The sequence below is a fragment of the Companilactobacillus furfuricola genome, assembly GCF_003946325.1.
Classification (GTDB): domain Bacteria; phylum Bacillota; class Bacilli; order Lactobacillales; family Lactobacillaceae; genus Companilactobacillus; species Companilactobacillus furfuricola.
This window is the reverse complement of sequence record NZ_RHNT01000015.1, coordinates 1-46,025: the sequence shown is the minus strand read 5'-3', so window position 1 is coordinate 46,025 and position 46,025 is coordinate 1. Positions and strand designations below refer to the sequence as shown.

Genomic DNA, 46,025 nt, shown 5'->3' with positions numbered 1-46,025 from the left:
TGTTGGGCAAACTTATCCTGCATTTCCGGCCTATTAGTCGATTCTTGTACATCAGCTCAGTACTTTGCTTTAGACTTTCTTCAGATTCCACCTCGCGGTGGACACCCTTGTCCTCAACTCGTGATTCCGACTACTACGGCTTACAGTGAACTTTCATCACCTAGCTAACGCCCATGCCGAGCGCACCCAAATTATTCTTAGCGGTTTTACCGCTTAGAATAAGACTCGTATTTGAGATCGTCGAAGCGTACTTCTTCGAGGAGCTCAAATCGATGTCGGCAGCGTTCTGCGGCTGTATCCCCGGGCCCCGGAGTCGGCATTGAACGTGCAACCAAACTACTACCTCAACCTAACCAAACAAACTAACAGACCTCCAACAAAGAAAAACGCCTCTGTCTGCCATAGCTCTCTTACATCTATATATCAAAAAAAGCCGGTATAAAAACCGACTTTTCAATAAAACCCTATGCTAAAGCACCCATAGGATCCCAAGGAGCAAGAACCTTAGGATCTTTAGTCTCTTTATCAAATGTAGCTTTCAAGTCATCACTCAAAAGATCCTTGTTAATAACCAACTGATAAACAAACTCATTAAACCAATCGTCACTCATAACAAAATAACCCTTAGTACCGACTTTTTCACCCCAAGAATTTTCAACCTTCCACTTAGTAGGCTTACCATTCTCGTCCAAGTCAACACCAGTAATAACCATAGCGTGATCCATCATACTCTCAACGTAATCAAGACGTTCAGCCTTAGTCATGCTGAAATCAGTATCAAACAATCCAGCAAGATCATAGATCTTAGTATCCATAATACCAAGCTTACGGTCGGAGCTTTGCACAACATCGCTTCCGAACCAAACCACTTCACCAGATTGCAATTGCTTAACGGCCAAGTCTTTAAAGTTTTGCAGCTCCAAGTTCAAATGACGAACTTGACGGCCACCAACAACATTTCCTAAAAGCTCAACAGTATAAACGTGATTGTATGGCTTGTCCTCAGTAGGTGCATTAATAGTTGAAATGTAGTTGTCGATATCCCAACCAACGTACTTGTTGAAAAATTCGACTGGTGTGATATCAGTTTCCTTGTGATACTTCTTATCGTCATCACGATAAGCCCAATCAAATTTAGCAGGTGGTTCGCCAATCGTATAAACTAAGATCTTGTAGATCTCAGCTAACATTTCGTCCTTTTGTCTTTGAATATCAGTCTCTGATTCACCGTCATTAACTAACTTACGTAAAGTTACGGCATTTTTGCGTAATTTAGTATTGAGTACAGCATTCAATTCACGAGAATTGGTCCGGCTGGCTGTATCTGGCATCACGCTCTTAGGAACGACGCCGTATTTTTGAACCAAAGCCATGACCATGTCCCATTGACCACCGTCTTGTTGAGGTGTTGTCATCAAGAAGTCGACTTTGCGATCACCAATTGGCAAAGCTGCCGTATTAATGACATTTTCGTAGAAGAAATTCGACTTTTCTAACTTGTCCCAAAATTCCATGTAGCCTTCAGATAGTTCAAAACCTTTGATCTTGAAATCTGTTTGGATAGGATGTCTCATAGTGTTTAAAGCAGCAAAGACCCAGCACAAGCCGGATTGCTTTTGGTCGGCAACCGAACCAGTATCGATCTCGACTGAGAAGGTAGGATCCATTGCGATTTGTGAAGCAAGTGTTTCACTAGATTTATAAATACCATTATTTGCGACAGCATTCTTAATGGCAGATGAACCTGGAGTGTCTTCAAATGCTTTTTGAAAATCTGATAGTTCTTTTGATGTGATTTCCTTAGTCATGTATTACTCTCCCTTTAAATTATCTAATGTTGTCGATGACTTTTGGACCGTCATCATAGCCAACGATTACAGTATTCACTATATCAAGAAATAGTCCATGTGCAACAATTCCAACTTGATGATCTAACCAATCAGCTAGTAGGTGAGGGTGGGCGATGTGACCATTTTTTAAGTCAATAACGTAATTTTTGTTGTGTGTCAAAACGCGGTCGCCGTTTTCATCGAGACGGAATTCTGGTTTGAGATTTTCTTTAGCTAAATCGTCAAAAGTCTTTTGGCAGCCGAAGGGAATAACTTCGATCGGTAAGGGGAAACTACCCAATTCGTCAGCCATCTTCGATTGATCGACGATCCAAAGATTACGATGAGAGTTAGTTGCAACCATTTTCTCTAACAAGTGAGCAGCACCGCCACCTTTGATACCTTGGAAATTCTTATCGATTTGATCGGCACCGTCGATCGTTAGATCGATATGATCGACTTCATTTAAGTCCTTCATCGGAATGCCAAGATTTTCAGCTTGTTTTTGTGAACGTGATGATGTGGAAACACCAACGATATTTTTGATCTCACCAGCTTGGTATCTGCGACCAAGTTCCTCGATCATGTAGTAAACTGTCGATCCTGTTCCTAGTCCTACGATCGAATTACTTTCGATAAAATCTACTGATCTAACACCTACGGCTTTTTTAAGTTCGTCTTGATTCACTATTCTTCCTCCTCTAAATCCTTCAATAGTTGTTGGTAGTTGTCGGCTAATAAAAATCTGATCTCAGGTCGCTTCTTGAATGCTGCTTTAGCATATTCGCAAACGGGTACGACCTTGAGACTCTTCAAGTCGGCATAGTCTAGTAATGAGTTCAATAACTTACCCGCAAGTCCGTGTCCTTGATAAGTATCATCGACACGTGTGTGGTCGATAGCGATGACGCCATCTTTGACAGTTGAGTAAGTTATTTCGCCAATTTCTTTGCCGGTATCTGGCTCAAAAATGTAAAAACGATTCTCGCTATGTCTTATTTCCATAAAAAGCCCCCTTCAATTCACACATTTACTTTAATCTTACCTTAATAAGTCGGGAAAGTCAGTGTATTGACCATGTTTAAATGATATCATTTTAAGTGACTGAGACTGAAAAAGGAGAATGTAATATTGTCAAAACAACGTGGGTTTGAAATCGTAGAAAAATATCGTGGTCAAGGGATCAATTTACCAAAACGCCAAACTAAAAAAGCAGCTGGCTATGACATTGAAAGTGCGGTTGATTTTGTCGTTCCTTCAATGTGGAAATTTGGAGTAGTAAATGCTATCAAATTTCTCCTAAATAAGGGTAAAATGGATGACACCAAACTTGATGAGATTCAAAATGCTATCAAGCCAGTTTTAGTACCAACAGGTGTTAAAGCCTATATGCAAGATGATGAAGTCTTGATCGTCGCAAGTCGCTCGAGCAATCCGCTCAAACGAGGACTTTCGATCCCAAATGGAATCGGCGTCGTCGATGCAGATTACTACAACAACAGTGGTAATGAGGGAGAATTGTTCATTCAACTGATCAACTTTTTCCCAAAAGATTATCACATTAAAAAAGGCGATCGTTTAGCTCAAGGTATTTTTACCAAATATCTGACAACTGACGACGATCAAGGTGGTCTAAAGCAACGTGAAGGTGGCTTTGGATCATCAGGTATTAAATAAGAAAGAAGGAAACGATCGATTGGCAAAATCTAAAAGCAAATTCGTCTGCCAAAGCTGTGGTTATGTTTCACCGAAGTATTTAGGAAGGTGTCCTAACTGTGGTTCTTGGAATCAAATGGTCGAAGAAGTTGAACACACTGAAGCAGTTAAGTCGACTCCGAGCCGTCGGACGAGTGATCTCGAGATCAAACCGCAGAAGATCAACAGCGTTTCGTTTGAAAAGGAACCGCGGATCAAGACGGACTTGTCTGAATTGAATCGGGTCCTAGGCGGCGGGATCGTACCAGGGTCACTCATTTTGATCGGTGGAGATCCCGGTATCGGGAAATCAACGCTCTTGCTCCAAGTTTCTGGTCAACTGCAGAAGAATTCGGGCAAAGTTTTATACGTTTCTGGTGAAGAGAGTGCTTCGCAGATCAAGATGCGAGCCGATCGATTAGGGATCAATGGGGACGACTTATACGTCTACCCTCAGACTGACATGAGTTATATTCGCCAAACGATCGATGAACTAAAACCCGATTATTTGATCATCGATTCGGTGCAAACGATGGACGAACCTGAGATCGGCTCAGCTGTCGGTAGCGTTTCGCAGATCAGAGAAGTGACCGCAGAATTGATGAATATCGCTAAACAACAAAATATCACTGTCTTCGTCGTTGGTCACGTGACCAAAGGTGGAGCTATCGCTGGTCCAAAGATACTGGAACACATGGTAGATACAGTGCTATATTTTGAAGGGGATACTCATCACAGTTATCGGATCTTGCGCTCGGTCAAGAATCGTTTCGGTTCGACTAATGAGATCGGTATTTTTGAAATGCAGACGCAAGGACTTTCCGAAGTGGAAAACCCTTCTGAGATCTTTTTGGAGGAGCGGCTCAAAGATACTAATGGTTCAGCCGTTGTCGTCTCTATGGAGGGGACACGTCCCATCTTAGTCGAGATCCAATCGCTGATCACGCCGACGATCTTTGGAAATGCCAAACGAACGGCAACAGGTCTGGATCACAATCGGGTCTCAGTCATCATGGCAGTTTTGGAGAAGCGGGGTAATTTGATGCTCCAAAACCAAGATGCGTATTTGAAGTCAACTGGTGGCGTCAAACTTGATGAACCAGCCATTGATCTAGCATTGGCGATGTCGATCGCTTCAAGTTACAAGAATTTGGGGATCTCTGCCACTGATTGTTTTGTTGGAGAAGTCGGTTTGACTGGGGAGATCAGACGGGTCAATCGGATCGATCAGCGAGTCAACGAAGCTGAAAAGCTTGGCTTCAAACGGATATTCATTCCCAAGAACAATCTCGGCGATTGGGTCAAAGATCAACAGATCCAAGTCATCGGTGTCAGCACCGTAGCTGAAGCGATGAGTAAAACTTTTTAATATAGGAGGTTTTAGATGCGAAAAATTATAGTAAATGTCATCTTTGCCTTGATCGGTATTGCTGTCGGCGTGACAGTTTTGCCATCATTGTGGCGAGTGACTGGTGTATATGATATTCGTTGGGTCAATAATGGGTATGTCGACGGACTTACTGGCGGCATTATTTTTTATTTTTTCTCATTTCCTTTCGTCGAACCCTTGACTCGCTTAAACGAACGAATTGAAAAGGACTTAGGTTCCAGGTCTCCAAGCTGGATCATTTACGGAGCGCTGTTTTTGATCGGTGGCTTGATCCTAGCTAATATTATCTCGATCCCATTTTATATGATGCGGTCGACGACCTTTAATATCATCATTCCGTTGATCCTAATGATCATCTTTGGTTTCTTAGGATTTCGGATCGGAACGACTCGCAGGAACGATTTAAAGGGTTTTACTAACTCAAAGAGAAAATCAAACGATAAATTGGCTAGTGATGGTGATATCATTGAAAGGGCGACTGAAAAAGATTTTTATCCGTATAAGATCTTGGACACATCGGTCATCATTGATGGGCGTGTCCATCAACTAGCTCAGACTGGCTTTTTGGAAGGGAAATTGATGATCCCTGACTTTGTCGTGCATGAATTGCAGCTGATATCTGACTCTTCTGATAATCAAAAACGAGAGCGTGGTCGACGCGGTCTAGATATTTTGAATCAGCTCAAAATGGATCAAACCATTAATTATGAAACGACAACACGAGATTATGACAATATTCCAGAAGTTGATAACAAATTGTTGAAACTTGCCAAAGAAATTGGTGGCGCGGTCTTAACAAACGATTATAATTTAAACAAGGTGAGCGAATTTCAAAACGTCAAAGTTCTCAATATTAATGAACTAGCCAAAGTTTTGAAACCAATGGTTTTGCCAGGAGAAACAATGACTGTTAAAGTTATAAAGGAAGGTACTGAACGCGAGCAAGGTGTTGCTTACCTTGAAGACGGTACGATGGTTGTTGTTGAAGAAGGAAAATACTTCATCAATAAATCATTGGAGGTCGTTGTAACTAGTGCATTACAAACTGATGCCGGTAAGATGATCTTCACCAAGCCAAAACACTCATTCAATGGTATTTCGGCCAAGAATCCAAAGAAATCTGCGGATAACAAACCAAGTAAGTCAACTAGAAAAAGGGGAGAACGTAAAAGTGGCAAACAAAGCAAATAATGATATTCGAGTAAGATATGCTCCAAGTCCTACAGGACATCTACATATTGGTAATGCGAGAACAGCAATTTTTAATTACTTATTCGCACGTCATCACAAAGGAAAATTCATCATTCGTATCGAAGATACTGATACGAAGAGAAACGTTGAAGGCGGCGAAAAGAGTCAACTAGAAAACCTTAAATGGTTAGGCGTTGACTGGGATGAAGGTCCAGATGTCGGTGGTGACTTTGGTCCATATCGTCAATCAGAACGGAAAGATATTTATCAAAAATATATTAAAGAACTTCTCGACAAAGGCTTAGCTTATGAATCATATCTTTCAGAAGATGAATTGACTAAGATGCGTGAAGATCAAGAAGCACGTGGTGAAATGCCACATTACGAATATGAATTTGCTGGAATGAGCGAAGAAGAAAAGGATCAAAAGATCCAAGCCGCTAAAGACGCTGGAATTACTCCCGTTGTCCGTATCCATGTCCCAGTTGGCAAGGACTACGTTTGGGATGATATCGTTAAAGGTAAAGTTTCCATTGAATCAGATACATTAGGTGGCGACTGGGTCATCCAAAAACGTGACGGTATGCCAACTTACAACTTTGCCGTAGTTGTTGACGACCATTTGATGAAGATCAGTCATGTCTTACGTGGTGATGATCACGTTGCTAATACACCTAAGCAGATCATGATCTATGATGCCTTAGGTTGGGAAGCACCAAAATTCGGTCATATGACATTGATCATCAATACAGAAACTGGTAAGAAGTTAAGTAAGCGTGATGAATCAGTGCTCCAATTCATCGAACAATATCGTGAATTAGGCTATCTTCCTGAAGCAATGTTCAACTTCATTACATTACTAGGCTGGTCACCAGTCGGTGAAGATGAATTATTCAACCGTAAACAATTCATCAAGATCTTTGATGAGAATCGTTTGAGTAAATCACCTGCTAAATTCGACCAAAAGAAACTCGAATGGGTCAACAACCAATACGTCAAGAACGCTGACGTTAGTGAGATCTCCGACTTAGTGATCGAAAATTTGATCGTTGCTAAGAAGATCCCCGCAAACCCAGATACAAACACGATCCAATGGGTCAGACATTTAACAGAACTTTACATGCCACAAATGAGTTATACGCAACAAATCGTTGATCTAGCTGATATCTTCTTCGATCAACCAGAAGTTTTGACTGACGATGAGCAAAAGGAATTAGCTGATGACGATGCCAGAACTGCTATCGAAGACCTTCGTGGCAAGCTTGAGAAACTAGATCGTTTCACAGCTTCACAGATCATGGCTGCTATTCAAGGCGTTCGTGCTGATACTGGCGTTAAAGGTAGAAAACTTTATATGCCTGCCAGAATCGCTACAACACGTACGATGCATGGTCCAGCTATTGCTGAAGCTATCGAGTTATTCGGTCGCGATGCAGCACTTAAGAATATTGATAAGACATTAGATCAAATGAAATAAGTACCGGAAGGTACAAAACAAGAGGTTGAAGGAAAACATTGTTTTGCCTCAACCTCTTTTTATATAGGTGATATAGATGCTGAAAATATTTAATACGTACACACGACAAAAAGAAGAATTTAAACCGATCGAACCCGGTCACGTGAATATGTATGTCTGTGGACCAACAGTTTATAATTATATTCACATCGGAAATGGTCGCTCGATCGTTGCTTTTGATACGGTTAGACGATATTTAGAATATATTGGTTACGACGTTAAATTCGTTTCCAACTTCACAGACGTTGACGACAAGATGATCAAAGAAGCTGCCCGAGAGAACATCACAGTCCCAGAAGTGGCAAATAAGTTTATCAAAGCTTTTTTTGAAGACGTGGGTCAATTGAACGTTCAAAAAGCTACTGTCAATCCGCGGGCAACAGATAATATCCCCGAGATAATCAACTTCATCAAAGTCTTGATCGACAAAGGCTATGCCTACGAATCACAAGGGGATGTCTTCTACCGGGCTCGCAAATTCAAGAATTATGGTCAACTTTCTAAAATGGATATCGACCAATTAGTTGAAGGTGCCAGTGAACACGTTGGCGAAGAAGAGTTCAAGAAGAAGCAAGACCCAATCGACTTTGCCCTCTGGAAAAAAGCTAAACCAGGCGAGATCAAATGGGATTCTCCTTGGGGAGAAGGCCGTCCCGGCTGGCATATCGAATGTTCCGTCATGTCGACCAAGTATTTAGGCAACAACTTCGACATCCACGGTGGCGGTCAAGATCTTGAATTTCCACATCACGAAAATGAGATCGCTCAATCAGAAGCTGAGACTGGTGAGAAATTCGTCAATTACTGGATGCACAATGGTTTCGTAACTGTCGAAAACAATGAGAAGATGAGCAAGTCACTCGGTAACTTCGTTACAGTCCACGACTTAGTCAAAACAACTGACCCCCAAGTGATCCGCTTCTTTTTATCATCAACGCACTATCGTCGACCACTGGAATACTCGAAGTCAAATCTCCAAAAAGCAGCTGACAACTTGGAGAAGATCAAGACAGCTTACAGTAACTTGGAATTTAGAACGAAAAACGCTGACGGTCCAAGCGACTCAGCAATTAAGTCTGAGATCGATAATATCGTTGCCGACTACAAGACGGCGATGGATGACGATTTCAACGTCCAAAATGCTTTGACATCGATCTTTGAATTAGTTAGTCTAGCTAACAACTACAATAGTCAAGAGCAAGTCAATTCTGACGATGTGAAGCTGATCTTGGATACTCTCACACAATTAGCCGGTATCCTCGGTGTGAAGTTCGACCAAAAGGGCGAATTATCAGACGATATTCAAACACTAGTCGATCAACGTGACGAAGCTCGCGCTAATAAAGATTTCGCAACTAGTGATAAATTGCGTGATCAACTAAAGGAAATGGGTGTGATCCTTGAGGACACACCACAAGGAACACGGTGGCATTTAGATGATTAAACTAGAACAATTAAATGGCGTGACACTAGCATACTTAGGCGATGCCGTTTATGAAGTATACATTCGTGAACACGTCTTAGAGACCGGAACGACCAAAGTCAACGAACTGCAAAAGATGTCGAAACAATTCGTCTCTGCTAAAGCTCAGGCAGCTTTGATCAACTTGATGATCGAAGAAAACGTCCTATCTGACGAAGAGCTCCGGATCTACAAAAATGGTCGCAATGCCAAGAAATATACTAAGGCGAAAAACACCGACGTGGTGACTTATCACATGTCGACCGGATTTGAAGCTTTAATGGGCTATTTAGACCTCACAAAGAACAAAGAACGCCTAGTCGAATTGATCGACTGGTGTATCAAAAAGGTAGAAGCAGGTGAAACGAATGCAAAATAATTCTCACAACAAAGTCGATGATAGTGAACTAGTCTTTGGCACGCACGCTGTCGTAGAATTGCTCAAATCACCTACTGCTAAGGAACGTGTCAATAAAGTCTTAGTTCAAAAAGACTTAAAGAGCGAACACATCGGTGAAGCTATCAAACTAGCTAAACGAGACCGCTTGATCGTTCAAGAAGTACCAAAGAACAAACTAGATCAGATCACTGACAACGGCACCCATCAGGGGATGGCTGCTTACATCGCTACTTATCAATACGCCCAATTAGATGATATTTTTAAGAGTGCTGAAAAGAAGGGGACTGATCCTTTCATCTTGATCCTCGATAAGATCGAAGACCCTCACAATCTAGGTTCGATCATGCGGACAGCTGACGCTGTCGGTGTCGACGGGATCATTATTCCAAAGCACCGTTCAACAGGTCTAACTTCGACAGTAGCTAAAACTTCAACTGGTGCCATCGAACACGTGCCAGTTGTGCGGGTGACTAATTTGGTCAACACGATCAAAGACCTCAAGAAGAAGAACGTCTGGGTCTTTGGAACCGCCATGGAAGGTCACAACTATCGCCAATGGAATGCTAAAGGTGCCATTGCCTTAGTCATTGGTAATGAAGGAAAAGGTGTCTCACCACTAGTTCAAAAACAAGTTGATGAAACACTCAGCATTCCGATGGTCGGACACGTGCAAAGTCTAAACGCCTCAGTTGCTACCGGTGTTTTGCTTTATCAAGCTTATGCTTCGAGAAATGAATAATTTATAGTGAAAAATTAACAGTTGGTTGAAAAGACTAACTGTTTTTTTGTAAACTTATGTTCGCTTTTTTTCACTATTTTACTCATGTACATTATAAATACGAACACAACCAGCATTTATATTATGAGTAACGCATTTAGAGAAGATGAACTAATTATTCTAGTTAGAGATCAAAAAGATTCGAATGCACTTTATCAACTGATCAAAAAATATCAGCCAATGATTGATAATATGTATAAGATGTACTGGCTGAATGGTTACGATCAAAGTGACTGGTACCAGGAGTCATATATTGTGTGTTACGAAACTTGCTGTTCATTTGATGGCAGATTTGGTTCCCGATTTGCAAATTTCTTTAAGATGCGCTTTAATCATCACGTTATTTCTTTGATTAGAGCACAACAAACGGCCAAACGACAAATTAATGCAGAGGCTAGTTCATTTGAAGAATTATTGGCAAATGGAGAGTCAGTACTGAATTATTTACACGAACCAGCTCCAAGATCTTTGGATTTACTCATGGAGATCGAGAAGTTAGTCGAAGGGTTGAGTGATTTAGAATTAGCAGCCTTTTTAGTTGTCCTAGGTGATGTAACAATGAAGCAAGCTTGCGATTTACATAATGTTACTGAAGAACAAATGGTTCGTGCTGCTAGTAGATGTAAAGCTAAGATCATGAATAATTTGAATAAAGAAGAAAAAGTTGAAACTGAAGATAGTTCCAAAGATTAATTGTATTTAGTAATGGACTTTTCAATGTAACAACGGTACAATGATAACTGCTAAATTGTGCAAAGTTTGCACGAAGGTTATGGTGAAACATATGGGACTAAGAAAAGTAGCTTTAGCATGTAGCGTTTGCGGCTCACGTAATTACACGATCAGTGAGAACCCAAACCGGACAGAACGGCTTGAAGTTAAGAAGTTTTGTAAGCATTGCGGTAAGCACACATTACATAAAGAAACACGTTAATTTTGGAGGGTCACATGAGATTTTTTAGATTTTTAGGCAGTGTTAAAAAAGAAATGAAATTGGTTGTTTGGCCAACATTTAAAGAAAACAGGAGAGATACTTGGACTGTTATCATGACATCTCTAATGTACGCTGTCTTCTTCGCAATTGTTGACTGGGTCCTCATCTTGATCTTGCAAAAGCTCATTATGGGATCATAATTGAAAATTAACACAAAATCTGGTATTCTAATACCAATCAGAAATCTCGGACGTAGTTCGAGGTTTTTTATTTTGAAATTTTTTGGAGGAAATTATGGCTGAAGCTGGCGAAAAACAATGGTACGTATTGCACACTTATTCTGGATACGAGAACAAAGTTAAAGAGAATCTAGAATCTCGTGCACAATCAATGGGTATGGAAGACTACATCTTCCGTGCTGTGGTTCCTGAAGACGAAGAAACAGAAACAAAGAACGGTAAACAAAAGACGGAAATGAAGAAGACTTTCCCTGGTTACGTTTTAGTAGAAATGGTTATGTCTGATGAATCTTGGTTCGTGGTACGTAATACACCAGGTGTTACTGGATTCGTTGGAAGCCACGGTTCAGGTTCAAAGCCTGCACCATTGCTACCAGAAGAAATCGATCACATCCTACATGACATGGGCGTTTCTGCTCGTGATCATGATACTGACTTTGAAGTTGGCGAAACAGTTACTATCGTTGACGGTGCCTTCGCACAAATGAGCGGTAAGGTCACAGAAGTTGATGCTGAACACATGAAATTGAAAGTGCAAGTTAACATGTTCGGACGTGACACGAACGCCGAAGTCAATTTTGACGATGTTGACAAACAATAATATTTCTTATTGATATCGTAGTTTTAGCATGCTACACTATTACGGTATGTTTCACATACTGTGGGAGAGAAAATATACATTCTCATCAAGACCACATCACGGAAGAGGAGGTAATTTTTCGTGGCTAAAAAAGTTGCAAATATCGTTAAATTACAAATACCTGCTGGTCAAGCTACTCCAGCTCCACCAGTTGGTCCAGCTTTAGGTCAAGCTGGTATCAATATCGTTGCATTTACTAAAGATTTTAATGCACGTACACAAGATCAACATGGAATGATCATTCCAGTTGTTATCTCAGTTTATGAAGATCGTTCATTCGATTTCGTTACTAAGACACCACCTGCAGCTGTTCTTTTGAAGAAAGCTGCTGGCGTTGATAGTGGCTCTGGCGAACCTAACACAAACAAGGTTGCTACAGTTACATCAGATCAAGTTCGCGAAATTGCTGAAACCAAGATGAAAGACCTAAACGCTGCCAGTGTTGAAGCTGCAATGCGTATGGTTGCTGGTACTGCAAGAAGTATGGGCTTCGAAGTTAAAGACTAGTCTTAACTTTTTAACAGTTTACAGGAGTGTGAAAACATTCTTAACAAGTGGGAGGAGAAAATCTAAATCTCCAATGGACCACAAAGCAAGGAGGAACTTAGCATGGCTAAGCATGGAAAAAAATATATGGACGCAGTCAAAGGCTTAGATAAGTCAAAGACTTACTCTGCTGAAGAAGCTGCTGAATTACTTAAGAAAATTGATTACGCAAAATTCGACTCAACAATCGAAGTTGCTATTAACTTGGATGTAGATCCTAAACAAGCTGACCAACAAATTCGTGGCGCAATTGTGCTACCAAACGGTACAGGTAAGACTTCAAAGGTTATCGTCTTCGCTGAAGGTGACCAAGCTAAAGCTGCTGAAGCTGCTGGTGCTGACGTTGTTGGTTCTGACGACCTCGTTGAAAAGATTCAAGATGGTTGGTTAGACTTTGATGTTGCTGTTGCTACACCACCAATGATGGCTAAGGTTGGACGTTTAGGTCGTGTACTTGGACCTAAAGGCTTAATGCCTAACCCTAAGACTGGTACAGTTACAATGGACGTTGAAAAGGCTGTTAACGACATCAAAGCTGGACAAGTTGCCTACCGTGTTGATCCTAACGGATTGATTCACGCACCAATTGGTAAGGCTTCATTTGATGCTGCTAAGATCGCAGAAAACTTTGATGCATTGTACGATGCTATTTTGAAGGCTCGTCCAGCATCATTGAAGGGTGCATATGTTACAAGTGTTAATATGACTTCAACATTTGGCCCTGGTCTTAAGATTAACGCATAATCTTATTGACTAATTACCAAAATGATGATAAATTACAATAGTTGATTTCTACCGAAGACTCAGGTGATGAAAGTCTTAATATCCTGCCGAGGCCAGAAGATTGTTAAATAATCTCTGCGCTCTTTCGGGTGCAGAGATTTTATTATTTTTAAGCCGTGTAGAGATAACTAAAATAATTATGGAGGTGAAACGTAAAGATGAAACAAGAAGTTTTAGACAAGAAACAAGCAGAAGTTGATGCCGTTGTTAAGAACTTAAAAGACGCTAAATCAGTTGTCGTAGTTGACTACTTAGGTTTAACTGTTGAAGAAGCTACTAACATGCGTGCTGAATTACGTGAGCAAGGTGCATCAATGAAAGTTGTCAAGAATACAATCTTGAGACGTGCTGCTGATGCTGCTGGTATCGAAGGAATCGAAGACTTGTTCGTAGGTCCTACAGCAATTGCCTTCTCTGAAGAAGATCCAGTTGCCCCAGCTAAAGTTGCTGCTAAATATGCTAAAGATGTTGAAGCCGTTGAAATCAAGGGTGGAATGATCGAAGGCAAAGTTGCTACACTTGAAGAAATTCAAAGTCTTGCAACATTACCATCAAGAGACGGTTTACTCTCAATGTTGGTATCTGTATTACAAGCTCCAGTTCGCGACTTCGCAATGACTGTAAAGGCTATTGCCGACAAGAAAGACGACGAACCAGCTGCTTAATTTACAAAATAACATTAAATAAAACAATTAAATTTGGAGGATTTTAAAATGGCTTTAGATACACAAGCAATTATTGACCAATTAAAAGATGCATCAATCCTTGAACTAAACGACTTAGTTAAGGCTATCGAAGACGAATTTGACGTTACTGCTGCTGCACCAGTTGCTGCTGCAGGTGCTGCTGGTGGAGACGCCGGTGCTGAAAAAGACTCATTTGACGTTGAGTTGACAGAAGCAGGACAAGAAAAAGTTAAGGTTATCAAGGAAGTTCGTGGTATCACAGGACTTGGCTTGAAAGACTCAAAAGACTTAGTTGATGGCGCACCTAAGGTTATCAAAGAAGGCGTTGCTAAGGCTGACGCTGACGAAATGAAAGAAAAACTTGAAGCTGTTGGCGCAACAGTTACATTGAAGTAATTCATTTATGTTAAAATTAATCCTCGAAAGAGGATTTTTTTTTACCCAAAATTACTTAGGAGAAACTAATGGCTAATCAATATTTTGAGAATTCTAGCGATCTTGAACATGAATTAAAGACTTTCGACTTTACATTGCGTAGTCACAATTTAAAATTCACCTCGGACAGCGGTGTTTTTTCTCGACAAACGATCGATTTTGGATCACGCGTCTTGATCGAAGCAATTGATTTTTCCAACGTTCCCAATGGCGATATTTTAGATGTTGGCTGTGGTTACGGCCCCATCGGACTTTCTTTAGCAAAGGATCAAGCTAGTCGTCAAGTTACGATGACAGATGTTAATTTAAGAGCTTTAGATCTTGCTAAGAAAAATGCCCAAACTAATCAGATCGACAATGTTAAGATCTTTGAATCCAACATGTATGAACAAGTCGACGCTAAATTTGCTCTGATTGTTTCCAATCCACCGATCCGTGCCGGTAAAGAAGTAGTATCTGGTATAATTTCTGAGGCTTCAAAGTATTTACTACCTAGCGGAGAAGTTTGGATCGTGATCCAGAAGAAACAAGGCGCTCCTTCAGCTAAGAAGTTGATGAAGGAAACCTATGGTAATGTTGAAGTCGTCACCCGTGATAAGGGGTATTATATACTTAAGAGTAAATTGATCTAACAGGGGGCAGTATTATGGATAAGAAGCTTTTGCTCGGAATTGGTTTAGCAGTTGCTACAGGAGGTTTGGCTGTCGTTGGCTTGTTGGCTTTTAAGACTGTTCGCAAAGTCAAAGTAAATAAGAAACGTAAGAAGTTGCGTAAATACGTTAAACACTATTTAGGTAACAACAAGAAAGCCTTGGAAATTGTCGACAATTTATCGAATTTTCAAGTTCGCATCTTATTCAAAATTTTTGAAAAGACGACAGAGAAAATTTCAGAAGTTAAACTACCTGGAAAATTAAGCGATAAGCTAGCTGAAATAGCGGAAGGATAAATATGCACTATTCAGATTCTATCAACAAGAGTTTTATGGAAATGGCACTCGATCAAGCACAGCTTGCCCAAATGCACGGTGAAGTACCTATCGGTTGTATCATCGTTGATAACACGACTTCAGAGATCTTGTCTGTTGGCTATAACGAGCGTGAACAAACACAAGACGCTATCAAACATGCTGAGATCATTGCTATTCAAAAAGCTTGTGCCAAAGTCGGCAGCTGGCGACTAGAGCATAGTAGTTTGTTCGTGACTTTGGAACCTTGTCCAATGTGTGCGGGGGCTATCATCAATAGCCGGATCGAAGAAGTCGTTTTTGGGGCATTTGATCCCAAAGCGGGCTCGGTCGGCTCGATCAACAACTTATTTGAAGAGAAAAGATACAATCATCATCCTGACTTTTTAGGCGGGGTGCTAGCGGATGAATCGGCAGCCATGTTACAAAATTTCTTTCGAGAAATTCGTCGTAAAAAGTAGCATAAATGATGATTTTATAGTAATATAGTTATTGCCGAAAGGCCTTAGGGCAATGGTGCTCTTACGAATCGTGTCAGGTTCGGAAGAAAGCAGCACTAAGTAAGTTGCAACATGTGCCTTTTGTTATGAATATTAACCTCCTAATCTAATCGGTTAGGAGTTTTTTTATGTTAAAATTTAATCATTACTATTAAACAGTTAGGAGAAAGTATGGCATATCAAGCATTATATCGGGTATGGCGCCCGCAGACCTTTGCTGATGTAGTGGGTCAAGACGTGATCACACAGACATTGAGAAACGCTGTGGCAAGTAATATGACCAGCCATGCCTATTTATTTAGTGGACCACGAGGGACCGGTAAGACTTCCTGTGCGAAGATCTTAGCCAAAGCAGTTAACTGTTTGAATCCTCAAGATGGTGAACCTTGCAATGAATGCGAGATTTGTCAGGCAGCTAACGAGAATCGATTGAACGATGTCATCGAGATTGATGCTGCTTCCAACAACGGTGTCGAGGAGATCCGTGACATCCGCGATAAAGTCAAATACGCTCCAACTGAAGCTAAATTCAAAGTTTATATAATCGATGAAGTTCACATGCTCTCTCAAGGAGCCTTCAATGCCTTACTCAAGACTTTGGAAGAACCTCCAGCAAATGTGATGTTCATTTTAGCAACGACCGAACCACAAAAGATTCCAGCTACGATTATTTCCAGAACGCAAAGCTTTACTTTTCGACGGATCTCTCGTCAAGATATTTTGGATCGGATGGAATTGATCTTAAACGATAAGCAGATCGAATATGACGAAGAAGCATTAAATATCATCGCTGCTTCTGCTGAAGGTGGGATGCGTGACGCCTTGAGTATTTTGGATCAAGCTTTATCTTTCGGTAATGACAAGTTAACTTTGAACAATGCTCAAGAAGTCACTGGGGCTTTGAGTAATGAGCAAATTGTATCTTATATGACTGCTGTGGCCGATAATAATCCAGCTGATGCGTTAACTAGTTTGTACAATATTTTAGCTAGCGGACGTTCTGCTGTTAGGTTTACGGAAATGATCATTCGCGTTTGTCGGAATATGATCTTGTACAACTCAAATAGTGATCTGTCTGACAATATGGATTCGACGATCATGAATCAAGAAATGCTTGCGATCGCTAACAAGTTTGATAACGAGCGACTTTTTTACATCGTTGATCAAGTTAGCAGTACGCAAAAGAACCTCAAGAATTCCAATCAAACTGATGTTTATATGGAGATCTTGACCGTCAAGATCAGTGAACCACAGATCCAAACAGAGACAGCTTCCGATTCGGAATCAGCTAGTCAGCAAACTCCCGTCGACAACGTGCAAGTTGACCGTTTGAGCGATGAAGTTTCTAAACTTAAGTCGGAGATCAAAAATCTTTCAGCTAATGGTGTCGCCAGTCGTCCAACTGAAAAGGCTAAACCTAAGCACAAAGCTCAGAAGACACATTTGAATAAGACAGCGATTTACAATGTTTTAGGAAATGCGACTAAAGGCGATCTAAACAGTGCAAAAGATATTTGGCCGGATGTGATGAACATGTTATCCGTTACTCAAAGGGCAATGATGAAAGTTTCTGAACCTGTTGCTGCTAGTCCTGATGGTATCGTGATGGCTTTTGATTACCCCATGTGGTTTGAACAAGCTCAAGAAGATCAAGATTTATTAGATTCACTGACTGCCGACGTCAGCAAGCTTTTGAAGAAAGACTGCCAGATTGTCATGGTGCCGAAAGAACAGTGGCCAGTAATTAGAAAAGAATATATTACCAATAACATTGATTTAGATAAGAATAACGATGTAAAATCTAAACCAGAGGCAACAAAATCGGACAAAGCAGTTGATGAAGCAGTAAACTTGTTTGGTGAAGATAATGTTGATATCAAAAACGACTAGGAGGAACTAGATTATGAGTAAGGGACCAAGTTTTGGAAATATGGGCGGAAATATGGCAGACTTAATGCGCCAAGCTCAAAAGATGCAACAACAAGTACAAGAAGCACAAAATGAACTTAAAAACGCTGAATACGTTGGCAAGGCAGCTGGAGATCTTGTAACCGTTAAAATGAACGGCGAAAGAAAGATCACAGACCTTAAGATCGCAGAAAAATTGATCGATCCAGATGATCCAGACACATTGCAAGATATGGTGATCATGGCTTTGAATGATGCTAATGATAAGATGATGGAAGATCAAAAGAACAAGCTTGGTCAATATGCCGGCGGTTTAAGTGGTATGAATGGAATGATGTAGGATGAATTATCCAGAACCAATTACGAAATTGATCGATAGTTATATGCTGCTACCCGGGATCGGTCGTAAGACGGCTACGAGAATGGCTTTTTACACTTTGAGTATGGATAAAGAAGATGTCAAAGAATTTTCTGATAATTTGATGTCTGCTAAAGAAGATATTCATTCTTGTAAGATCTGCGGGAATATTACGACTGATGACATTTGTTCGATCTGCCGCGATAAGAATCGTGATCAATCGACGATTTTAGTTGTGGAGCAGCCGAAAGATATTTTATCGATCGATGATATGAATGCTTATAATGGTCTTTATCACGTCTTAGGTGGTGTTTTGTCGCCTGTTGATGGTGTTGGTCCCGAGAACCTCAATATCAAGTTACTGTTGAATCGTTTACGCGAGAACAAGGATGTTAAGGAATTGATTATCGCAACTAATGCTACGCCGGATGGTGAAGCTACGGCGCAATATTTGGCTAAATTAGTCAAGCCTGCTGGGATCAAGGTTACTCGTCCTGCTCGTGGGTTGGCTGTTGGGTCAGATATTGAATATGCTGATGAGATGACTCTGAAGAGTGCAGTTTTAGGACGTAGGGAGATTTGATCATGTTTTTTAGAAAAAAAGTTAACGTGAAGAAAATCGAAGATAATCGTTTGCTGGATGATATTAGTGAGATCCAGGAACGTGCTAATAATATGCAGAAGCTGGTTGATAACTCATTGGAGGTTTCTGATGAGACCCGGATTAAGTTGAAGCTTGAGATGGTTAAGTATCAGTTTTTGTATTTGGAGGCTCGTCGTCGGAATACTAAGGCTCGTGAGACTACTAATATTATTTTTGGTGAAGAAGATACTTTTTTGAGCCAACCTAATGATGCTGAGAAGCATTGGTAGGTGGATGGACTGATTCTTGATGAATCGGTCTTTTTTTTATAGATGTAAGTGAGCTATGGCAGACAGAGGCGTTTTGCTTTGATGGAAGTCTGTTAGTTTGTTTGGTGGTTGGGGTGTGGAGGTAGTATTTTGGTTGCTACGTTCAATGCCGACTCCGGGGCCCGGGGATACAGCCACTGGAACGCTGCCGACGTCGATTTGAGCTTATTCGGGAAGTTCGCCCGAACAATCTCAAATACGAGTCTTCCTCTAAGCTCCTTCGTCGCCAAGAGGAATTTGGCGGCTGAGGGCTGTATCCCCGGGCCCCTCCGTCTAGATGGAGACTATATCCCCCCTTTTGTTGAGATTTACCGATTTATTTTGTGCAAATTGGCACTGTTTGCTCGTCCTATTTCTCACATGTCTATCTCAGGCTTTATCTATTCTGGTGGAGAGTAGGGGCTTCCTTTTCTTGTTTGAATATATTCTCTTTCTGAATTACTTACTCTTTTCTCGGTTCGCGGGACTTTGCTCCGCTCATTTTGTTTCCTGACTTACATTGCCGCTGTGATCTTTCTTTAGTTGTTGGTTGGATAAGAGTGAATATATATTTTCTTCTCTTGCCTTTGCTTCTTGCTCGCGTGCTCGTTTCTCGCACTCTTGCCTATTTCTTTTGTTTTATTTTTTCTCACTTTATTTGTTTTTTGCTCGCGTGCTCGTTTCTCTCGCACTCTCGCGCTCTCGCAATGGTGCAGGAGGAACTTGCTTTTTTGGTCTTCTCTTGATATTTCCCTTTATTCTCTTTTTCAAGTAAAATATATTAGTATTAACTAGTTAATGGGAGAATTGTTTATGTCAGGTATTTTTATTTCTTTTGAAGGTCCCGATGGGGCTGGTAAGACTACTGCTTTGAATCGGATTGCTCCGGCTTTGGATGCTTTGACTTCTTCTGAGGTTGTTGTTTCTCGGGAGCCTGGGGGTAGTCCGATTGCTGAGGAGATCCGTAAGATTATTTTGGATGTTAATGGTGCTGATATGGATGATCGGACTGAGGCTTTGCTTTATGCTGCTGCTCGTCGTCAGCATTTGGTTGATGTTATTTTGCCTTCTTTGGCTGCTGATAAGGTTTTGCTTTCGGATCGATTTGTTGATAGTTCTATTGCTTATCAAGGTGGTGGACGTGAGATTGGTACTGATGAGGTTCGTGAGATCAATGATTTTGCTATTGATGGACACTTGCCAGATTTGACAATTTATTTTGATATTACCCCAGAGGTTGGTTTGGCTCGGATTCGTTCTGATCATCAAGAGGCTATGGATCGTTTGGAGAAGGCTTCTTTGGATTTTCATGATCGAGTTCATGATACTTACTTGCAGCTAGTTAAGGATAATCCTAAACGCATTGTTTCAATCGATGCTGATCAAGAACCGGCATTGGTTGTGAAGGATGCTATTGATGCAATTACTAAACGTTTCCCAGATGTTTTTAACGGAGGTAGATAACGATGAAATTAATTTTAGCAATCGTCCAAGATAAGGATAGTGGACAACTTCAATCTAAATTGGTCAAAGATGGTTTTCGGTTTACTCGTTTGCCATCTACTGGTGGTTTCCTTAAATCAGGTAACTCGACTTTTATTATGGGTGTTGAAGAGGAACAGATCGATGCTGCTCTTGAGGTTATTAAAAAAGCTTGTCACACTCGGACTCAATATGTTACTTCTTCATTTGTTTTGCCTGAGAGCGGAATTGGTGATCCGGTGGAAGTTCAAGTCGGTGGGGCAACTTGCTTTATTTTGCCAGTCGATAAATTTGTGAGATTTTAATAATGGAAAATATTACGCAAGAACAGCCGAAGGTTATTTCGGAGTTTCAAAAGATCATTCAAGCTAATATGCTTAGCCATGCTTATTTGATCGATGATGCTTCTTCGCAAGTTCGTAACCAGATCGCACTTTGGCTAGCGCAAACTCAGTTTTGTGAGAACTTGGTTGATGGATTGCCAGATCAGACTTGTCAAGCTTGCAAGAATATTGCCATGGGTGACAACCCGGATGTTTTGCAAGTTACTACCGATAAGCAAAGTATTGGTGTGGATGATATTAAATTTTTTAAAAAAGAAGCTAATATGACTGCTACTCAAGGATCTCGGCGTATTTTGATTATTAATGATGCGCAAAAGATGACTAGTGCTGCTAGTAATAATTTGCTGAAGACGATCGAAGAGCCGGAAGGTAATTTGATGATTATTTTGCTTTGCAATTCTTCTAAGCAAATGTTGCCCACGATCCAATCGCGGGTGCAGATTTTTCATCTTTCTAATCAGAGTAATACGGATGAGATCCAGACTTTAGCTGCTGAAGGATACAAAGAAAATACTGCCAAATTAGCCTTGAGTATTTCCGATATCAAGGATCTAGCGACGATGTCGGGCGATAACTATCAAGCTATGGAATCAGCGTTGATTTCCTGGTTGAAGCGCTGTGATCAAAGACAATTTGATAGTTTTATCGACGTTCAAACTGACATTATGCCGCAGATCGAGAATAAAAATCATCAACAATTGTTTTTTGACATGATGAATCAAATATTTAGTGATATATTATCAATTAGGTATCATATCAAAAATACAAAATTGATAAATGAGGATTTACTTCCAAATCGGGATATCAAGACGATCGTACGCTTCTCTGAAGAGCTTTTTCATGCTGAAGGAATTTGGAAAAGCAATGTGGCATTTCAGGCCATCCTTGAAGATTTATCATTAAAATATGTTAATTAGTAGGTATTAATATGGCAGAAAATGATTTATACAGTGAATTTGAAGACATTACGAACAAATTAAGCGATTTAAGTACTGAACTATCATCATTAAAGGAACAACTTTCAAAGAGTTTAGAAGAAAATGAAGAATTAAAGATCGAGAATAAGAACTTGCGCAAGCATTTGGAAAAGGTCAACGAAGGCCAAAAGGATTTCGATCCCAATGATTTGCCAAGTTCACGACTTAATCTTGAGAAATTGTATGAAAAAGGATTTCACGTTTGCCAACAATTTTACGGATCACATCATGATGAACCTTGTATGTTTTGTCTCGATGTGATCTACGGCAAGCGATCGAAAAATCATTAGTAAGGGAGCTATTTGAATGGAGGAACAAAAGAGTTTTGTTGACAATTCGAAGGGCTGCCTTTTTTTGGTGCCAACGCCGATCGGTAACCTTGACGACATGACGTTTCGTGCTGTCAAAGTTTTGAAAGATGTTGATTTAATTGCGGCAGAAGATACTCGCAATACAAAGAATTTGTTGAAACATTTTGAAATACCAACAGATTTGATCAGCTTTCATGAGCACAACACTGCTTCTAGGATCCCAGAATTGATCGAAAAGATGAATTCTGGGACCGATATTGCTCAAGTCAGCGACGCCGGAACGCCCTCGATCAGTGATCCTGGAAAGGAATTGGTCAAAGCGGCTATCAAAGCCGATATAGCGGTCGTTCCATTGCCAGGAGCAACTGCTTCTACGACCGCTCTGATCGCATCGGGGATCGAACCACAACCGTTTTATTTTTACGGCTTTTTGCCTAGAAAGGGTAAGGAACGGACTGAGGCGTTAGTTGATTTGGCTAATCGTAGTGAAACTACGATCATTTATGAATCGCCTTATCGAGTACTCAAGACGTTAGCTGATGTGCTAAATAACTTCGGTCCTGACCGCCAGATCACATTAGCTCGTGAGCTAACAAAACTGCACGAAGCCTTTTTTAGAGGCAATATTCAACAAGCAATTGATTTCTACACAGAAAATGACCCTAAGGGAGAATTTGTCTTGGTCATCGCCGGAAAACCTCAGGAACAAGTAGAGGCGATGACTGATGATCAGATTATAGCCGCTGTTAATAATCTGATTGAAGCTGGAAATAAGCCTAATAAAGCCATCAAAGAGATCGCTGCCCAAAATGATTTGAAGAAACAAGTAGTTTATAACTTATACCACAATATTGAAGGGAAGAATTAATATGGACGACACGCAAGCTGAAGTTTATACAGAAGACGCAGTATTTCCGTTTTACTTGTCGAATTTTACCGGAGATATTAAGATCTCAGCATTGTTAGATGTAATGCTATTAGCCTCAGAGAATCAACTTAAGCAAAAGAATGCTGACAGTGTTTCCATGGTTGAGCGCGGTCTGGGCTGGGTCGTTACTCAATACCACTTGGATATCAAGCAAATGCCCGATGTTGGCGTAAAAGTCAAAGTCAGCACTAGAGCTACTAGCTACAACAAATTCTTTTTCTATCGTGATTTTTGGATCGATGATGAAGCTGGTAATCGCATGGTGACTTTGCAAAGCGCTTTTGTCATCATCGATATTAAACAACGTAAGATCGTTAGTGCTGCTGATAATTTGAAAGATCTGTTCGGTTCGCAGGAAACTAACAAGATCAAACGCTTTGCTCGTTTGCGTGAACCTAAAGAATTCGATACGAAAGATCAGCAACATATTGGCTATTACAATATTGATGTAAATCGTCACGTTAACAATACTTATTATTTTTACTGGATGATCGATTCACTCGATATTGAATTTATTGCTAGTCACAAGATCAAGTCGATGGATATCAAGTATGAAAAAGAACTGAATATTCACAGCAAGCCAGAAGTTTTTTCAAAGTTAGATGGCTTGACGAGTACTCATTGGATCAAGAACGGTGACGAATTAAACGTTATTGCAAAATTTGAATGGGAACATAAATAATTCGATAGTCAAATCAGTAGGTTATCGGGTTGCCTTGTGCTACTATTGATGGGTATTAAAAATTTGGAGTAGGATTCAAAGCGTTAAGTGCTGGTGGAACGGAATGTGAACACCGGACAAAGGGGAGTGACTCCGCGGTTTTGTTTCCGCATTCGCCACATATATAGTTAATCGCCATATTCTAGTTATATTTTGTGGCAGCTCCGTTGGGAGATGTCAAAATGAACAGAAGTAAGCAAAGTAGCACCGCAATAAGTATCCATGAATTGACTTGGATGGCACTGTTGATCGCATTGGAGAGTGTGTTGATCAAATTGACTTTTGGAAGTGCCATGCTCAAGGTAGGATTTTCCTTTATTGCTATAGGACTGATGGGATATTACTTCGGTCCTTACAAAGCAGCGTTAGCTAACGGTATTGCCGATTTGATCTCAAACGTTATTTTAGGATCAAATGGTAGTTATTTCTTCTGGGGCTTCACTGTCTCAGCCGTCGTGTCAGGATTGATCGCTGGATTTGTCCTCCACCGCCGGAAAGTTACGCTGTTGAATGTTTTTATCACGATATTATTGATCACCGTGGTGGTTAACACGTTAATGAATACCCTTTGGGTAAGTATTATGACTAATAACCCGTATCTCGTTATGTTAGTGGCAAGATTGCCTAAACAAGCGATTGCGTTGGTTTACCAAACGGGACTGTTGTATATCATGCTGAAATGGATCGACGGTTCGAAATTTTCTAAAATAGGCCGTTAGTGGTCTATTTTTTTTTGATTTTTAGGTCGGGTGAAGGTTGATGTGTTTTAGTGGACAGATAGCTTTGTATTTGAGAGAATTTGTGATTTGAGGGTTTGGGTGTTGAAGTAGGGTTTGGGATTTTTTGAGACCGATTTTTTTTGTTACTATGATATTTGATTGATTTTTGGGCGGTTTCAAGTTTTTTTGCCAATGCTTTGTTGTTTGGGTATAGTATTGAATTTATTGGTTCCAAACTTCTCTTTCTTTGTTGCCAAACTTCTATTGGTATTTGACCAAACGTTGCCCGCTTTATAGTGGAAACGCGCTCAGGGAGGCAGCGGGCTCCGGTTTAGCAACTGTCGGCAGGCGTGGCTTTGCCGCGCCTTTGGTGCCGACAGTCCCTAAATCCTCACCAGCTGGGCGGCTCCCTGAGCGCTCTTTGTGATAGAATACCTATATTAAGGAATGAGTGTTAATTATGAAAATTTTAGCTTTTGATACATCGAATAAACCATTGACTGTTGCTGTTGTTGAGGATGGTAAGTGTTTGGCTCGTATGGATTCTTCTGAGGAGAAGACTCATAGTGTTTCTCTTTTGCCTGATATTCAGGAGTCGCTTGAGAAGTCTGGTTTGAATGTTTCTGATATTGATCGGATCGCGGTTGCTGCTGGTCCTGGTTCTTATACTGGGGTCAGGATCGCGGTTACGGTTGCTAAGACTTTGGCTTTTACTTTGGCTAAGCCTTTGGTGGGGATTTCTAGTTTGCGTTTGCTTGCCGCAAATGGAACTGATGGTAAACTGATTGTGGCTGTTGAGGATGCTCGTAACGATAATGCTTTTGCTGGTGCTTACATTGACAAGTCCGGCGAAGTGGTCAATGTTATCGAGGATCAACATATTGCAATGGATCAGCTTTTTGAAAAATTGGGCAATTATCCTGAGGAACAAGTTGAGTTTGTTAACGTTTCTGAGCATTTGGCTGAATTGATCCAAGACGCAATGCCTAAGGCTTCGGTTGTCTTGACGAAAGATAGTTTGCCCGATTCAGTCAAATTGGCGCAAATTGCTGAAAATACTGAGCCTGTTAAGGATATTAATGCATTCGTACCAACGTACTTGCGTTTGACACAAGCAGAACATGATTGGATCAAAAAGGGACACAAGGAAGACGGTAATATTTCTTATGTGGAAGAAATTTAAGCAAGCCGTATGGCCGCAAGAAGACGAGGAAAAATATCCATTCACGGATAAACAAGTGAATATCAATGATTCAGAATTGCTCTTAAGAAAAGCTCAATCGTCCGATGTTGACGATTTTATGACCATTCAGGAGCAAATATACGGGACGCCAGTTCCCTGGTCAAAAGATATCGTTGTTAACGAGATCAAGAACCGCAATGCCCTTTATTTAGTGCTGGTCAAAGATGAAAAAGTCGTCGCCTTCATTGGTTTAGCTATGAATATGGGAAAAGAATCTCATATTACGAATCTAGCTATTTTGCCTAAATATCAGAAATTTGGTCTGGGACATTTATTGTTGAATCAAGTGATCGACTATAGTAAAAAATACGATTACAACCGAATGTCTTTAGAAGTTGATATTACTAACAAATCAGCAATCAACTTGTATGAGGCTTTTGGCTTTGAAACGCGATTAGTCCACAAAAAATATTATTATAGGAACCACCATGACGCATTAGAAATGGTGGCTGAGTTGTGAGGGAATTATTTTGAAAAAAGATACATTGATCTTGTCTTTTGAAAGCAGTTGTGATGAGACTAGCGTGGCTGTCATTAAAAATGGTAAGGAAATATTATCAAATATTATTGCGACACAAATAAAAAGTCACCAACGTTTCGGCGGAGTAGTCCCAGAAGTAGCCAGCAGACATCACGTGGAAGAAATTACCATATGCATTCAGATGGCAATGGACGAAGCTGAAGTCGACTACGATGACCTGGATGCCGTAGCTGTAACTTACGGTCCAGGACTAGTAGGGTCACTCTTGATCGGTATCATGGCCGCCAAAACGGTAGCTTTTGCACACGATTTGCCACTGATCAAGTCCAATCACTTGGCAGGACATATTTATTCAGCCAAATTCGTAACTGACTTAGAATATCCATTCATGGCCTTACTAGTATCAGGTGGCCACACCGAACTAGTTTACGTCAAAGCTCCAGGGGAGTTTGAAACACTAGGCGATACTAGAGATGACGCTGTAGGTGAAGCCTACGATAAAATCGGACGTGTCCTAGGGATCAACTATCCAGCCGGAAAAGAAGTCGATCGACTGGCTGGAATCGGTCAGGATACTTTTAATTTTCCAAGAGCCATGGTCCAAGAAGACAATCTTGACTTCAGTTTCAGTGGTCTAAAGAGTGCCTTCATCAACACGGTCCACCACGCAGACCAAGTTCATGAAGAATTAAGCAAAGAAGACCTCGCCGCCAGTTTTCAAGGAGCGGTCTTGGATATCTTGGCTAACAAGACCTTCAGAGCTATCAAAACACACCCTGTAAAGCAATTGGTCGTTGCAGGTGGAGTGGCTGCCAACCAAGGCTTGAGAAGTCGTTTGGCCTCAGAGATCGCCAAAAGAAATGACGACATCGAACTAGTCTTTCCACCACTAAGATTATGTGGTGACAATGCTGCGATGATCGGTGCTATTGCTCAAATTCAATACGATAAAAAGGATTTCGCTGACTTAACTGTCAATGCTGATCCTAGTTTAGATTTTTAATATATTAAAAAGCGAGTGAAATTTTTCACTCGTTTTTTTATATTTAATAGTTTTTTGTTTTTAAACATTGTATCGTATAGAAAAAGAGATTGGAGGCTTTTAAAATGACTCGTGATATTAGTTTAGGATTGGATATGGGTGTATCTTCGGTTGGATACAGCGTTATTGATATTCACACTGGGGAAATATTTGAATCAGGTGTGAGATTATTCAATGCAACGATTGCTGAAGGTAATAGTGAACGTCGAGATTTCAGGGGAAGCAGACGGCTGACTGGTCGTAATACCGAAAGAAGAAAAGAAACAGCTAAATTATTCTTTAAATGTGGTTTATTGAACCAATTCGATTTGAGTGAATATTATAAGCCATTTGACAATAATCAAAACTCTTACCAAATTAGAGTGGATGGTCTCCATAAAAAAATCTCGAAATTGGAAATTGCAGAAGCACTATATCATATAGTTAAAAGAAGAGGTATCAGTTATGAGCTAAACGATGATGAAGAGACTAACAAAAAGGGCTCCAATTATCAAAATGGGCTTTTAGTTAATACTAAAGAATTAGCAACAATGACTCCTGCAGAAATTCAGTTAGAACGATTAAAGAAATATTCAGCGGTTCGAGGATCTATTGATATTGAAATAGACAATAAAAAGACGACTTTGCTAAACGTTTTTCCAACTAAAGATTTTGTTAGTGAAGCAAAAAGGATAATTGCTAATCAAAGACAGTTCTATCCTGAATGTCTTACTGAGAATTTTGAAGAAAAATATTTAGAAATACTACAGCGAAAACGGGAATATTTTGTTGGACCTGGTTCAGAAAAATCGCGGACAGATTATGGTATTTATAAAGAAGATGGTCGGACGTTAGACAATTTATTTGAAGAATTGATTGGACGGTGTAGCGTATATAAAGATCAATTGAGAGCCCCGGCAGCTTCTTATACAGCTCAATATTTCAATCTTTTGAACGATCTAAATAATTTAAGAATATTAAGTAATGAAGATCAAAAACTGACTTATGAGCAGAAGGAAAAAATAATAAATGCGGTATTATCTTCTACTACAAAGAAAATTAATCTTATCAAAATCATAAAAAAATTCTAAAATGTCAAGCAGAGGACATAGTTGGGTATCGCATTGATGAAAATAAAAATCCGATATTTAATACGATGGATGTTTATAGAATGATTCGTAAGGGTCTTATTGATGAAGGCATTGATTTCGACACTCTTACTAATGATTTTATTGATGATATTAGTTATACAATGACTTTGAATACAGAAATTGGTGAAATCCGAAAACAACTGGAATCAAAGAAAAAAGACTATTCTTTCATGGATAATAACTTGATTAATGCAATTATTGATACGAAAGATAACTTTAAAATCAAATCCAACAATAAATGGCATCGCTTTTCGTTGAAGTTAATGAAGGAATTAATTCCGGATATGGAAAAAAGACCAGTGGAACAAATGAATCTTATTATGGAGAAGAACTTGGATCATAATTTTGACGAAACATTCTTAGAGCAAAAGTATTTACCTTACAAAAAAATTGCAGAAAATATTTATAATCCTGTAACTGCAAAGTCTGTTCGAGAAGGATTAAAGATTGTCAATGCAATTATAAAAAAATACGGGCATATCAACTATGTTGTTGTTGAAATGCCAAGAGATAAGAATGATGCAGAACAAAAAAAGCAATTAAAAGAATTTCAGAGAAGAAACAAGAAAGAAAAAGAAGAAGCTATTGATGAATTCTGCTCCAAATTTTCGAATTCTAAATCGGTCAAAGAAAAAGTTACACACGATTGGCATTTAACTTTAAAAGTTCGTCTTTGGTATCAACAAGATGGACTTGATGTATATCTTGGAAAAGCCATTCAGCCGTCAGACCTATTAATAAACCCTCTAAATTTCGAGATAGATCATATCATACCACAGTCGGTTTCTGAAGATGATGGTATCAACAATAAAACATTATGTTACGCAAATATGAATCAGGCTAAAAAGAAAACGACGCCATGGGAATTCTTGAATAAGGGTTATGGGCAAGGCTTTGACAAAATGAAATCTATGGTGAAAAAAATCCTCGTTTAAAAGGGAAACTTGATAACTATTTATTTGAAGAAAGTATTTATGATATAGAGACCCGAAAAAGATTTTTGGCAAGAAATTTAGTAGATACTAGATATGCTTCTCGTGTTGTACTGAATTCATTGACAAGCTTTTTTAATAACCAACAATTTGATACCAAAGTAACCGTCGTTAGAGGTAAATTCACATCAAATATGCGTAAGCATTGGAAAATAAACAAGTCCAGAGATAGTTACTATCATCATGCAATTGATGCATCAATAATCGCAGCCACTCCATTTTTAAAGATTTGGAAAAAAGGTGCAACACTATTTCCAAAAAAAGTTTCAGAAAATGAACTGGATATTAGTGTTGGAGAAATTATTTCTGATAAGGAATACGATGCTGCTATATATAAAGAACCATATGCTGGTTTCTTTAAGGAATTAAAGAACCAAGAACAAAATGTTAAATTCTCATATCAAGTCGATAAAAAAATGAATCGAACAATTAGTAATGCAACAATATATTCGACAAGAAAGGCTAAATTGTCTAATGATAAAGAGGAAGCGGATTATGTAGTATCTAAGATCAACAACATCTATGATCCTCGAGAATTTGCTAGATTCAAAAAGATATATGACAGAGATAAATCAAAAATTCTCTTATCTCGTTTTTCTCCCCAGTCCTTCAAAAAATTAGAAGATATTATGGATAAATATCCTTGTGTTGAAGAGAAAGTGCTTGATAACGGCGATGTTAAAGAGTATCCACAGTCACCGTTTGAATTTTATAGACGTGGTCATGGTGAGGTAAGAAAGTATTCCAAAAAAGGGAATGGGCCAGTAATACGCCAGCTTAAATATTTAGATGAGAAGTTAGGTGAACATATTGATATTACTGACGACAAGACTAAAAACAAAAAAGTTATTTTAAAATCACTGAAGCCATGGAGAACAGACGTTTATTTTAATCACGAAACTCAAAAATACGAAATTATGGGATTAAAATATTCTGATTTAAAATTTAATACCGATGAAGGATATGGAATTAAATTAAATAGGTATCTTGAAATTAAATCACGTGAATCGATATCTAATGAATCAGAATTTTTGTATTCATTGTATCGTCGTGACAGAATTAAAGCCTACAAACAGGATACTGGAGAAGAAGTTGAATTAATTTTTTGGTCAAAGAATGAAACCAATCCCGGTTATGCAGAATTCAAGCCATTAGATAAAGCAGATGTTAAAGATGATTATTTTCCAATCTATGGGGGAGCAAAGACAAGGCTTATTAAGAAATTTGCTCCAGATGGTACAAGAATTTTAAAAGTAAATACTAATGTGTTGGGCGACACATACTATGTCAGAAAAGAATCAAATAATCCGAAAAATATTCTTGATTAATAGTATCAATGTGATACTATTAGTATGTAAGGGACGCCTTGCAGCTTGAACGTTCAAGTTTTTTCATTTTGAATTTCTTTTTAAGTTTTACCATTACTAATTCTTTAAGGATCTTCAAAAATAAGGGTTTATCCCGAGATTACCGCCTAATTAATAGGCGGTTTTTTTATACTCAAAACAGGAGGCAATCATCGTGGCGTGGAGAATTGTTCATGTAAAAGATGGAGATGTGCTTAGGCTTAGACTTGATAACATTGAGATTCACAAATTAGATAAAAAAGTATATGTGCCGTTGTCAGATATTACAATGATTGTTCTTGAAGGTAATCGAACAACGGTTACAACAAAATTATTATCTAGACTAAGTCAAAATAATATTGGTTTAGTAATTTGCGATGATAGTTACTTACCAGTCGGGATCTATCTTCCATATGGTCAATATCATCACAATTCAAAGAGAGTAATCAATCAAGCTAATTGGACGAAGGCTCAAAAGCAATCTGCGTGGAAAGAGATTGTGGGTCAAAAAATGACAAATCAAATCCAGTCAGCAAAATTACTTGGTGTTGAGCAAAGCAGACTGAATTTAATGATGGATTTAGCTGATGGATTAAAAGAGGGGGATGTGACTAATAGAGAAGGACATTTAGCAAAAGTGTATTTCGATTCTATTTATGGGAAGACTTTTACTAGAGACGATGATGTATTTATAAATGCTGCAATGAACTTTGGATATGCCATTTTGAGATCATGCATGGCTCGCGTTGTGGCAGCCAGTGGGTTAGTAACAATGCTGGGCATTTTCCATAAAAACGAGTTCAATAGTTTTAATCTAGCTGATGATTTAATGGAACCGTATCGTCCGTTAATGGATTATTGGATCAATAAAAACATTTCAGAAGAGAAAGATTATCTAACATATGAATCACGCCTTAAAATCATAGAATTTATGCAACAGAAATTAGAAATCAACTGAAAACAAATGACAGTTGATAATTCAATGCAAGAGTTGGTTTCCAGTTTTATTTCTTATATGGAGAACGGAATTGAAGAAACAATAACTATTATAAAACTACCTAATCCCTGAGGTGAAAAGAGATGAAATATCAAAACATGAGAATTATTTGTTTATTTGATCTACCTGTTGAAACGGCTACCGAAAGGCGGCAATACCGATTTCTTCGAAAAGCACTGTTAAAAAATGGATTTACCATGTTACAATATTCAGTTTATTATCGTTCTCTTCCCAATCCTTCAGCCGCAAAGAAGTATGAAAATGCAATTAAAAAATTCTTGCCAACAACTGGAGAAGTGAGATTACTTTCAGTCAGTGAGAAGCAATTCAATGACATGAAAATACTTGTTGGATCTAGAACAGATCAAGAAACCTTGGTTGGGAATAAGAGTATGGTGATAATTTGATGATGAAAATTGTAGTTAATGATTGTGAATATATTGAGTTTGATTTTAAGGAAATAAATTACTTTGTTGGTGGAAATTCAGAAGAACTTCGATCAATACTTCAGAAATTTTATCGCTATTTCTGTAATAATCACGGACAGCTCGAAAACGTGGATGATATTAAAATAATTGATGGGGATAATCCAGTATCAATTAAAAATACCAATATTATTTTTATTCAGGGTATTCAATCGATTGTTGATCAATTACTGTACAAGAAAAACAGTTTATTATTCAATCAGTTCAATCGGATGTCCTCAGATTTTGAATTAGTGAGGGATCTTGATAATCTTAACGATGTACAAATGAAGTTATCTATTGATTTACAAGAAAAAATTAACACTGTTTCTAAAAAACTATTTGTTGGCCTTAATGATTTTACGTTTGATCACGTGGTGAAACACAATTTACAATTAGCAATTAAATCTGCTGATAATTTGTTTGCTTTAGAGTACTCATCATTAGATGACTTGATGGATTTGTATATAGATTTTTTAGATGAGCAACTATCTTTTTCTGACAAGCCTAGCTGGGTAGTTTTGTATAACTTAGATGCTTTTTTATCTCATTATTCGAAGACAAAGTTAATGTCCCAAATTCACTTATGGATTAAATTATATGATCTCAAGATTATATACATCGGAGGAACTTTGGAAAATTGTTATATCAATTCTGATGAGATAGGCAATATCATCGTTTCAGCAGAAGAATTTCATTCAATTCTTCCGTTTGATAATCTTGTCAAATCAATTAAGATGAGATATCCCAATGAAATGAAGATGTCAGAAACAAAGCTTTTGAGTAGTTTGATTAGAGTAATTCCGAAAATGGGAACATCCCAATTGGACTACATATCTGGCAAAGATTTGGTATTATTAAAAGTGTTAGATGATATGATTGGATTCAAAGTTTCCTTTAATCAGGAAGATTTTGTATTATCTAACGCCGAAATTAGTTATTTAGAAAATTAATTTCTTGATTTGAGGTTTTTGAACCCTTAAAGAATTAGTAATGGTAAAACAGCGATGGTATAAAGTGCTGCTGCTTCCATGTTTTTGAACCCTTAAAGAATTAGTAATGGTAAAACGTCGCTCAAGCCACGTTTCCAGACCACAGGGTTTTTGAACCCTTAAAGAATTAGTAATGGTAAAACAGGAATGATCGATAGTGCAGTTTCAACTGTGTTTTTGAACCCTTAAAGAATTAGTAATTGTAAAAAGTAGGCTTTGATTCATACACATATTCTCGACCGTTTTACTCAGAACCTTTTGGTTGAAAAAGTTATATTAAACTTTATTAACATATAAGCAATGAGATCTCAGGTTGTTCCATGAATGTTATAATTAGATGGTTACCAGTTCTTTGAGAGTGTTTTTGATCCCTTAAATTATTAGTAGTTTTTAATAGCAATTGAAATTAATTTATTTAGATATTGGTATCGTAGTTTTTGAACCCTTAAAGAATTAGTAATGGTAATACAATTAATCTCTTTTTTCTGTTGACGAATGGAAAAAGAATCATATATTATTTTTCACAACATACTTCAAACATTACGCTGTGATCAAACAAAAAGGCAAACCGATTTGGTTTGCCTTTTTAAATCCTATTCAAACTCCTCAAGTTCCATAGACTTCTCAGTCCAAGTATCTTCCAGTTCACTTTGAGAAGCGTTATTCTCATCAATTTCCTTCTGCAGATCAGCCAGCTTTGAGTAAGCAGTTAAATTCTCCGGCTTAGTCATTTCAGCTTGCAGAGCCGCCGTTTTTTCTTCTAACTCAGAAATTTGTTTTTCTAAGTCTTCAACTTGACGTCTGATCTTACGTTCGGATTTTTGCTGTTCTTTTGATTTCTGGTATTCGACTTTCTTCTCGCTAACAGTATGTTTCTTTTCTGTTTCTTCGGTCTTTTCGTCGTGCTCAGTCGTTTTTTCGAGGTAGTAGTCATAATCACCCAGATAGATCTTGCTTCCCTCAGGAGTGATTTCTACGATTCTATTGGCTAGTGTATTCAACAAGTACCGGTCGTGGGATACGAAGAGAACGGTGCCTGCAAAACGGCTGAGAGCATCTTCTAAGACTTCCTTGCTGTCGATGTCCAAGTGGTTTGTCGGTTCGTCCATGATCAAAAAGTTGTCGTGTTCCATTGACAATTTAGTCAGCGTTAAACGAGCTTTTTCACCACCAGATAATCCTGCGACAGGTTTTAAAACGTCATCGCCACTGAACAAGAATGATCCAAGAATATTGCGGATGACTTGTTCATCGAGTAGGGGATGGCGATCCCAAATTTCGTGAAGGACGTCTTTTTGCGGATCAAGGCTGTTTAGATTTTGGTCGTAGTAGCCGATCTGGACATTAGCCCCGAATTGATATGTTCCTGCTAAGAGTGGTATCTGGTCTAAGATCGACTTCAAGAGAGTCGATTTGCCGATACCATTAGGTCCGATGACACCAATACGTTCACCTTTTTTTACGTCGAGATTGATCGGCGATGACATCACTTGATCTTTTTCATAGCCGATGGCAGCGTCTTGAATCAGCAGGACGTCGTTACCACTCTCACGGTCGATCTCAAATGAGAAATGAGCTGATCCTTGATCTGATCCCGGTTTATCCATCACGTCCATTTTTTCCAGCTTCTTACGGCGACTTTGGGCCATCTTGGTCGTTGAAGCACGGACGATATTTTTCTGAATGTATTCTTCAGTCTTCTTGATCTCAGCTTGTTGTTCTTCGTAATGTTTCCAAGCAACTTCTTGGTTCTTTTTCTTTTCTTGCAAGTAAAAAGTATAGTTTCCTGAATAATGAGTCGCAGAATGTTGATTGATCTCAACGATCTCGGTCGCTACTTTGTCTAAAAAGTATTGATCGTGAGAAACGATGACGAGAGCTCCTCGATAATTCTTGAGGTATCCTTCCAGCCATTCGACGGTCGTGATGTCTAAGTGGTTAGTAGGCTCATCCAAAAGCAATATGTCGTGATGTTCAAGCAACATCTTTGCCATAGCCAAACGGGAGCGTTCGCCACCAGAAAGGGTGGAAACTTTTTCTTGCCAAACGTCTTCGTCAAAGCCAAACCCCTTAAGGACGCTGCGGATCTCTGACTGGTAGCCGTAGCCATTTTCTTGACGAAATTTAGTTTGGACTTGGTCGTATTGCTTCAACAATTGATCGTAGTCGTTGACGGTGTTGTCAGCTAATTTCTCTTCGAGGTCGTGCATCTGCTTTTCTTGGACCTTCAAGTAGTCGAAGACAGCTTCCATCTCTTTAAAAATTTGATTGTCGCTATCTAGACCAGAATCCTGCGCTAAATAGCCAATGTTGGTATCTTTTTTTAAAGCAATATTGCCTGAATTATAGCTTTCTTGATCGGATAAAATCTTTAATAAGGTCGATTTTCCGACACCGTTTCGTCCGACTAAACCAATCCTACTATTGTCTTGTACTTCAAATGTGACGTTAGAAAAAAGTTTTTTTGTACCGAAATTCTTGGTAATGCTTTGAGCTTGTAATAATATCAATGATATACTCCTTTATATTCACAAATTATACTATGAATTTTGTTATTTTCATGGCTTTTTGAACTAAGATATTGCTTTTTTCACAAGTTTTATTTATAGTAGTTGTTAGTGAAAACACGCACATGGTGGTGGATTATGACAAAAACAACAGTTCCAAACGCAACAATCAAAAGATTGCCTATTTATTACAGATATTTCCAATTCTTAAAAGATGAAGGCACACAAAAGATTTCCTCAGGTGAATTATCTGACGGGATCAAAATTGATAGTGCGACGATTCGTCGTGACTTCTCTTATTTGGGTGCACTCGGTAAACGTGGTTACGGATACGACGTTGATGAGTTGGTAGCCTTTTTCAAGAAGCTACTTAACCAAGACAAGCGTACTAACGTAGCGTTAGTTGGTGTTGGTAATTTAGGTAATGCTTTATTGAATTACAATTTCTCAAGAACTAACAACGTTCGTATCGCGGCTGCTTTTGATATCGACAAGTCAATTGTCGGTACAGTTAAGAGTGGCGTTCCTGTTTACGATATTAGTGAGATCAAAGAACAACTTAGTTTGCAACAGATCGATGTAGTTATTTTAACAGTTTCTTCTAATGCAGCACAAACTACTGCTGATGAATTAGCTAAGGCTGGAGTTCGCGGTATTTTGAACTTTACTCCAGTTATTATTAATGTTCCTAGCTCGATCCGTGTACACTACGTGGATCTTGCTAACGAGTTGCAAACTTTGATCTTCTTCTTAGATCGCGATAAAGACGCAAACGAAGAGGAATAATTTTTTTAGAGGGGTAAATCATGAGTGAACCATTATTTCTAAAACCCGTTTTTCATCAGAAACTCTGGGGTGGTCGAAAACTCGAATCAGCTTTTGATTACGATCTTCCTGATGGAAATATTGGGGAATGCTGGGCTATTTCTGGACATCCACACGGACGTTCAATGGTCGAAAACGGCGAATTAGCTGGACAATATGTTGACGATCTTTGGAAAGATCATAAAGAACTCTTTGGCGATCCAAAGGGAGAAGTCTTTCCATTGTTAACGAAGATCCTTGATGCTGAAGCTAGTCTTTCGGTCCAAGTACATCCAGACAACGAATACGCAGAAAAACACGAAGGCGAACTCGGCAAAACTGAGTGCTGGTATGTGATCGATGCTGAACCAGGTTCATATCTGATCTATGGACATCATGCAAAGACTAAAGAACAATTGGACTCAATGATCGAAAGCGGTGATTGGGAACACTTGCTCAGAAAGATACCAGTCAAGACCGGTGACTTTTTCTACGTTCCAAGTGGGACAGTCCATGCCTTGAATAAAGGAATTATGGTTTTAGAGACTCAACAAAGTAGTGACACTACTTATCGGTTGTATGACTACGATCGTGTTGACAAAACGACTGGTAAGAAGCGTGAGCTTCATATCAAGCAGTCGGAAGATACGATCATGGTGCCTCACAAGGACCCTGAATTAAATATCGTTAAGTGTTCAGAAGGTAAGAACGAATTTACAACTTTCGTTCAACCTCCAATTTCGCCTTATTTTGCTGTTTATCGTTGGCAGATCAAAGAGCCAGCTGTTTTTAATCACGAGATCGGTAAGTATACTTTGGTTTCGGTTATTGATGGTAATGGTCGTTTGACTATCGATGGTAATGATTATAAGTTGTCTAAGGGGCAACATTTGATTATTCCTGCTACTGTTTCTCAGTGGACTTTGGACGGCGATTTGGATGTTATTGCTTCTGAATCGGGCGAAGAATAAGCTTTGATTTGATCACGGTTTAGTTACTGTGGTCTTTTTTTGTGTTGTTTTTTTGTTGGTGGTAGGTTGGTTGATGGAGGGCTGATTGCCGGTTCTGCTGGGGGTTCCGAGAATTGCACCGTGGCTTCCTTAATGTCGGTGGTAAAGCCACCACCAAGAACCAGTTGCGCAAGTGCGTTAGCACTTACGATCCGCCATTTCACATCTGACGGCGAATTCTCTCCACCCCCAGCAGAACCTAGGGTTGTGCAACTAATGTTGGTTGGTGTGGGGTACGGTACTTAGCTTTTTTGTACTAACTTGCTGAGGTTTAGGTGGTTAGTCTTATTTTTTTTCGTTTTTGATATTTTTTCTTGTCGATCTATCTTTTTGATTTTTTTTTATGTTATCATCGGTTGCTATTTTAGATTTCCTTTTTCTTGCTCTTTTACCTGCTCCTTTCGTCGCTGTAAAAATCGCGGTGGGAAACCTTTCTTTTTTTGATTTCTTGTTAATTTTTTTCTAGTTCTTATTTTTTTTGGAATTTTTGTGCAGTTAATTTTTGGCTTAGTATTTTCTTATGGTTTGTATAAACACAGCTTTTAAACTTATCTAGACCTTTTATATTTCAGTCGTATTTGAATCCTTTTATGTCCCTATTTATATGTCTATACCAATTGTCGTTTTCTGAATACTTGGATATATTTTCATTGTATTTATTTTCTGATTTATGACTTTTTTCTCGCTCAATTTTTTGCGTTTTTGTTTCGAAATTGTTAAAAATCGTTTTAAAATTGGACGAAAGGGCTGTCATTTTTACAAAAAAATGATATTATGAAAAGGTTCACAAGAAGGGTGAGCTTGGGTGAGACGATTTGCTTTTTAGATGTTGATTGTTTGATCTATATATTTTTTTATTGGTAAAGAAAACGCTTTTATTTATGAAAAAGTATTGATGAAAATTTGACTGGATTTTGTCTGATTTTCTTATGTTTTCAGACAGTTGTCTTTTTCTAAGCGGTCGGCTCGTCATTTTTACATGCTTAGCTTTGTTTGATGCCATGATATTGTCGTAGTGTCAGGGATTTTACGAGGTTGTATGTATTTTGTTTTGCTGATGGCTATTGGTTTTAGATTTTAAGTAAGGGCTTTCATTCTGGGAAAGAGTTCCTTTTTTAATGTGATACCGATTTGGCTGTTGGTTGTGTTATTTTCAGATATGGTGGAATTTTTGCTATATCAATATAAATAGGAGGTAGAAGAATGGTAAGTATTGTCATTGCTAGTCACGGTGAATTTGCTGACGGCATTAAGCAATCTGGATCGATGATCTTTGGTGAACAAGAAGATGTGCAATCTGTTACATTGATGCCTGATATGGGTCCAGATGATTTGAAGAAGAAATTGCAAGATGCTATTGCTTCTTTTTCAGATCAAGACGAAGTATTGTTCCTTGTTGACCTTTGGGGCGGAACTCCATTCAACCAAGTTAATGGTTTGTTTGAAGAACACAAGGATAAATGGGCAATTGTTGCAGGTTTGAACTTGCCAATGCTCATTGAAGCCTACGCTTCAAGAATGTCAATGAATAGTGCTCATGAGATCGCAGCACATATCATTGAAACTGCTAAAGATGGGGTCAAGGTTCGTCCAGAAGAACTTCAACCTAAAGAAGAAAAAGCTGCTGCTCCACAAGAGGCAGCACCTAAGACTTCTACAGGTGGTCAACCTGGTGCATTAACATACGTTTTAGCACGTATTGACTCTCGTTTGCTTCACGGACAAGTTGCCACAGGTTGGACTAAGACAACAAATCCTACACGTATCATCGTTGTTTCAGATGCTGTTGCGAAAGACGATCTACGTAAGCAATTGATCCAACAAGCTGCACCAGTTGGTGTTCATGCTCACGTTGTACCAGTTGACCAAATGATCAAGTTAGCTAAAGACGATAAGCACTTTGGCGGTGAAAGAGCGCTCTTGCTTTTTGAAACACCAGAAGATGCTTTGAGAGCTATCGAAGGTGGCGTTCCATTGAAGACATTAAATGTCGGATCAATGGCTCACTCAGAAGGTAAAGTTCAGCCTAATAAGGTGCTCGCATTTAGCCAAGAAGATATCGATACTTTCAATAAGCTTAAAGATATGGGCATTGATTTTGATGTTCGGAAAGTTCCTACAGATAATCAAGACAATATGCAAGCTATCTTGGACAAAGCCCAAGCTGAATTAAACAAGAAGAATTAGTTTTTTTAAATAGTTGTGTTTTATTTATGATCTAAAACTCTCATTACTAGGGTAAAAAGAGTTTAAATAATGGAGGATTAATACTAATGGAATTGAATGTTATTCAAATTATATTAGTCGTTCTTGTATCTTTCCTTGCTGGTATGGAAGGTATTCTTGATGAATTCCATTTTCATCAACCAGTAATCGCTTGTACATTGATCGGCTTAGTTACCGGCCAACTTATGCCTTGCCTAATTTTAGGTGGTACACTTCAAATGGTCGCTTTAGGTTGGGCTAATATCGGTGCTGCTGTTGCTCCCGATGTTGCCTTAGCCTCAGTTGCTTCAGCTATTATCTTGGTCTTAGGTGGCCAAGGAACTAAGGGTGTTTCATCAGCTTATGCTATTGCTATCCCTCTAGCTGTTGCTGGATTGTTACTAACAATCTTAGTTCGTACTATTAGTACTGGTATCGTTCATATCATGGATGCTGCCGCTAAAGAAGGTAACTTTAGAAAGATCGAAATGTGGCAATACATCGCTATTTGTTTACAAGGTCTACGTATTGCTATTCCTGCAGCTATGATCTTAGCTCTTGGTGCAGGTCCCGTTAAATCAATGCTTAATGCTATTCCACAAGTAGTTCAAGATGGACTATCAATCGGTGGTGGTATGGTTGTTGCCGTAGGTTACGCTATGGTTATCAACATGATGGCTTCTCGTGAAGTTTGGCCATTCTTCGCTATTGGTTTCGTTTTGGCAACTATCAAATCATTGACACTTATCGGATTAGGTGCAATTGGTCTTGCCCTTGCTTTGATCTACTTAACACTTTCAAAGAACGGTGGATCAGGTAACGGCGACGGTGGTAGCACTGGCGATTCAAATACCGGTGATCCCGTTGGAGATATCATAGATAATTACTAAAATGGAGGAAGAATAACATGGCAGATCAAGTTAAAATTTCTAAAAGAGATCGTATTGCCGTTTGGTGGCGTTCAACCTTCATTCAAGGTTCTTGGAACTACGAACGTATGCAAAACGGTGGCTGGGCATATTCATTGATCCCAGTTTTGAAAAAATTATATAAGACAAAAGAAGATCGTGCATCAGCTTTGAAGCGTCACTTGGAATTCTTCAATTGTCACCCTTACTTAGCTTCACCTATTTTAGGTGTAACTATGGCTTTGGAGGAAGAACGTGCTAATGGTGCACCCGTTAATGACGTTGCCATCCAAGGTGTTAAAGTTGGTATGATGGGACCACTTGCTGGTATTGGGGACCCTGTGTTCTGGTTCACTGTTAAGCCTATTATTGGTGCTATTGCCGCTTCACTTGCAATGGGTGGAAGCATCTTAGGTCCAATTTTGTACTTCGTCGCATGGAACGTTATTAGAATGGCATTCATGTGGTATACACAAGAACTTGGCTATAAAGCCGGTTCCAAGATCACCGAAGATATGTCCGGTGGTTTGCTTCAAGATGTAACAAAAGGTGCATCTATTCTAGGTATGTTTATTTTAGGATCCCTGATCAACCGGTGGGTTGTTGTTAAATTTACACCAGTCGTTTCATCGATCAAACAACAAAAAGGTTCATACATTGATTGGGGTAACTTGCCAAACAATATGGAAGGTGTTAAACAAGCTCTGATCCAACAAGCCGATGGTCGATCGCTGTCAATGGTCAAAGTTACGACCTTGCAAGATAACTTGGATCAATTGATCCCTGGTCTTGCAGGACTCTTGCTTACATTCCTTTGCATGTACTTACTAAGAAAGAAAGTTTCACCAATCTGGCAAATCCTTGGATTGTTCGCAATTGGTGTCTTCTTCCACTGGATCGGATTAATGTAAGATATTCAAAAATATAGAATGAACTCATTGGGGTTCATTCTTTTTTTGATTATAATAAGATTATATATTGAGAAGCAGAATGGAGTTTTTTCATGGTTGAATCATTGAATACTAAATCGGAACTAGTGATCAACGGGACCTCACACTTAGGATTAGCTGATTACGGAAAAATTATGATCGGTGACAAAGCTTTTGAGTTTTATAATGATCGAGATACGAAGAATTATATTCAGATTCCTTGGACGCAAGTCGAATATGTCGTTGTATCAGTCATGTTCAAGGGGAAGTGGATCCCTAGATTTGGTATCAAGACTAAAGAGACCGGTATGTTTACTTTTTCATCGAAAGACCCTAAGAAAGTCCTTCGTCAGATCAGAGAACATATTGATGCTGATAAGATCGTTAAGTCATTGACTTTCTCTCAAGTAATTTCACGTGGAGTCAAGAATCTGTTTCACCACAAGAAGAAAAATAAATAATAAAAATAGCTAGTGCCATTCACTGAGGCACTAGCTATTTTTAGTCTAAATTGCGGAAGAAATTTTTCCACTGGTGTTTGGAATTTTTCCCCATATAAATATCGTTGATCAAAACTAACAATTCATTAAAGCATTCAGGCAATTGAAATTTATGCTTTCGTGAATAGATTGCTGCTTCCTTTCGCAAGCCTAAATTGTTTTTAAAACGTTTCGAGTTATCAACTTTGTATTCCAATTCGTCAAGTAATTTGACGATATGCTTTTCATTCTTGATATCTGGTATTTTCATACATTCGTCGATCAAGCGGTGGATCTCATCGATCTCGTGTTGTTCGTATTTCATATCTTTCTCCTGAAACTTTAGATTAAGCGATGCTGAGCATTAAGACGACCACGTTCATCAATATGTGACTCGTGGCACTGACGTAAATATTTTTGGAACGGTAATAGACGAAACAAAACCAAGCTCCCATGATCAAGTAGATCAAGAAGCGACTATCTTGATGCAAAAATGCGAATAAAAATGACGATATAAGCGCTGCCCATACCACATTGGTAGGTTTGATCAAGTTAGCGAAGAAAACGCGTCTGAAGATGATTTCTTCCATGATAGGGGCACATATTAAAATATAAAGTAAATAGTAAGGGTAGCCGTGAGCAGTGGCCAATAAGGTTAAAGTATTTTGCGATGATGTGGAAAGATGAAAAAGCACTTGCTCGATGAAAGTCACGCCGAACTGGATCACAATCGATCCGATTGTCCCGATCAAGATCCAAGTGACGGCATTTTTCCAGTCAAATTTTTCTGCTTCGATCGAATTCTTCCCGTCTCGAAAAACTAGGAAGATCATTGCCCCGGTAGCAATTAGCGCTGCCAAAGTCATGATCAAGAAGTAGGGATGTCCCGTCAATTTTAGCATCGACAAAATCGTTCCCACGAATAATAAAGCAATATATGACAGTAAAGTTGTCAGCTGGTTAGTTGAATTTTTCATGTAAACCTCTTTTTTTAAGATGTAAATACTTGCATGTTATTCATAAAATGTTAATATAAAAGTTGTGATTAGCACAACAGATGTTTGAGTGCTAAATTATTAAAAATAAAAATTTCATCGGAGGGATATAAAATTGTTAAAACCACTTGGAGACAGAATCATTGTAACAGTCGATAAAGAAGAAGAGAAGACAGTTGGTGGCATTGTTCTTGCTAATAATGCCAAAGAAAAGCCACAAACAGCAGAAGTTGTTGCTGTAGGTCCTGGCGCAACAACACCAGAAGGAAAGACTTTACCTATGGCCGTTAAAGCCGGAGACAAGGTTCTCTTCGACAAATATGCCGGCTCAGAAGTTAAATATGACGATAAAGATTACCTAATCCTTCACGAAAAAGATATCATGGCAATCGCCGAATAATTAATCAGGCAAAGATCAATTTATTAAATAATGGAGTGTGAAATTTAAATGGCTAAGGAAATTAAATTTTCAGAAGATGCACGTTCTAAGATGTTAGACGGTGTTAACAAACTTGCTAACACAGTTAAGACAACAATCGGACCAAAGGGTCGTAACGTTGTTCTTGAAAAGAGCTACGGTTCACCAGAGATCACAAATGATGGTGTAACAATTGCTAAGAGTATTGAATTAGAAGATCACTTCGAAAACATGGGTGCCAAGCTTGTTTCTGAAGTAGCTTCAAAGACTAACGATATCGCCGGTGATGGTACTACAACAGCTACTGTTTTAGCACAATCGATCATCGCTGAAGGTATGAAGAACGTTACAGCCGGTGCTAACCCTGTTGGCATTAGAACTGGTATCGAAATGGCTACTAAGGCTGCTGTTGATCAACTACACAAGATCAGCCACAAAGTATCAGGTAAGAATGATATTGCTCAAGTAGCTTCAGTTTCTTCAGCAAGTAAAGAAGTCGGCGGACTTATCGCTGACGCTATGGAAAAAGTCGGTAACGATGGTGTTATCACAATTGAGGAATCAAAGGGTATCGATACAACATTAGACGTTGTTGAAGGTATGCAATTCGATCGTGGATACATTTCACAATACATGGTTACAGATAACGACAAGATGGAAGCAGATCTTGACAATCCTTACATCTTGATCACAGACAAGAAGATCTCAAACATTCAAGATATCTTGCCACTACTACAAAAGATCGTTCAAGAAGGTAAAGCATTGTTGATCATCGCTGACGATATCGATGGTGAAGCATTACCAACATTAGTATTGAACAAGATCCGTGGTACATTCAACGTCGTTGCTGTTAAGGCACCAGGCTTTGGTGACCGTCGTAAGGCACAACTTGAAGATATCGCCCAATTAACAGGTGCACAAGTTATCACATCTGACTTAGGTCTTGAACTAAAAGATACAACAATGGATCAATTAGGTTCAGCTGGTAAAGTTACAGTTACAAAAGACAACACAACAATCGTTGAAGGTGCTGGTTCAAAGGATGCCATCAATGAACGTGTTGAAAACATCAAGAAACAAATCGCTGAAACAACTTCAGACTTCGACAAAGAGAAATTACAAGAACGTCTAGCTAAATTAGCTGGTGGTGTTGCCGTTGTTAAAGTCGGTGCTGCTACAGAAACAGAATTAAAAGAACGTAAATACAGAATCGAAGATGCTCTAAACGCTACACGTGCTGCCGTTGAAGAAGGCTACGTAGCTGGTGGTGGTACAGCATTAGTTGACATCCTAGACGCTGTCAAAGCAGTCAAAGGTGAAGGCGATGTTCAAACAGGTATCAACATCGTTGTCCGTGCCCTTGAAGAACCAGTTCGTCAAATTGCAGAAAACGCCGGACTAGAAGGTTCAGTTATCGTTGAACACTTGAAGACACAAGACCAAGAAGTAGGTTACAATGCCGCAACTGACAAGTGGGAAAACATGGTCAAAGCCGGAATCATCGACCCAACAAAGGTTACACGTTCAGCATTACAAAACGCAGCCAGTGTTGCCGCTCTATTGTTAACAACTGAAGCAGTAGTTGCTGACAAAGATGATCCAAACGCTAACCAAGCTCCTGCAGCCGGTGCTAACCCAGCAGCAGGCATGGGCGGAATGATGTAATCGTTCCCCATCAAAACCCCAACAAACCGATGAGTTTGTTAGGAAAGAAATACCTAAGAAGTTTATTAGAAATAAATACCATATATGAAAAAGACGCCCTCGGGCGTCTTTTTTGAGTTCAATTTTTTTTGAGGTAGTAGGATGGGTGGAGGTTCATTGTCGGTCCTGTGGGGGTTCCAGGAATTGCGCCGTGGAACGCTGCGGGGCAACTTTGAGCTATCCGAAGAAGACCGCTTCGGACATTTCAAAGCTTACCCTTTTTGTAAGCACGGCGCATGCCGTGCAAACAAAAATTTCGCGGCTGACGGCGAATTCCTTCCACCCCCACAGGACCGACCTAGGGTAGTATAAAACTCCTTTGTTGGTGGGGATTACGGTACTTATTCTTACACAGGTAGATTGTTTGGATTTAATAGTCGAACTTATTTTTTCACGGTCTTACGATCTTGGTTCATCGATCTATCTTTTAGATTTTTAGGGAGAACATCATCGAAACATTTATGGTATAAGATTGATTCAAAACTAGAATAAGATTCAATCTGGTTTGGTTCTGAGCTTGATTTTTCTTTTACCGTTTTGGAGAAGATTGAGATAGACATGTGAGAAATAGGACGCGCAAAAAGTGCCGATTTGATCAAAATAGATCGGTAAAACTCAAAAAAAGAGGGGATTTACATACTATCTAGGTGGAGGGTCGGGGCGCTATATGGGCTCAGCCGATCGAGTAGGAGGTAGCTAGGCTACCGACCTCTCACACCACCGTACGTACGGTTCCGTATACGGCGGTT

53 protein-coding genes, 1 other RNA gene, 1 riboswitch and 1 other annotated feature are annotated in these 46,025 nt (G+C 39.1%); of the genes, 47 read left to right on the top strand and 7 right to left on the bottom strand.

From position 1 onward, the window contains the following. Nucleotides 1-206 precede the first annotated feature (206 nt). The 4 genes from EKM78_RS13280 to EKM78_RS06135 all read right to left on the bottom strand — a co-directional run bounded on the left by EKM78_RS13280 (nucleotide 207) and on the right by EKM78_RS06135 (nucleotide 2,834). Nucleotides 207-335: a hypothetical protein gene (locus EKM78_RS13280; protein WP_281273599.1), complete on the bottom strand. Its 129-nt coding sequence runs from the start codon at nucleotides 333-335 to the stop codon at nucleotides 207-209. A gap of 129 nt (nucleotides 336-464) precedes the next feature. After that, nucleotides 465-1,808, bottom strand: a complete 1,344-nt coding sequence (locus tag EKM78_RS06145; RefSeq protein ID WP_125770429.1) for a C1 family peptidase — start codon at nucleotides 1,806-1,808, stop codon at nucleotides 465-467. Between the two features lie 19 nt (nucleotides 1,809-1,827). Then, complete coding sequence (gene rpiA / locus EKM78_RS06140) at nucleotides 1,828-2,517, bottom strand: ribose-5-phosphate isomerase RpiA (RefSeq protein ID WP_125770427.1); 690 nt, start codon at nucleotides 2,515-2,517, stop codon at nucleotides 1,828-1,830. Beyond that, entirely contained in the window at nucleotides 2,517-2,834 is a 318-nt protein-coding gene (locus EKM78_RS06135; protein WP_125770425.1) for a GNAT family N-acetyltransferase, read from the bottom strand. Before EKM78_RS06135 ends, rpiA begins: the two co-directional genes overlap by 1 nt. A gap of 126 nt (nucleotides 2,835-2,960) precedes the next feature. Between EKM78_RS06135 and EKM78_RS06130 the strand changes: the two genes are divergently transcribed. The 39 genes from EKM78_RS06130 (at nucleotide 2,961) to csn2-St (ending at nucleotide 33,278) form a co-directional block, all read left to right on the top strand. Continuing rightward, a complete protein-coding gene (locus EKM78_RS06130) occupies nucleotides 2,961-3,506 on the top strand; it encodes a dCTP deaminase/dUTPase family protein (RefSeq protein ID WP_125770423.1) in 546 nt (181 codons plus the stop codon). 19 nt (nucleotides 3,507-3,525) lie between these two features. After that, nucleotides 3,526-4,893, top strand: a complete 1,368-nt coding sequence (radA, locus tag EKM78_RS06125) for a DNA repair protein RadA (protein WP_125770421.1) — start codon at nucleotides 3,526-3,528, stop codon at nucleotides 4,891-4,893. 15 nt (nucleotides 4,894-4,908) lie between these two features. Then, nucleotides 4,909-6,105, top strand: a complete 1,197-nt coding sequence (locus EKM78_RS06120) for a PIN/TRAM domain-containing protein (protein WP_125770419.1) — start codon at nucleotides 4,909-4,911, stop codon at nucleotides 6,103-6,105. Continuing rightward, nucleotides 6,086-7,582, top strand: coding sequence for a glutamate--tRNA ligase (gene gltX, locus EKM78_RS06115; RefSeq protein WP_125770417.1), 1,497 nt, complete (start codon nucleotides 6,086-6,088; stop codon nucleotides 7,580-7,582). The genes EKM78_RS06120 and gltX overlap by 20 nt, the downstream gene beginning before the upstream one ends. Nucleotides 7,583-7,658: 76 nt before the next feature. Beyond that, nucleotides 7,659-9,065, top strand: coding sequence for a cysteine--tRNA ligase (gene cysS, locus EKM78_RS06110; RefSeq protein ID WP_125770415.1), 1,407 nt, complete (start codon nucleotides 7,659-7,661; stop codon nucleotides 9,063-9,065). Further along, nucleotides 9,058-9,462: a Mini-ribonuclease 3 gene (locus EKM78_RS06105; RefSeq protein WP_125770413.1), complete on the top strand. Its 405-nt coding sequence runs from the start codon at nucleotides 9,058-9,060 to the stop codon at nucleotides 9,460-9,462. The genes cysS and EKM78_RS06105 overlap by 8 nt, the downstream gene beginning before the upstream one ends. After that, nucleotides 9,452-10,222, top strand: coding sequence for a 23S rRNA (guanosine(2251)-2'-O)-methyltransferase RlmB (rlmB, locus tag EKM78_RS06100; protein WP_125770411.1), 771 nt, complete (start codon nucleotides 9,452-9,454; stop codon nucleotides 10,220-10,222). The genes EKM78_RS06105 and rlmB overlap by 11 nt, the downstream gene beginning before the upstream one ends. Before the next feature lie 123 nt (nucleotides 10,223-10,345). Continuing rightward, nucleotides 10,346-10,954 (top strand): sigma-70 family RNA polymerase sigma factor, encoded by a 609-nt coding sequence (locus tag EKM78_RS06095; RefSeq protein WP_164507219.1) that lies wholly within the window; start codon nucleotides 10,346-10,348, stop codon nucleotides 10,952-10,954. A 91-nt stretch (nucleotides 10,955-11,045) separates the two neighbouring features. Next, nucleotides 11,046-11,195 carry a 50S ribosomal protein L33 gene (gene rpmG, locus EKM78_RS06090; RefSeq protein WP_076613567.1) on the top strand — a complete coding sequence of 50 codons (150 nt, stop codon included), beginning with the start codon at nucleotides 11,046-11,048 and terminating at the stop codon, nucleotides 11,193-11,195. 14 nt (nucleotides 11,196-11,209) lie between these two features. Next, the gene (secE, locus tag EKM78_RS06085) at nucleotides 11,210-11,395 is read left to right on the top strand and encodes a preprotein translocase subunit SecE (RefSeq protein ID WP_125770407.1); all 186 of its coding nucleotides are present in this window, start codon (nucleotides 11,210-11,212) and stop codon (nucleotides 11,393-11,395) included. A 94-nt stretch (nucleotides 11,396-11,489) separates the two neighbouring features. Continuing rightward, on the top strand, nucleotides 11,490-12,035 hold the full coding sequence (gene nusG, locus EKM78_RS06080) for a transcription termination/antitermination protein NusG (RefSeq protein ID WP_125770405.1): 546 nt from the start codon (nucleotides 11,490-11,492) through the stop codon (nucleotides 12,033-12,035). A gap of 120 nt (nucleotides 12,036-12,155) precedes the next feature. Beyond that, the gene (gene rplK / locus EKM78_RS06075) at nucleotides 12,156-12,581 is read left to right on the top strand and encodes a 50S ribosomal protein L11 (protein WP_125770403.1); all 426 of its coding nucleotides are present in this window, start codon (nucleotides 12,156-12,158) and stop codon (nucleotides 12,579-12,581) included. 102 nt (nucleotides 12,582-12,683) lie between these two features. After that, nucleotides 12,684-13,364 carry a 50S ribosomal protein L1 gene (rplA, locus tag EKM78_RS06070; protein ID WP_125770401.1) on the top strand — a complete coding sequence of 227 codons (681 nt, stop codon included), beginning with the start codon at nucleotides 12,684-12,686 and terminating at the stop codon, nucleotides 13,362-13,364. Between the two features lie 33 nt (nucleotides 13,365-13,397). Continuing rightward, nucleotides 13,398-13,516 (top strand) — a sequence feature (ribosomal protein L10 leader region). A 45-nt stretch (nucleotides 13,517-13,561) separates the two neighbouring features. Further along, nucleotides 13,562-14,068: a 50S ribosomal protein L10 gene (rplJ, locus tag EKM78_RS06065; protein WP_125770399.1), complete on the top strand. Its 507-nt coding sequence runs from the start codon at nucleotides 13,562-13,564 to the stop codon at nucleotides 14,066-14,068. Nucleotides 14,069-14,116: 48 nt separating this feature from the next. Beyond that, nucleotides 14,117-14,485: a 50S ribosomal protein L7/L12 gene (rplL, locus tag EKM78_RS06060; protein ID WP_125770397.1), complete on the top strand. Its 369-nt coding sequence runs from the start codon at nucleotides 14,117-14,119 to the stop codon at nucleotides 14,483-14,485. A 68-nt stretch (nucleotides 14,486-14,553) separates the two neighbouring features. Beyond that, nucleotides 14,554-15,156 carry a class I SAM-dependent methyltransferase gene (locus tag EKM78_RS06055; protein ID WP_125770395.1) on the top strand — a complete coding sequence of 201 codons (603 nt, stop codon included), beginning with the start codon at nucleotides 14,554-14,556 and terminating at the stop codon, nucleotides 15,154-15,156. 14 nt (nucleotides 15,157-15,170) lie between these two features. Beyond that, nucleotides 15,171-15,473, top strand: a complete 303-nt coding sequence (locus tag EKM78_RS06050; RefSeq protein ID WP_125770393.1) for a hypothetical protein — start codon at nucleotides 15,171-15,173, stop codon at nucleotides 15,471-15,473. A 2-nt stretch (nucleotides 15,474-15,475) separates the two neighbouring features. Continuing rightward, a complete protein-coding gene (locus EKM78_RS06045; RefSeq protein ID WP_125770391.1) occupies nucleotides 15,476-15,952 on the top strand; it encodes a nucleoside deaminase in 477 nt (158 codons plus the stop codon). Between the two features lie 43 nt (nucleotides 15,953-15,995). Beyond that, an RNA gene (gene ffs, locus EKM78_RS06040) (signal recognition particle sRNA small type) lies at nucleotides 15,996-16,078 on the top strand. Nucleotides 16,079-16,162: 84 nt separating this feature from the next. After that, nucleotides 16,163-17,881: a DNA polymerase III subunit gamma/tau gene (dnaX, locus tag EKM78_RS06035; RefSeq protein WP_125770389.1), complete on the top strand. Its 1,719-nt coding sequence runs from the start codon at nucleotides 16,163-16,165 to the stop codon at nucleotides 17,879-17,881. Between the two features lie 13 nt (nucleotides 17,882-17,894). After that, a complete protein-coding gene (locus EKM78_RS06030; protein WP_125770387.1) occupies nucleotides 17,895-18,239 on the top strand; it encodes a YbaB/EbfC family nucleoid-associated protein in 345 nt (114 codons plus the stop codon). Between the two features lies 1 nt (nucleotide 18,240). Beyond that, entirely contained in the window at nucleotides 18,241-18,840 is a 600-nt protein-coding gene (recR, locus tag EKM78_RS06025; RefSeq protein WP_125770385.1) for a recombination mediator RecR, read from the top strand. Nucleotides 18,841-18,842: 2 nt separating this feature from the next. Continuing rightward, nucleotides 18,843-19,130 carry a YaaL family protein gene (locus EKM78_RS06020; RefSeq protein WP_125770383.1) on the top strand — a complete coding sequence of 96 codons (288 nt, stop codon included), beginning with the start codon at nucleotides 18,843-18,845 and terminating at the stop codon, nucleotides 19,128-19,130. 831 nt (nucleotides 19,131-19,961) lie between these two features. Beyond that, entirely contained in the window at nucleotides 19,962-20,612 is a 651-nt protein-coding gene (gene tmk, locus EKM78_RS06015; RefSeq protein ID WP_125770381.1) for a dTMP kinase, read from the top strand. A gap of 2 nt (nucleotides 20,613-20,614) precedes the next feature. Further along, entirely contained in the window at nucleotides 20,615-20,935 is a 321-nt protein-coding gene (locus EKM78_RS06010) for a cyclic-di-AMP receptor (protein ID WP_125707140.1), read from the top strand. A gap of 2 nt (nucleotides 20,936-20,937) precedes the next feature. After that, nucleotides 20,938-21,891: a DNA polymerase III subunit delta' gene (locus tag EKM78_RS06005; protein ID WP_125770379.1), complete on the top strand. Its 954-nt coding sequence runs from the start codon at nucleotides 20,938-20,940 to the stop codon at nucleotides 21,889-21,891. An 11-nt stretch (nucleotides 21,892-21,902) separates the two neighbouring features. After that, entirely contained in the window at nucleotides 21,903-22,241 is a 339-nt protein-coding gene (locus tag EKM78_RS06000; protein ID WP_125770377.1) for an initiation-control protein YabA, read from the top strand. A gap of 16 nt (nucleotides 22,242-22,257) precedes the next feature. Continuing rightward, on the top strand, nucleotides 22,258-23,130 hold the full coding sequence (gene rsmI / locus EKM78_RS05995; protein WP_125770375.1) for a 16S rRNA (cytidine(1402)-2'-O)-methyltransferase: 873 nt from the start codon (nucleotides 22,258-22,260) through the stop codon (nucleotides 23,128-23,130). Between the two features lies 1 nt (nucleotide 23,131). After that, nucleotides 23,132-23,872, top strand: coding sequence for an acyl-[acyl-carrier-protein] thioesterase (locus tag EKM78_RS05990; protein WP_125770373.1), 741 nt, complete (start codon nucleotides 23,132-23,134; stop codon nucleotides 23,870-23,872). 62 nt (nucleotides 23,873-23,934) lie between these two features. Beyond that, a riboswitch (THF riboswitch) is annotated at nucleotides 23,935-24,032 on the top strand. Between the two features lie 61 nt (nucleotides 24,033-24,093). Next, nucleotides 24,094-24,630 (top strand): folate family ECF transporter S component, encoded by a 537-nt coding sequence (locus tag EKM78_RS05985; RefSeq protein WP_125770371.1) that lies wholly within the window; start codon nucleotides 24,094-24,096, stop codon nucleotides 24,628-24,630. 460 nt (nucleotides 24,631-25,090) lie between these two features. Next, a complete protein-coding gene (gene tsaB, locus EKM78_RS05980) occupies nucleotides 25,091-25,813 on the top strand; it encodes a tRNA (adenosine(37)-N6)-threonylcarbamoyltransferase complex dimerization subunit type 1 TsaB (RefSeq protein ID WP_125770369.1) in 723 nt (240 codons plus the stop codon). Further along, nucleotides 25,797-26,333: a ribosomal protein S18-alanine N-acetyltransferase gene (rimI, locus tag EKM78_RS05975; protein ID WP_125770367.1), complete on the top strand. Its 537-nt coding sequence runs from the start codon at nucleotides 25,797-25,799 to the stop codon at nucleotides 26,331-26,333. Before tsaB ends, rimI begins: the two co-directional genes overlap by 17 nt. Nucleotides 26,334-26,343: 10 nt before the next feature. Further along, a complete protein-coding gene (gene tsaD, locus EKM78_RS05970; RefSeq protein WP_125770365.1) occupies nucleotides 26,344-27,357 on the top strand; it encodes a tRNA (adenosine(37)-N6)-threonylcarbamoyltransferase complex transferase subunit TsaD in 1,014 nt (337 codons plus the stop codon). Between the two features lie 104 nt (nucleotides 27,358-27,461). Then, nucleotides 27,462-28,466, top strand: a complete 1,005-nt coding sequence (gene cas9 / locus EKM78_RS13275; protein ID WP_281273598.1) for a type II CRISPR RNA-guided endonuclease Cas9 — start codon at nucleotides 27,462-27,464, stop codon at nucleotides 28,464-28,466. Next, a complete protein-coding gene (cas9, locus tag EKM78_RS13270) occupies nucleotides 28,460-29,461 on the top strand; it encodes a type II CRISPR RNA-guided endonuclease Cas9 (RefSeq protein ID WP_342768439.1) in 1,002 nt (333 codons plus the stop codon). The genes cas9 (EKM78_RS13275) and cas9 (EKM78_RS13270) overlap by 7 nt, the downstream gene beginning before the upstream one ends. Then, nucleotides 29,434-30,846, top strand: a complete 1,413-nt coding sequence (cas9, locus tag EKM78_RS13075; protein ID WP_342768438.1) for a type II CRISPR RNA-guided endonuclease Cas9 — start codon at nucleotides 29,434-29,436, stop codon at nucleotides 30,844-30,846. Before cas9 (EKM78_RS13270) ends, cas9 (EKM78_RS13075) begins: the two co-directional genes overlap by 28 nt. Before the next feature lie 193 nt (nucleotides 30,847-31,039). After that, complete coding sequence (gene cas1 / locus EKM78_RS05960; protein ID WP_245994796.1) at nucleotides 31,040-31,822, top strand: type II CRISPR-associated endonuclease Cas1; 783 nt, start codon at nucleotides 31,040-31,042, stop codon at nucleotides 31,820-31,822. 122 nt (nucleotides 31,823-31,944) lie between these two features. Beyond that, nucleotides 31,945-32,268, top strand: a complete 324-nt coding sequence (cas2, locus tag EKM78_RS05955) for a CRISPR-associated endonuclease Cas2 (protein ID WP_245994795.1) — start codon at nucleotides 31,945-31,947, stop codon at nucleotides 32,266-32,268. Further along, entirely contained in the window at nucleotides 32,268-33,278 is a 1,011-nt protein-coding gene (csn2-St, locus tag EKM78_RS05950; protein WP_125770363.1) for a CRISPR-associated protein Csn2-St, read from the top strand. The genes cas2 and csn2-St overlap by 1 nt, the downstream gene beginning before the upstream one ends. Nucleotides 33,279-33,910: 632 nt before the next feature. On the opposite strand, the gene EKM78_RS05945 is transcribed toward csn2-St, so the two are convergent. After that, nucleotides 33,911-35,827, bottom strand: a complete 1,917-nt coding sequence (locus tag EKM78_RS05945; protein ID WP_125770361.1) for an ABC-F family ATP-binding cassette domain-containing protein — start codon at nucleotides 35,825-35,827, stop codon at nucleotides 33,911-33,913. A 135-nt stretch (nucleotides 35,828-35,962) separates the two neighbouring features. Here EKM78_RS05945 and EKM78_RS05940 point away from each other — a divergent pair, with 135 nt between their 5' ends. From EKM78_RS05940 to EKM78_RS05915, 6 genes are all read left to right on the top strand, one after another. Then, entirely contained in the window at nucleotides 35,963-36,610 is a 648-nt protein-coding gene (locus EKM78_RS05940) for a redox-sensing transcriptional repressor Rex (RefSeq protein WP_125770359.1), read from the top strand. Nucleotides 36,611-36,630: 20 nt separating this feature from the next. Next, on the top strand, nucleotides 36,631-37,599 hold the full coding sequence (manA, locus tag EKM78_RS05935; protein WP_125770357.1) for a mannose-6-phosphate isomerase, class I: 969 nt from the start codon (nucleotides 36,631-36,633) through the stop codon (nucleotides 37,597-37,599). A gap of 1,242 nt (nucleotides 37,600-38,841) precedes the next feature. After that, a complete protein-coding gene (locus EKM78_RS05930; protein ID WP_125770355.1) occupies nucleotides 38,842-39,825 on the top strand; it encodes a PTS sugar transporter subunit IIB in 984 nt (327 codons plus the stop codon). Between the two features lie 86 nt (nucleotides 39,826-39,911). Then, complete coding sequence (locus tag EKM78_RS05925) at nucleotides 39,912-40,733, top strand: PTS mannose/fructose/sorbose transporter subunit IIC (RefSeq protein WP_125770353.1); 822 nt, start codon at nucleotides 39,912-39,914, stop codon at nucleotides 40,731-40,733. Between the two features lie 17 nt (nucleotides 40,734-40,750). Next, nucleotides 40,751-41,662, top strand: coding sequence for a PTS system mannose/fructose/sorbose family transporter subunit IID (locus EKM78_RS05920; protein WP_125770351.1), 912 nt, complete (start codon nucleotides 40,751-40,753; stop codon nucleotides 41,660-41,662). A 92-nt stretch (nucleotides 41,663-41,754) separates the two neighbouring features. Beyond that, a complete protein-coding gene (locus EKM78_RS05915; RefSeq protein WP_125770349.1) occupies nucleotides 41,755-42,141 on the top strand; it encodes a DUF956 family protein in 387 nt (128 codons plus the stop codon). Between the two features lie 40 nt (nucleotides 42,142-42,181). Here EKM78_RS05915 and EKM78_RS05910 read toward each other — a convergent pair whose 3' ends face one another. Beyond that, a complete protein-coding gene (locus EKM78_RS05910) occupies nucleotides 42,182-42,484 on the bottom strand; it encodes a hypothetical protein (RefSeq protein WP_125770347.1) in 303 nt (100 codons plus the stop codon). A gap of 22 nt (nucleotides 42,485-42,506) precedes the next feature. Then, a complete protein-coding gene (locus EKM78_RS05905) occupies nucleotides 42,507-43,136 on the bottom strand; it encodes a CPBP family intramembrane glutamic endopeptidase (RefSeq protein ID WP_125770345.1) in 630 nt (209 codons plus the stop codon). Nucleotides 43,137-43,269: 133 nt separating this feature from the next. Here EKM78_RS05905 and groES point away from each other — a divergent pair, with 133 nt between their 5' ends. After that, nucleotides 43,270-43,554, top strand: coding sequence for a co-chaperone GroES (groES, locus tag EKM78_RS05900; protein WP_125770343.1), 285 nt, complete (start codon nucleotides 43,270-43,272; stop codon nucleotides 43,552-43,554). A 48-nt stretch (nucleotides 43,555-43,602) separates the two neighbouring features. After that, complete coding sequence (groL, locus tag EKM78_RS05895) at nucleotides 43,603-45,237, top strand: chaperonin GroEL (RefSeq protein ID WP_125770341.1); 1,635 nt, start codon at nucleotides 43,603-43,605, stop codon at nucleotides 45,235-45,237. Nucleotides 45,238-46,025 lie beyond the last annotated feature (788 nt).

What these genes read in the sequence shown, in the direction of transcription:
- manA (WP_125770357.1), top strand. Translation starts at nt 36,631, where the DNA reads ATGAGTGAACCATTATTTCTAAAACCCGTTTTTCATCAGAAACTCTGG.
- cas2 (WP_245994795.1), top strand. Translation starts at nt 31,945, where the DNA reads ATGAAATATCAAAACATGAGAATTATTTGTTTATTTGATCTACCTGTT.
- EKM78_RS06000 (WP_125770377.1), top strand. Translation starts at nt 21,903, where the DNA reads ATGGCAGAAAATGATTTATACAGTGAATTTGAAGACATTACGAACAAA.
- rlmB (WP_125770411.1), top strand. Translation starts at nt 9,452, where the DNA reads ATGCAAAATAATTCTCACAACAAAGTCGATGATAGTGAACTAGTCTTT.
- tsaB (WP_125770369.1), top strand. Translation starts at nt 25,091, where the DNA reads ATGAAAATTTTAGCTTTTGATACATCGAATAAACCATTGACTGTTGCT.
- EKM78_RS05940 (WP_125770359.1), top strand. Translation starts at nt 35,963, where the DNA reads ATGACAAAAACAACAGTTCCAAACGCAACAATCAAAAGATTGCCTATT.
- nusG (WP_125770405.1), top strand. Translation starts at nt 11,490, where the DNA reads ATGGCTGAAGCTGGCGAAAAACAATGGTACGTATTGCACACTTATTCT.
- EKM78_RS06010 (WP_125707140.1), top strand. Translation starts at nt 20,615, where the DNA reads ATGAAATTAATTTTAGCAATCGTCCAAGATAAGGATAGTGGACAACTT.
- EKM78_RS05910 (WP_125770347.1), bottom strand. Translation starts at nt 42,484, where the DNA reads ATGAAATACGAACAACACGAGATCGATGAGATCCACCGCTTGATCGAC.
- EKM78_RS06055 (WP_125770395.1), top strand. Translation starts at nt 14,554, where the DNA reads ATGGCTAATCAATATTTTGAGAATTCTAGCGATCTTGAACATGAATTA.
- rplA (WP_125770401.1), top strand. Translation starts at nt 12,684, where the DNA reads ATGGCTAAGCATGGAAAAAAATATATGGACGCAGTCAAAGGCTTAGAT.
- groL (WP_125770341.1), top strand. Translation starts at nt 43,603, where the DNA reads ATGGCTAAGGAAATTAAATTTTCAGAAGATGCACGTTCTAAGATGTTA.
- secE (WP_125770407.1), top strand. Translation starts at nt 11,210, where the DNA reads ATGAGATTTTTTAGATTTTTAGGCAGTGTTAAAAAAGAAATGAAATTG.
- cas9 (WP_281273598.1), top strand. Translation starts at nt 27,462, where the DNA reads ATGACTCGTGATATTAGTTTAGGATTGGATATGGGTGTATCTTCGGTT.
- EKM78_RS06050 (WP_125770393.1), top strand. Translation starts at nt 15,171, where the DNA reads ATGGATAAGAAGCTTTTGCTCGGAATTGGTTTAGCAGTTGCTACAGGA.
- EKM78_RS05985 (WP_125770371.1), top strand. Translation starts at nt 24,094, where the DNA reads ATGAACAGAAGTAAGCAAAGTAGCACCGCAATAAGTATCCATGAATTG.
- EKM78_RS06020 (WP_125770383.1), top strand. Translation starts at nt 18,843, where the DNA reads ATGTTTTTTAGAAAAAAAGTTAACGTGAAGAAAATCGAAGATAATCGT.
- EKM78_RS05915 (WP_125770349.1), top strand. Translation starts at nt 41,755, where the DNA reads ATGGTTGAATCATTGAATACTAAATCGGAACTAGTGATCAACGGGACC.
- rsmI (WP_125770375.1), top strand. Translation starts at nt 22,258, where the DNA reads ATGGAGGAACAAAAGAGTTTTGTTGACAATTCGAAGGGCTGCCTTTTT.
- EKM78_RS05920 (WP_125770351.1), top strand. Translation starts at nt 40,751, where the DNA reads ATGGCAGATCAAGTTAAAATTTCTAAAAGAGATCGTATTGCCGTTTGG.
- rplJ (WP_125770399.1), top strand. Translation starts at nt 13,562, where the DNA reads ATGAAACAAGAAGTTTTAGACAAGAAACAAGCAGAAGTTGATGCCGTT.
- cysS (WP_125770415.1), top strand. Translation starts at nt 7,659, where the DNA reads ATGCTGAAAATATTTAATACGTACACACGACAAAAAGAAGAATTTAAA.
- rplL (WP_125770397.1), top strand. Translation starts at nt 14,117, where the DNA reads ATGGCTTTAGATACACAAGCAATTATTGACCAATTAAAAGATGCATCA.
- EKM78_RS06095 (WP_164507219.1), top strand. Translation starts at nt 10,346, where the DNA reads ATGAGTAACGCATTTAGAGAAGATGAACTAATTATTCTAGTTAGAGAT.
- tmk (WP_125770381.1), top strand. Translation starts at nt 19,962, where the DNA reads ATGTCAGGTATTTTTATTTCTTTTGAAGGTCCCGATGGGGCTGGTAAG.
- csn2-St (WP_125770363.1), top strand. Translation starts at nt 32,268, where the DNA reads ATGATGAAAATTGTAGTTAATGATTGTGAATATATTGAGTTTGATTTT.
- EKM78_RS05925 (WP_125770353.1), top strand. Translation starts at nt 39,912, where the DNA reads ATGGAATTGAATGTTATTCAAATTATATTAGTCGTTCTTGTATCTTTC.
- recR (WP_125770385.1), top strand. Translation starts at nt 18,241, where the DNA reads ATGAATTATCCAGAACCAATTACGAAATTGATCGATAGTTATATGCTG.
- EKM78_RS06120 (WP_125770419.1), top strand. Translation starts at nt 4,909, where the DNA reads ATGCGAAAAATTATAGTAAATGTCATCTTTGCCTTGATCGGTATTGCT.
- EKM78_RS06145 (WP_125770429.1), bottom strand. Translation starts at nt 1,808, where the DNA reads ATGACTAAGGAAATCACATCAAAAGAACTATCAGATTTTCAAAAAGCA.
- rimI (WP_125770367.1), top strand. Translation starts at nt 25,797, where the DNA reads ATGTGGAAGAAATTTAAGCAAGCCGTATGGCCGCAAGAAGACGAGGAA.
- EKM78_RS06135 (WP_125770425.1), bottom strand. Translation starts at nt 2,834, where the DNA reads ATGGAAATAAGACATAGCGAGAATCGTTTTTACATTTTTGAGCCAGAT.
- EKM78_RS06105 (WP_125770413.1), top strand. Translation starts at nt 9,058, where the DNA reads ATGATTAAACTAGAACAATTAAATGGCGTGACACTAGCATACTTAGGC.
- EKM78_RS05930 (WP_125770355.1), top strand. Translation starts at nt 38,842, where the DNA reads ATGGTAAGTATTGTCATTGCTAGTCACGGTGAATTTGCTGACGGCATT.
- EKM78_RS05990 (WP_125770373.1), top strand. Translation starts at nt 23,132, where the DNA reads ATGGACGACACGCAAGCTGAAGTTTATACAGAAGACGCAGTATTTCCG.
- EKM78_RS06045 (WP_125770391.1), top strand. Translation starts at nt 15,476, where the DNA reads ATGCACTATTCAGATTCTATCAACAAGAGTTTTATGGAAATGGCACTC.
- rpmG (WP_076613567.1), top strand. Translation starts at nt 11,046, where the DNA reads ATGGGACTAAGAAAAGTAGCTTTAGCATGTAGCGTTTGCGGCTCACGT.
- EKM78_RS06030 (WP_125770387.1), top strand. Translation starts at nt 17,895, where the DNA reads ATGAGTAAGGGACCAAGTTTTGGAAATATGGGCGGAAATATGGCAGAC.
- EKM78_RS05905 (WP_125770345.1), bottom strand. Translation starts at nt 43,136, where the DNA reads ATGAAAAATTCAACTAACCAGCTGACAACTTTACTGTCATATATTGCT.
- EKM78_RS06005 (WP_125770379.1), top strand. Translation starts at nt 20,938, where the DNA reads ATGGAAAATATTACGCAAGAACAGCCGAAGGTTATTTCGGAGTTTCAA.
- dnaX (WP_125770389.1), top strand. Translation starts at nt 16,163, where the DNA reads ATGGCATATCAAGCATTATATCGGGTATGGCGCCCGCAGACCTTTGCT.